Origin of the sequence: Algoriphagus resistens (assembly GCF_001442615.1) — a bacterium.
Classification (GTDB): Bacteria; Bacteroidota; Bacteroidia; order Cytophagales; family Cyclobacteriaceae; genus Algoriphagus; species Algoriphagus resistens.
This window is the reverse complement of the sequence record NZ_LMXN01000016.1, coordinates 1-57,671: the sequence shown is the minus strand read 5'-3', so window position 1 is coordinate 57,671 and position 57,671 is coordinate 1. Positions and strand designations below refer to the sequence as shown.

The following is a 57,671-nucleotide window of genomic DNA, read 5'->3' as shown; positions in this document are numbered from 1 at the left end:
CTTAGCACATTCCAACCCGCCGATGTCTTTCACTTTCAAAGCATCTTTAGAGTCAGAGTGGATCTGAACCAACTTATCATAATAGGCATTGCCTTCAGTAGTGATTTCGGTCTGTCTGTGACAGTCGATACACCACCCCATAGTAAGTGCACTATGCTGACCTACTACTTCCATCTCCTGGATAGGTCCATGACAGGTCTGGCATTCAATATCACCTACGACAACATGCTGAGAGTGATTGAAATAGGCCAGATCAGGAAGGTTGTGAACTCTAACCCACTCAATTGGCTGATTGTTATCTACTGCATTGTAGATTTTCTGAATTTCTGGAGAGACACCTTCTTTGCCTTGTACATTCTGCACGTGCGTATGACAGTTCATACAAATGTTAGCTGAAGGAATATTTGCTGATCTTCCGATCTCTACACCTGTATGGCAATACTGGCATTCGATCTCTAAAGTACCGGCGTGAAGCGCGTGAGAATAGGCGATTGGCTGAGTTGGTGCATATCCCTGCTGCACACCAACCGAATAAAGTCCATCCAAAGCCGTCTTGGCGACCAAGGCAATAACTAATGCAGTCACAATAACTACAAACATGTCACTTTTGAATACCTTACCCAAATTGGTCTTTTGATTGACAAATTCTTTGTCGTCTTCATCAAGATCTTGCTTAGTAAGATACTTGGTCAATACAGAGATGATCAATCCCAGTACCACTAAAATCAGTAAAAGAACTACTACTAAAACCCCTAGAATAACAGTAAGGTATTCGTTCGGAATCCCTCCTCCTGCTGAAGCTTCACCACCCTCTGCTCCCGAAGCAGCTGCGGCAGCGGCCGGATCCACCTTGTCGCCATTCTCTATATAAGCAAGTAGATTGTTCAAATCTTCATCGGTCAAGAACTCATGAGAGACCATCACCGTGTTATTGTACTCCTTAAAGAGGCTGGAGTAATACGAATTTCCGGATGCAATAACTGCCTGAGAGTTTTTAATAAAACTCTTAACAATATCAGCAGGTTGTCTATCGGTAGCTCCTCTCAAAGCTGGACCAATCATCTTCTGATCTAACTTGTGGCATGTTTTACAATTTGCATTGAATACAGCCTTACCTGCTGCAACTGCTTCGTCGCTATTAGCAACCTCCTGAGCGACAGCGAAGGCCTGCGTCCCGATCAGGATGAAAAACAGCACTGCCAGTGTGTGGAAATTCAATCGAACCCCTACTAACGAGCGTTTGGATAACATATTATAGCTAATTAAATAGTTTATGCGGTTTATTATAACCCCTGCAAAGGTACTACCCGAAGCCAATTTTTCAAACAGGAGTTGATGGGTGGCATAATGCAAGCAAGCACTGAATTGGAAATCATAGTATATTGTATATCAGCTTATTAATGGAGATAATAAGGATTGATTTCAATTTAGAATCTTTATAAATAGAAGGTATTTTGCAACCTTTTTTTAAGACTATTGAAATCCTGTCGATTATACCTCCTGATTATTGAAAACAAATTGCTTTGCGAGAAAGAATGCTGTCAAAATTTTAAAATAATCAAGTCCTTTTTTGCTTGGTTTGAGATATTAACTACATTTGCATTCCAATTCTGAATTGGTCGAGTGGCCGAGTGGCTAGGCAGAGGTCTGCAAAACCTTCTACAGCGGTTCGAATCCGCTCTCGACCTCAATTGAAAGCATTCGCCGAGGCGAATGCTTTTTTGTTTTATTCACTTTTTTAAAATGAGAATAGGGGGCATACTCAGCCTGATTTCCATCATGGGAATTGCTTTTCAGGCAGACATTCCCTAGTTTAAAACCTAAACAATTGACTGCCATGCCCCAAGAAATCAAATTGAATATAAATGGACACTTAAAGACTATTTCCGCAGATCCTGAAGAACCGTTACTCTATATTTTAAGGGATGAGTTTGATCTGAAAGGAGCCAAATTCGGCTGTGGTGTTCAACAATGTGGTGCATGCATGGTCCTTGTGGATTCACTGGCAGAGCCAACTTGCCTTAGGCCATGCGGCAGTTTTGAAAATACCCAAATCACAACACTTGAGGGATTGGCGAAAAACGGAAAACTTCATCCAGTGCAGCAAGCATTCATTGATACCCAAGCCGCTCAGTGCGGCTATTGCCTAAACGGCATGCTCATTTCGGCGGTAGCATTATTGAAAACAAACCCCAGACCTACCGACGATGATATCCGTGAGGGGCTAAATCAAGTAATCTGCCGGTGTGGAACTCACTCCAGATTTATAAAAGCCGTGAAGTTGGCCTCTGAAAAATTAAATGCCTAACCATGAAAGATCTGCAATTAGACCAAACTAGCCGTCGGTCTTTTCTGAAAACCACGGGGCATTTGATGATAGGGTTTAATATTTTACCACTCAGCTTTTGCCAAACGAAAGCTGGGCAAACTAACATTTCTCCCTACCCAGGAATACCAGTTCGCCCAACCATAGACAATAAACTGGTTGATTCCTGGATCCGTCTCGATGCAGATGGCTACTTAACTGTACTTTCAGGAAAGCAGGAACTAGGTCAAGGAATTAAAATCGCCCTGATCCAGATCGCAGCAGAAGAGTTGGACATTGAACCCGGACGCTGTCACATTGTAAATTCCGACACGGGACAAACGCCCAATGAAGGATTTACTGCAGGAAGTAATTCTGTAGAAGGAAGTGGAAGTGCTATCCGACTGGCAGCTGCGGAAGCAAGGCTTCATTTGCTCAAAATGGCCGGCCAAAAATGGAATGTCGCCACCGACAACCTGATGATCAAAAATGGAGTCATCAAATCTCCCTCGGGAGAGGAAATAAGCTATTGGAAGCTTTTAGAAGGGAAATTCATCGAAGCGCAGATCAGTGGGGAAGCCCCATTAAAATCTCCTAAGGGATACAAATATGTAGGCCAGCCTTTAGAGCGGGAGGATATACGGAAAATGGTGATTGGCGAATCCCACTTTGTCCACGATCTGAAAATGCCAGGAATGGTACATGCACGAATCCTTCATCCACCTTCTTATAATGACAAACTGAAATCAATTGATCTCAGTGAGCTCGAAGCTATGCCAGGGGTATTGAAAGTAATCAAAAATGGGAGCTTTCTGGCTGTGGTGGCAGAGCGGGAATATCAAGCTGTGAAAGCCCGTAACTTGTTAAAATCATTGGCGGTTTGGGATAAGATCCCTCATGACATTCTTCAAGAGACACTTTTTGAATCAATCACAAACACACCCGGAGCCCCTGAGAAAGTGAAGATTTCTGAAGGTATCGAAGAAACCATTTCAAATGCATCTATAAATCACCGTGCAGAATACTTCAAACCCTATCACATGCATGCTTCAATGGGACCGTCATGTGCAGTAGCACTTTGGGAGGAAAATCTCCTGACTGTGTGGACAGCCACACAAGGTGTTTATCCGGTAAGGGACACATTGGCAGATCTTTTTTCTCTGGATAAGGAAAAAATCCGCTGCATCGGCTCACCAGGGGCAGGTTGCTATGGGCACAACGGAGCTGATGATGTGTCAGGTGAAGCTGCTCTTATTGCCAAAGAAATGAAGGGCAAGCACGTTCGGCTACAATGGATGAGGGAAGATGAAAACAAATGGGAACCATACGGAACAGCCATGGCATTTCGGCTTTCTGCGGGTTTAGACCCGGAAGGAAAACCGCTTGCTTGGGATAGCATCGTCTGGTCAGATTCACATAGCACCCGCCCAAATGGAAAAGCGGGGAGTTTTATCTCCGCAAGGCATTTGGATCCACCAGTTGAATTTAGAAAAGGAGGGTTTTCAGGCGGATCGCATCGAAATGGGATTCCGGAATATAGTTTCGCCGCCAAACAACTTCATCTTTTCAATTATGATGGCCCACTCCGGACTTCTTCTCTCAGAGGCTTGGGTGCCTATGCCAATACGTTTGCTATGGAATCTTTTTTGGATGAGCTAATCCATATATCAGGTAATGACCCTCTTGATTTTAGGCTCAAAAACTTAGAAGACCCAAGGGCCAAAGCTGTTTTGGAAAAACTGGCTACGAAAACCAACTGGAAATCCAGGTCAAATTCAGGTAATAACGGATTCGGAATTGCCTATGCGAGATACAAGAATGCCACCTCTTATTTTGCTGTGTTGGCAGAAGTAGAAATAGATATTGGGGCAAAAAACTACAAACTCAAAAAGCTCACTGGGGTGATCGATTCAGGATTGACAATAAATCCAGATGGACTCAAAAATCAGACTGAAGGAGGAATGATCCAATCGGCTAGCTGGACGATGATGGAGGAAGTCAATTATGACCAAAACGGAATTACGAGTGTGGACTGGTCCACCTACCCTATTTTCCGGATGATTGATGTGCCTGAAGTAGAAGTTCACATCATCAATAGGCCAGAAACCAAACCAATGGGAGCTGGTGAAGCTGCGATGGGACCAGTTGCAGCAGCTATTGCCAATGCAGTTTTCGATGCAACAGGAAGCCGGATCAGGAATCTCCCTCTCAAACCAGAAAAGATTGATTGGGAAGCAATCAGCTAATCCAATAGCATTTAATCAATCTTCTTGAAAAAATAAGCACATCCTTCGCGGCAGCGAGAAGAAGCAATTGGACGAATGATAAGATTTTGGTTTTCATCTGACATGGAATAAATCTGTTCAGGCCCTTCCACCATCGAACAAAACTGTGAGCTTAAGATTCCCTACTTGAAATAAGCCATCATTACCTCTGAAAAGACCATGAGATCTTAACTCTCCATCAGGAAAAAGATGATAATCCTGCCTGAAGGCTTATAGTCCGTCTGGAAGTTACTGCCCGTCCCTCACCTCATATTGATAAATTCCCCTTTCACCACCAAGCTTTCAGACGTTAGATCAAAAGATAAATTATCCTCTTGAGCACATGAAGCGAAAGAAAACATTACGATAATTCTAATCCAAGGGTATCTCGTATTTACTAGCTCTTAATTTGGCAAAACGAAGAAAATGATTCCCTATTCACTACAAAATTTAATTTCTCAATAATGAAGAAACATTAATGCTCATTACCCTGGTGACTCCTTCAACATCTAATGAGTTAAAGAACAATTTCTCACCACTCCAGCTCAAACCCACTATTGCTTTATTGATCCACTCATTTTCCTGAAAATCGGTCACCTGTATCAATTGCTGAGTACTTACATTCTTGATCCAAACTTGGGCTAGGCCGGAGCGATCAGAAATAAAAGCCAAGAGATTTGGATCGGTAAGAGAAAAAGAGGGATTGCTGTCATTCCAGTCAGAAACAACCAAGTTTTGCAAAGCAGAAGGGCTGGCCAAAGCGAAGCCTACGACGTCATAAGAAAAGCCAATTGCTGTCTCCTTCGGAAAAGTCACACTATAAGCTACATTATTTTCCTCAGAAGAATAATCCATTCCCAAGAGTGGTAATTGCCCGTCCTCGATAGCATTAATATCCCTGAGGGAAGCCTTGGGATTTGTTGCCTCTTTTGACAGGCTGAAGGAATTGATGCTTTGATCACCTTCTTCCAAACTGTCTAGAAAATAGATTAGTGTAGTGTCGGCATTAGCATAGACTGGAAAATAATTCTGGAAGGAATCGCTGACGACTTCTTCTAACGAACCTGAAGCAATCTCAATTTCCTTGATTGCAGATGCATTTTGACTGTTACTCACGACCACCAGCTTCTCACTACTCGCTGACCAAGAAGGATATTCGCCATTCTCGTGAATCAATTTCTCAGCCTTACTTCGAAGATCATAGAGGAATAAATTGTGTGTAATAATATTTGATCCAGCTTGCGCAATAGAATATGCTATTTGCTCACCACTAGGAGAAATCTTCGGATACAAGATGTAATCAAATCCCTCTTTTTCAAAAATTGTTTCCGAAGCTGGAAGTTCATTAGGCACGACCATCACTCGGTTGGTTTTATTGCTGAAATTCGCCCGTTTAGCAATTACAAAAAACTCCTGCTTAACGCCAGGCTCCAATCCCTCCACAAGAAAAGACGTCTCCCCAGCAGGGGTTTCTCCCAATTTATAATTGGTGGAAGAAGTAAGGGACCTTGTCCAAATCTCATAGTACGTAGCAGGCACGAAAGAAGGACATTCACCAGCACAAGTACTATCCGAACCCCAGATGAGCGATACTTTGTCCGAACCGACCAGATTCGCAATAAGCGTAGGAGTTTCTAGCAAGCTCCCATCCGGTATAGGATCATCGAATTTCTCACAAGATGAAAAAATAAGAATTGAAATAAAGAGTAATGTAAAATTCTTCATAAGCCAATTTAGATAAGACCTGTACGTTTTTTAATAAATAAAAGATACGTTCAGGATATTTTAGAATTGGTATCCTACACCGAGCTGAATGCCCAACTCCTGCAGGACCTGTTTGTGGTTCCCTGCTTTTTCAAACGGAACAACACTATGCCTTTTGTAATTAGGAAAAATGGAGAATGCGAGTTTTTCAGTATTCCACTTTGCTCCAAGACCAGCCAAATAGCCAATTCCGCTTTGATCGGTGAAATTATTCCCTTCGGAAAGCTGAAAATTAATTACAGGCCCCGCCACTGCATAAAAAAACTGCCCGAAGCCATATTCAGCATAAACCGGAATAGATAGCATCTGAAAATCGGGATTATGTGAATAGCCATAGAAGCAATTGATGCAGGGAGAAAAATTAGGATTGTAATTCACCTCTGCAAAGGAGTAATTTACCGAGCCAGCTATTGAAAATTTCTTTCCCAATCCTTTCGAAAGCGAGACTCCAACCTCTTTAAAGTTTTTCATTTCCACAGAGCTAGCACCATCGAGATCCTCGTTCCAATTGGCCATAGCTCCAGAAACCCCAACGTATCCGCGTACTTCCAAAAATGATTGGCCCATGACTGAAAAACCTGCTAGCAGGGTAAAGCAAAATAAAAGTGCATTTTTCATACGCCAGAAAATATTGACAAAAGTAGTTTAGCCAAGACGGAAGCTGAAATAGAAATGCTACAAAATCCATTAGTATGGCAGGTACCCATTTTTCTTGACTCCCCCTTTGGCTCAAGTCTTCAGACTTCGATTAACAGCATAGATGAGCAGTCTGAAGACTGCATTGACATAAGCAGCATCTGGAGAAGCAGGGCAACAATTAGCGGCTGCACCCTTTACGTGACCTTTGCGATCTATACGGCTAAAATCACTCAAAAAAAACGCCGGCTTCTCAGCCGGCGTTTCCTAATATTTAGTAAGTCTTGATTCTAAGTTCTAGAATCTAGCTTCTTACTTCTTTCCTTCCATTTGCTCTTTCAATTGAGTCAAAGCGTCCAAGTCACCAAGAGTTGACTTCTCAGCTGGAGCAGAAGTAGTGGAAGTAGAACCCGATTCAGATTTCTTCTTCACTTCTTTCTTAGCTGGCTTCGCTTCTTCTCTGAACATTGCTGTGTGAGAAAGAACGATTCTCTTATCATCTTTAGAGAATTCAGTCACTTTGAAATCCAAAGCTTCACCAACCTCTACTTGAGATCCGTCTTCTTTCTCCAGATTTTTCACTGTAGCAAATCCTTCTAGACCGTAAGGCAATTCAAGAACTGCTCCTTTGTCATTTTTAGAAACAACAGTACACTTATGAACTGATCCGATTGGGAATACAGATTCGAAAGTATCCCAAGGATTTTCTTCCAGTTGCTTATGACCAAGTGCAAGTCTTCTATTGTCCACGTCAAGTTCAAGAACTGCTACTTCTAGCTCATCTCCAACTTTCACGAATTCAGATGGGTGCTTGATTTTCTTAGTCCAAGAAAGGTCAGATACGTGAACTAGACCATCGATACCTTCTTCCAACTCAAGGAATAGGCCGAAGTTAGTCAAGTTTCTTACCACACCTTTGTGCTTAGAACCTACAGCGTACTTAGTACCCATGTCGTTCTTAGTCCAAGGATCCTCAGTCAGTTGCTTGATGCCAAGAGACATTTTTCTGTCGTCTTTGTCAAGAGTCAACACTACAGCTTCGATTTCGTCACCTACTTTTACGAAGTCAGCAGGGTTTCTCAAATGCTGAGACCAACTCATTTCAGATACGTGAATCAAACCTTCAACACCTGGAGCAAGTTCAAGGAACGCACCGTAGTCAGCTACGTTTACGATCTTACCTTTAACTCTAGATCCGATTTCAAGGCTAGACGCCAAAGAATCCCAAGGATGGGCAGTAAGCTGCTTCATACCCAAAGAAATTCTCTTCTTATCATCATCAAAGTCAAGAACCACAATCTGAACTTTCTGATCAAGTTGCAATACTTCTTCCGGATGATTGATACGTCCCCAAGAGATATCTGTAATGTGAAGAAGACCATCTACACCACCTAGATCGATGAATACACCGAAGTTGGTCATGTTTTTGATCACACCTTCCAATACTTGGCCTTTCTCAAGGTTATTTAGAATCTCAGCTTTTTGCTTTTCAAGATCTTTCTCGATCAACACTTTGTGAGATACCACAACGTTATCATTTGCGTGGTTGATTTTCACCACTTTCACTTCCATTTTCTTACCTACATAGATATCAAAATCTCTGATAGGCTTCACATCGATCTGAGAACCCGGCAAGAATGCTTCTACACCGTAGATATCTACGATCAAACCACCCTTAGTTCTTCTTTTCACCAAACCTTCGATCACGTTGTCATTTTCAAGGGCATCTTCGATGTCCTGCCATGCACGTACGATCTTAGCTTTTTTACGGGAAAGAATCAGCTGTCCAAGTGCGTTTTCCTGCTCTTCGATGAATACCTCTACAGTATCACCTGGCTTGATAGACTCAAGATCTCTGAATTCAGAAAGAGGGACCAATCCATCAGATTTGAAGCCGATGTTGATGATTACGTCCTTGTCATTCACACCTACCACAGTGCCTTTGATTACTTCTTTCTCAGTGATCTCGCCTAATGTACCTTCGTACATAGCAGCCATTTGCTCACGCTGTTCTTTGGAATATCCTTCTCCAAAACCTTTGGTCTCGAAATTATCCCAGTTAAAATCTTCTTTGTTAGACATAATAGTAAAAACCCTGATTAGCAATAGCCCTCGGGTCAGGAAGCCATTGTTTTTAGTTGTAAATCAGCGCATTAAGCAAGCAAAACACACCCCATTCACCCGAACGGACTGCAAAGGTAAGGAAATATTGATAAAGGAGGAATTTCTTGGGAAAATTTGGATTGGGCTTATCACTAAAGAGAGAACAAATCCTTCACAGGTCCATTTCATATGTTTATAAGTTAGATTTCTTAGTTCATTTAGGACGGTAGTCGAGCGAGTTTCTAAGGGTAAATAATCATCCCCCTGTGTGTCGTCCTCCCGTCATGGGTATTTCATATGATTATAATTTGTCTTTTAAGAGCCATATGGAATCTCGCATGCATTATAATCATCCCAGTGTGTGACGTTTTCGTCATGCTCGATTTCATCCAGCAAAAAAACTTTCCCATAAGGCTTCCCGATGCCCTCCTTCCGTTAAAGTTGGAACTATACCTTTACCTCTTGCTATATACTGAATGTTGCTTCCGTAGAAGCAACATAACATAGAAGTGACTACAACAGATCAAATCCTTTTCGCATCGCAAAACTCTCCCTGATCCAGCTTGCAAGTCTTGCACTTTGCGCAAAATCAAGTGTCTGCTGTCCGTCGGAATAAGCTTTCTCTGGAACTTCATGGGATTCGTAAATAATCCCATCTGCTCCGGACATCACGCCTGCCAAAGCCATCTGTGGTACATAAGCCCTGATGCCGATACCATGCGAAGGATCCACGATTACCGGCAAGTGGGATTTTGCTTTCAAAATCGGGATTGCATTCAAGTCCAGCGTATTTCGGGAAGCTCTTTCGTAAGTACGGATCCCCCTTTCACAGAGTATGAGTTTCTCATTCCCTCCTGAGAACACATATTCTGCAGATTGCAAAAGCTCTTCAATAGTCCCCGAAATTCCCCGCTTGATCATCACCGCTTTATCTACTTTGCCAAGCTCATCCAAGAGATTGAAATTCTGGGAATTTCTGGCTCCCACCTGGTAAATATCCACGTAAGGATACATTTCTTCGATCTGCGAAGTCTGCATTACTTCTGTAACGATCTTAATCCCTGCTTCGCTGGCGATTTCGTGCCAAAGTTTCAATCCCTCTAATCCCAAACCTCTAAAGGCATACGGACTGCTTCTAGGTTTGAATACACCTCCTCGCATCATCTTGATGTCATTTTCTACGCAATGCGCCACTACGGCACGGATTTGCTCTTCGGATTCTATTGAGCATGGCCCAGTGATCACTGCCATTTCACCGTCTTTAATAAATACGTTATCTCCCAAATCCACGGAAGTAGGCTTGGCCTTCCACTTTTTGGACACCAGTTTATACTCATCTGAGACAATATGGATATCTATGATACCGTCCATTTGGCCGATTTTTCGGATGTCAAAGTCCTTTTTACCGATTCCGATCAGATAGTCTCCCAGTTGGGTTTTTACTTCGGTGGTTTTATAGCCTACTCCGTTAACCTCCTGGATCAATTTGTCTTTTTGGCTATCGGAAATATCGGGTTGGAGTTGGATAATCATTTTGAGTTACAAATTAGGATTTTGGATTGAAGGATTAAAGGTGTCACTACTGACAGCACATAGTTCACGGCCGCGGAAAGAAAATCTCAATGTTTTCAGGACAGTAAATAGTGTGTGGACAGCTGACCGTTAACTTAATTATCTATGACTTTTGCAAGGTACTCATGAATATCTCCACTCAGATTCCTTGAATCTTTTACCGTCTTGATAAAAGCTGATCCTATAATAGCCCCATTGCTATAATCAGACGCTTTGGAGAACGTCTCTGCATCAGAAATCCCAAAACCAATCAATCTGGGATTCTTCAGATTCATGGCTTTTACCCGCTCGAAGTATGCGATCTGTTCATCAGAAATCCCGTCCTTCGCCCCCGTTATACTATGGGATGATACCATATAAATAAACCCATTGGTGTTTTCATCGATTTCCCGGATACGGCTTTCTGAAGTCTGGGGAGAAATAAGGAAAGTATTCACCAAACCATATTGCTCAAAAAGCTCTTTATAATCGTCAATAAATTGTTGCATCGGCAGGTCCGGAAGGATCAACCCATCCACGCCCACTTCCTTGCACTTTTTGCAAAACGCTTCCATCCCGTACTGCATGATAGGATTGAGATACCCCATCATCACTACAGGGATATGGATTTTGGCGCGAAAGCCTTTGATTTGCTCAAAGATTTTCTTCAATGAAATCCCATTTTCCAGTGCGACCATATTGCTATCCTGAATCGTCGGACCATCAGCCACAGGATCGGAATAAGGCACGCCGATTTCTATGATATCTGCTCCTCCAGTCTGAATCGCTTCCATGATTTCCATCGTGCTTTCCAGCTCAGGGAAACCTGCTGTAAAGTAGATGGAGAGAACGCGCTCTTTTTTAGTATTAAATAAGGTATGTATTCGGTTCATTTTTTCGGTATTGAAAAATCACAAAATTGAAAGATTGGAAAATTAAGTTTAAAGGTTTAAGAAAGTGGTAAGATTGGAAAGCTTTGATAATTCGAACATTAACATTCCAAACTTGACATTTTTCATTAGTGATTAATTCATAAGCATCGGGCTCTATAAATTAGGACTGAGGTTCAAAAAGACACCGCCAATCGTAAACCCTAAATCAATATTTTCCCCACTTAATATAGGTCTCCAGATCCTTGTCTCCTCTTCCAGAAAGATTCACTACAATCACATCGTCTTTAGAATATTCTATCATATTCAAGGCATATAACGCATGCGCCGATTCGATTGCTGGAATGATTCCTTCCAGCTTACTCAATTCTACGCCAGCTGCCATCGCATCCTTATCCTCCACTGCCACAAACTCTCCTCTTCCCACATCAAATAAATGCGCATGAACCGGACCTATTCCTGGATAATCCAATCCTGCAGAAATGGAATGTGGTTCCACTACCTGCCCGTCCTCAGTCTGCATCAGGATTGTTTTCGAGCCATGCAAAATACCGGGAGTTCCTTTTGCAGTCGTGGCGGCAGTTTTTCCGGAATTTATACCCAACCCTCCTGCTTCAGCAGCCACCAGGCGGACTTCGGGCGTATTGTAATAATGGTAAAAAGCTCCTGCGGCATTTGAGCCACCGCCCACACAGGCAATGACGATATCTGGATTTTCTCTCCCTTCCTTTTCATTCAGTTGCCATTTGATTTCCTCTGAGATCACAGACTGAAATCTGGCCACCATCTCCGGGTAAGGATGTGGTCCCACCACCGAACCGATGATATAATGTGTATCAACAGGATTATTGATCCAGGCGCGCATGGCTTCGTTGGTAGCATCTTTCAAAGTCTTTGAGCCTGATGTAGCCGGAACAACAGTTGCACCTAAAATTTTCATCCGCTCTACATTGGGATGCTGTCGCGCAATGTCAATTTCTCCCATGTAGACCGTACATTCCATGCCCATCAAAGCACAAACAGTTGCGGTCGCAACACCATGCTGGCCTGCACCGGTCTCAGCAATAATGCGCTTTTTCCCGAGTTTCTTCGCCAAAATGATCTGACCGATGGTGTTATTAACTTTATGAGCTCCGGTATGGCACAGGTCTTCCCGCTTCAGGTAAATTTTGGCCCCGTACTTTTCAGATAGTCTGGAAGCAAAATAAAGAGGAGTTGGACGCCCAACATAATCCTTCAGCAAACCTCTGAACTCATCCTGAAATTCCTGTGAAGTCGTAATAGACTCGTAGTTTTCTCTTAGTTCTTCGACATTCGGATGCAGCATCTCAGGGATGTAAGCTCCACCAAATTTGCCATAAAACCCTTTTTCATCTACTTTGATCATATGTTTATAGTTGATAGTTGACAAACCATAGAACATGGTAGTTCAACGCTATTTCTACCTCAGCAATTTATTTTTGAATCTTTTCAGTTTCTCAATATTTTTCAATCCTGGAACGTCTTCGAATTTGGAATTCAAATCTATTCCTTTCAGTTTCGGAACATCTTCAGCAAAGCGAAGCAGCTCTTCCACAGAATCCTCATCAATCCCTCCACTCAGAATAAATGGAGCCTCAAAAGGGTAGTTTTTGAGAACTTGCCAGTTGAACTTCTCCCCCGAACCACCGTGATTTTCGGTAGCGGTGTCAAATAAAAAACATTCGACTAAGCCAACATATTCTCTCAGACTTTCCCAATCAATGGCATCTCCCACAGAGATCACTTTCCAGAGTTTCTTATCAGTTTTTAATTTGAGTTCCCGGACATACGCAGGGCTTTCACTTCCGTGAAGCTGGATGGCAGAAAGCTTAAACTCAACAACTTTTGAAAGCACCTGCTCCACCGTTTCATTTACAAATACTCCCACCTTTGGAAGTGAAGTTTCTGCTATTTCTCCTGCTTTTGTATCGGGTACAAAGCGTGGAGATTTAGCATAAAAGATCAATCCCATCCAATCAGGCTGGATAATTCCTTCTAATGCCCGGATATTTTCCGGCTCCCGCATCCCACAGACTTTGATTTGCATCTGCTGATTTTTAGTTTTCAATGGTCCGATCGAATCTCGCGTGATTTATAATCATCTCCCTGCTTGTCTTTACTTACATACCCGATTTCCATCAGGCGTTGTTCAGTGCGCTTTCCTGAGTCAGTAATTTCTTATATTCCTTTATGAAATTGTAAGCTGCCTGCTCAGGACGGCTGGATTTCATGAAATTTTCCCCGATCAAGAATCCGTCAAAACCGGCTTTTTTAAGTTCTACCAATGTTTTTGGCTCAGATATCCCACTTTCTGAGATTTTCACAAACGTCGACGGAATACGATCTACCAGATCTAAGGAAATTTGCAGAGAAACATCGAAAGTCTTCAAGTTGCGGTTGTTCACCCCCACCAAGTCCAAATCCTCACAAAGGCTTCTTTCCAACTCCTCCCCATCATGCACCTCCATCAGAACTTCCAGTCCCAGTCTTTTTGCGAAAGCTGCCAATTCCTTTAATCTAGCAGGTTCCAAAGCTGCCGCAATCAACAAAATACAATCGGCTCCGATAGATTTTGCCTCCAGAATCTGATATTCATCCACAACAAAATCCTTCCTGAGGATAGGACAATAATTGAATTTTCTTGCTGTCTTCAGATCCTCATTGGCTCCGCCAAAGAAATCAGTATCCGTCAAAATAGACAACGCGGAGGCTCCAGCCTGCATGTAACCAATGCTCACACTTTCTACGGATGCAGATCCGTTGATCAACCCCTTAGAAGGAGACTTCCGTTTGAATTCCGAAATAATCCCCGACTTCTCGGGATTTGTCACGTACTTTTTCATCGACACTACTTTGCCATTAAAGTAGATACTTTGTTCAAGCAATTTCACCGGCACCAAACTCCTTTTCTCTGCCACTTCCACATACTTTTGTGCGATGATCTTATCTAGAATATTCATAGGCTATGCTAAAGAAACTGTTGTTTTAGGATTAACTAAGCCATTGAAAACCCGAAGAGCTTTATGGCTTAAAAGTGCCTCTTCCGCTATGCCAACTGCATCAAGGAATGAAAGACCTTCGCGGGCAGTGACAAGAGCCGCCGCCGAATTAGCAATGACCACTGAATTCTGACTTTGGGTACCCTTCCCTTTTAGAATATTTTCAAATATTTTCGCTGATTCCTGAATGGTTTCTCCACCCTTGATGGAGGCTGCTTTCAATTTTGGTAAGCCTATATTTTCTGGGCTATATACTTTTTCTCCTTCATTGGAAATCATCTTAAAATCCCCTGTCAAAGAAATCTCATCATAGCCATCCAACGCATGTAAAATCGAAAATCTGCCTTGCATATCCTGGTAGAGATACCCATAAAGCCGAGCCAATTCCAGGCTAAAAACACCGACAAGCTGCTTATTTGGAAAACTAGGATTGACCATCGGACCCAGCATATTGAAAAAAGTCTTCACACCAAGGTCTTTTCTGATCGGTCCCACATGCTTCATCGCTGGATGAAATAGCGGCGCATGAAGAAAGCAGATCCTCACTTCATCGAGACTTCTCTTTATTTGATCCATATCACTCGTAAATTCATAGCCAAAATAGGCAAGCAAATTGGATGATCCACAGATAGAAGAAACTCCATTATTTCCATGCTTGGCGACATGTTGTCCTGCTGCCGCAACTACAAAGGAAGACAGCGTGGAAATATTAAATGTATCCTTACCATCTCCGCCGGTACCACAAAGATCCATGGCATCGTACTCGGATATTTCCACAGGAATGCATCGTTCCAGCATCGCCTCTCGGAAACCAGACAATTCCTCCACGGTAATGCTTCGCATCAGGTACACCGTCATAAAAGCAGCAATCTGACTTGTATTGTAATTTCCAGCTGTAATATTTTTTAGAACTTCTTTCGCGTCTGCCCTTGTGAGGGTTCGATGCTCTATAAGGTGATTCAATATTTCTTTCATTGTTAGGAGTGTTGTAGGGTAAGTACTTTACTTGTTTTTAACTTTCCATCCAGTTTTTGATGATTTGTACGCCGTTTTCGGTGAGGATACTTTCCGGATGAAATTGCACTCCCCTGACATCATATTCTTTATGTCTTATTGCCATGATTTGATTGTCCGGGGTACGTGCCACCACCTCAAGATCCGAAGAAAGGGTGGCTTCATTCACTACCCAAGAGTGATATCGGCCAATACTAAACGTCTCAGGCACACCTTTGAAAAGCAAATCATCCCCAACTTTCACAATAGAGGCCACACCGTGCAGTACTTCTGACAAATTTATCAAATCTCCCCCAAAAGCTTCGCCGATTGCCTGATGTCCCAAACAAACTCCCAGAATTGATTTACAGGAGGCATATTTCTTCAAAAGCTTAGGCATAATTCCTGCATCTTCAGGTACACCAGGTCCTGGAGATAGCAGTATTTTATCGTATAGAGAGACATCCTCCAAACTGATTTTATCATTCCGAAAGACATCCATCTGTGATCCATATCCCAATTGCCTGATGATATACACCAGGTTGTAGGTAAAGGAGTCGTAATTATCGAGGACTAGAATCCGCATATTGCTATATATTTTTTCTGTATGAGAGTTTAAAAGTGGCAAAGTGACCTAACTTACCTATCTGATTACACTCTATTATTTTTAAATAAGTTATTTGAGCCTTTATTGCTTTTTGCCAAATAATTAGCTCTTCAAAACTGTTTACTTTTATTTTTTATAATTGTCTTCTCTAGACATAGATGACTTTGCTCACTCTATCGCTTTTTAAAACTCAAATCCCTTCCGCAGCCCTCAGCGCTACTCTCAGTGCTTCCAACTTGTTCGCCACCTCTTGCAGTTCGGAAGGAATGGTGGATTTGGCCACTACTCCTGCGCCAGCCTGGAATCTAAGTTGATTGTTTTCTGAGACGAATGAGCGAATCAAAATAGCATGATTGAAATCCCCATTGAAACCCAAATAACCTATCGCTCCTCCATAGAATTCTCTAGATACATTCTCAAGCTCGTCGATCAATTCCATCGCTCGATACTTCGGTGCGCCGGAAAGTGTGCCGGCCGGAAATGTATCAGCCACCAATTGAAGAGGATTTGTATCTGCAGGCAATTCCCCCGTTACCTTGGAAACTAAATGAATCACATGTGAATAGTATTGGATTTCTTTGAACACGTCCACAGATACTTTCTCTGAAGACCTGCTTAAATCATTCCGTGCCAGATCCACCAGCATCACATGCTCGGAATTCTCCTTTGGATCATCATATAACTTGCGCGCCAATGCAGCATCTTCTTGATCATTTCCTGTGCGTCGAAAAGTACCTGCAATAGGATATATGGTTGCTTTTTTATCCTTCACCACTATTTGAGCTTCAGGAGAACTCCCAAAAACCTTGAAGGAGCCATAATCGAAGTAAAATAAATATGGAGAAGGGTTCACAGACCGAAGCGCACGATATACATTGAATTCATCCCCTTTAAAAGCGGTACTGAACCGACGTGAAAGAACAATCTGAAATACGTCACCTTTGAAGCAGTGTTCCCGCCCCTCATTCAATATCTTCAGAAACTCTTCATCGGTATAGTTTGATTCTTCTTCACCCACCCGCTGAAAAGTGTAGCTCGGAATATTTTTATTGGTAAGGAGGCGTTCTATTTCCTCCATTTTTTCAGAATTTTCAGCTCCCGCTACTCTATGCTCTAGCAGATGCATTTCATTTTTATAGTGATCTACCACTATCACATTCTGATATACAGAATACTGCATCATTGGCACCTCCGAGGGCTTGGTATTTCCAAGGTTAATGTCCTCAAAATATGCCACAGTATCGTATTGAATATATCCGAAAAGACCATTGGAGCTAAATTTGAAATTGTCCGGTGCGACATCAAACTTACTTCCAAAGGCACGCAGGCACTGCATTAGTTTCTGATCAGAATTCACTTCATAGCTTTCCTTTTTACCCGAAGGCAGGCTTTCCACGACTTTTCCTGCATTGAAGGAAAAAGTAGCCAGGGGATTAAAACAGATATATGAATAGCTGTTTTCCTGCCCGTGATAGTCTGAACTTTCCAGCAGGATCGGATTTGCAAACCGATCCCTAATCTGCAAATAGATGCTTACCGGCGTGATTGTATCCGCTAACCTTTTTTGGTAAGTAGTCAGTATAGGAAATTTTACCTGAGTCATTCGTAGTTAATTTTTCATGAAAAAAGGCTTACCGGAAATCCAGTAAGCCTTTTATACTATGTTTGTACGCAAAATTATACGCAGGGGCTTTCTAAACTTCCTTTTGGAAAGAGTAAGAATGCCACCACCAGTATTTGTTCGCGATTGTTTTCATAAGAATGAGAGCAAATTTAGAAAGGGATTTTTAAGGACAAAGCATGATTCTGTTTTTTTTCAAAAAAAATATAAATAAACCCAGCCAAAAAATATCCAAACGACTAGTACGAGTCCACTACTAAATGGAAACTAACATTGCTTTAACCCGTTGATAAGAAGTATACAATACTGGGGCAACATGAAAAACAACCTACTATTTCTTACATTATTCCTTCTAGGCACCGGCATTTCAACTGCGCAATCGTTAGCAGAATGGAAGACTCCGGTACATCAAGTCAGCCTTGAAACCGAAACTGGCGAGGAGGCTAAAATGGAAATTGATAAAGGGTATCGGTACGCAGATCTTGACTACCTCGACCGGAAATTCCACCTGTTCTTCCATCGTGACATTAAGAAAATAAAAAAGGCGAGAATTGTAGAACCAAAAACCAACCTACAAATCGCCAGAGGGAAAGGAAGCTATTTTTGGGGCAATGCCAGGTTTGAGTTTGTGGACGGGGAAGTGTATAAAGTAAAAAAGAAAAATAAGGCCAATGGCTATCAAATCATTGGTCCCTATGGAATCTTATTCAAAGTAGAAGATCACGCGATAAGTCCGGTAGAAACTCTTACCGAAAAAGATTTTCTAGCTCAGGCTTTTTATGTGTTTGAGCGGGTCAAAGTGACTCAAAGTGCTCCTGCGGATGTGGTGATTTTCTATTCTGATTACCCGCATATCGGTCCCAATGAGTAGTTTTACAAAAAAATAGATTTAACTATGGCAGCAACATTCCCACAGTATTTCAAGCGGGTTTTTGATGATTACCAAGTTTTAGTACAAGTAAATCCTGATACATTTACCGGGATTGAGTTGATCGTACATCCGGACGGAAAGATCGAAAAAACTGAAATGGAATTTGATGAGGAAATTTTTGATGACCTGGCAGAAGATAAATTTATCCATTGTAATGTGTTGGAATTCCAGCTGCATCTGGCTAAGACTAAGTAATTATATGTCTTTGTTTTTTGTTTTTCAGTGGTCTAAAGGAATCTTTGACGATTAAGACAATCGTTGTCTTGTAATCTAGTGATGCTTTTAATCGTGACGATTTCAAATTTGAAAATTAATACATCTCACAGTCAGCGGTAAAAGCCATAAAAACAGTATTGAAGCTGAAAATTATTGTATACACTGATTTTCTGCTTACCTTTGCGCCGGCGGCACGACCAGCTCCTGCTGAATCCCCCAGGTCCGGAAGGAAGCAAGGGTAGGTGGTTGAGCGGTGCGATGCCGCTTCTTTTTTGCCCTATTTTTTCACGGGCATCTCCAATCAGGCTCCAAATCTTGATTTATCTTCTAACTTTGTTTCTCACAATCAAATCCATTTGGAATCATCCTTTTAAAGGGCTTTTGTCCTGTTTTCAAATTTAAGACAAGAATAGCAAAGCCTGAAAAAAGCTGTTTCCATACCTATTAAACAATTCAAACATGAAATTCTTTATTGACACGGCCAATTTAGGCGACATTCGCGAAGCTTATGACCTTGGAGTCTTAGACGGTGTAACGACCAACCCTTCCTTAATGGCCAAAGAAGGCATCAGCGGAGACGAAAGAGTAAGAGCTCACTACAAAGCTATCTGTGAAATCGTAGATGATAAAGTAAGTGCAGAAGTAATCGCAACAGATTACGAAGGTATGGTGAAGGAGGGGAAAGAGCTTGCAAAAATCGATGACAAAATCGTGGTAAAAATCCCAATGATCAAAGATGGTCTAAAAGCACTTAAATACTTCCAAAGTGAAGGGATCCGCACCAACTGTACCCTGATTTTCTCAGCTGGACAAGCTCTTCTAGCCGCAAAAGCCGGAGCATCTTATGTATCTCCATTTATCGGAAGACTGGATGATATTGCGTTTGACGGAATGGATCTAATCGCGCAGATCGTTCATATATATGGCAACTACGGCTTCGAAACCGAAGTTTTGGCCGCATCAGTAAGACATACCATGCATCTATTGAAATGTGCTGAGGTTGGTGCTGACGTAGTGACTTGTCCATTGAAAGTAATCACTGGCTTGTTGAACCATCCGCTTACGGATTCCGGTTTGGCAACGTTTTTGGCAGATCATGCCAAAGCAGCCGGAAAATAAATCATGAAAGGCCGGCATATGTCGGTCTTTTTTTTAATTTCCTCTATGTATATTATCAAAGTAAAAGGTAAAGCAAAAATCCCTGACTACATTCAGATCAGAGATGAAAACTTTGTACTAGTGGCCTATTTCAGAGCTGATAGGCCTTTAAAGAAAATTGAGAAATTTGGTTTGGAGGGAAAGGAAAAAGAACTTGAAGCATTAATCCTGGATCTTCCTTTTGGGAAATTGCAAAAATTAGAATTATAAGAATGGATTTCAGTACTCATCCTGTACTTCAGGTAACCCAAGCAACTATATTTCAGGGAATCGACCCTATCCTTACCGATGTGAACTTCTCGGTGGAGCAGCATGAATTTGTATTTCTAATCGGCAGGACGGGAAGTGGAAAAAGCTCTCTATTGAAAACCCTCTACGCCGATTTGGAACTGAGAAGCGGAAGCGCCGAAGTAGCAGGATTTTCCCTGAAAAACATTAAAACGAAGGATATCCCCTACCTGAGAAGAAAAATCGGAATCATTTTCCAGGATTTTCAACTCTTCAATGATCGATCAGTGGCTGAGAACTTAGCATTTGTAATGAGAGCTACCGGCTGGACAGATAAATCAAAAATAAACGCCAGGATGGCTGAAGTCTTGCTTCTGGTAGGACTGAACAATGCTTCAAGTAAAATGCCTCATCAGCTCTCGGGTGGAGAGCAGCAGCGTGTGGTGATCGCCCGGGCATTACTCAATGAGCCCTCAATTTTACTTGCCGATGAGCCTACCGGGAATTTAGATCCGGATGTGGCAGACGGAATTTTCAAACTTTTCCAAGAAATTAATAAAAAGGGAACTGCTGTATTGATGGCAACCCATAATTATGATTTACTTCGTAAGTACCCGTATAGAGTGCTGAAATGTGAGAATGGTGAATTAAAGGACAGTCAAACACACGACGTATCCTATGGTTCTGCTTATTAATATAGTCCCTTAATCAACTGGAATTGCAAGTATTGCGTTTGTTATTATCCAAACTTCCCAAATATGAAATCTACCCTACTCTCAAGAGCTTTCTTACTGGTAGTCCTGAGCGGATTGCTATGGAGCTGCAACCAGGACGATGATAAGGATCCAAAAGTAGATCCTGTACTCACATTAGAAGAAGAAATAAACAATTGGATTTACGATGTGATGGATGAAGTTTACTATTGGAGGCTGAACCTGGGAACGCCAATAGCAGCAACTTCTGATCCCAGTGATTATTTCGAATCCTTGCTTTACACCCCTACGGACCGGTTTTCGGTAATCTATCCAGACTATCAGGAATTGATCAATTCACTAAGTGGTATATCTCTGGATCCAGGTTACGAGTTCCAGTTATACAGAATCACTGATTCAGACAATGTATATGCAGAGGTACTTTACGTAAAGCAAAATAGCCCTGCAGCGGCAACAGACCTGAAGCGTGGGGACGCTATTGTAGCCATCAACGGTACTCAGATAAATATAAATAACTATAGGGATCTTCTAGGTCAGACGGAGACGACCCACACCATTTCCCCCAGACGATACGATGAGGAGGCAGAAGAATATGTAACTATGCAGGATATTTCCCTTACTCCTGTGCAACTCTCAGAAGATCCCAATTTCTTGGATACGGTATACACGATCAATAATCAAAAGATCGGATATGTGGTGTATAACTTTTTTGCACCGGGCACGGCAGCAGACGAAACTAAATACGATAGAGAAATGGATGCCGCATTTGAAAAAATGAAAGCTGAGAATATTAATCACTTGGTATTAGACCTTAGATATAACGGCGGAGGCTATGTCAGTTCTGCTTTGAATTTAGCGAGCCTAATAGGTCCAGGGGTGACTGATTCTGATATTTTCTCGAAGACCAAATACAATACCCTCCTAATGGCCGAAGTACCCTCACTAAGTAATGTACAAACTGCATTTTTGAATAAAGCACAAAACCTTGGCAGCACACTAACCGGCAATCGACTTTATGTACTGACCTCCAGCGGAACAGCTTCAGCATCTGAGCTAATTATCAACGGACTGAGACCCTACATGGATGTCTTCTTGATAGGTGATGTCACTTATGGTAAAAATGTAGGCTCTGTCGCGATAGAAGATGAAGAGAACCCAGAAAACAACTATGGCTTACTTCCTATTGTTACCCAAAGTTTTAACAGCTTAGATCAATCCGATTACAGCACCGGATTTACTCCAAATATTGCTGTCAAGGAAAACACAGAATTCCTAAGACAATTAGGAGATGTAAATGAGATCATGCTGAGAACAGCTATTGAGGAGATTACAGGTATTCCCTCTTCGGGCAGAGTTATCAAGCTAGACCGGGAAGGAATTGCCAATACATTAGAAGGAAAGATTCGAACTGGAAAAATGATTGAAAGTCCAATAAAAAAATAACCAATATGCCCCAGGATTCCCGGGGCATATTTTCTGAAAACCTCTTTTTCCCATCAAGACAATGGCAGTTCTTCAAGCTCACCAAACTCGGCTATTACGGGCTCCGCGGTTTAGTGATGTCTGGCTATTAATTTTTATACTCCCACCTGTTTTATGCTCTCTCCCTCCTTCTTCTATATTCGGCCTGCTTTTGCTCATGATATCCTGGTATTTCATGCTGATTCATGAGTGTTTTTGACTTGGTTATAAGCTTTGAAAAATTGGGATATTGACATATTCTCCTGATATTATATCAGTTGACTGCGCTCAATCTGTGACCTATAAGTCAGTTTAATTCAAACTTTAACCACTTATCTTTATGATCAACCAAAAACACCTTTGGAAAAAACCTGTTCTATTCGCAGGAATCCTCATCGGGTCACTCGCATTTTCATGTCAGCAGGAACCGGAATCACCACTTACAGGAGATTCGCTTGAGCTTGTACAATATAAGTCCGGAGACATCATTCCCGGGCAATACATCGTGACATTTCAGCCTTCTGATGTAAATTTTCGCAAGGACCTATCATACAAGCTCGCCCAGGCTAACATGCGTAAAACCAGTTCAGAGCTATTGGCAAAGTATAGGATTTCTGAAGATAATTTGAGCTACGTTTATGGAAATTCTATTTATGGTTTTGCTGTCTCCTTAACCGATGAACAGCTCGAATCAATAGCAAAAGATCCATCAGTAAAAGAAATAGAACCCGATCGGGTAATTGCGCTTGCCCCACCTCCTGGCAAAGGACCAGGAGGTGGGGGAGGATCCGTCTCACAGCAGGTCCCTTATGGAATCACCAGAGTTGGCGGTGGTGATCCTTATACAGGATCTAAAAAAGCCTATGTGATCGATTCGGGTATAGATTCTACACATCCTGACCTAAATGTGAATGTAAGCAATGGGTTTAATGCGTTCACCAAAGGGAAAGATTCAAACTTAGAATCTGACGGAAATGGGCATGGCACTCACGTGTCCGGAACCATCGGTGCAATTGACAACTCCATAGGAGTTGTTGGCGTAGCGGCAGGCGTGACAGTGGTACCAATAAAAGTGTTGGATTCTAGAGGTTCCGGGAGCTATTCCGGGGTTATTGCGGGAGTTGATTTTGTCACCGCGAATGCCAATCCGGGAGATGTCGCCAATATGAGTCTTGGTGGACCTGTGTCCACCGCCCTGGACAATGCAGTAACTGCGTTGGGAAATGCGGGTATAAAAGTTGCTTTGGCTGCTGGAAATGAAAGCGAAGATGCCAACTATTCATCACCGGCCAGAGTAAACGGAAACAATATTTATACAATTTCGGCAATTGACAGCTTGGATAAGTTCGCTAACTTCTCCAATTATGGCAACCCTCCTATCGATTTCGCTGCACCGGGAGTTGGCATAATCTCTACAGTGCCTGGAGGATATGCAACTTACAGCGGAACTTCAATGGCTTCGCCACACGTGTGTGGTATTTTAATCTGGGGGACACCGCAAAATGGAGGTGCGTCCATAGAAGATCCTGATGGAGATGCTGATAAAATCGCAATCAAATAGGCAGATGTAACTTAAAAGGCGATTTTAGACAATCGCCTTTTTCCTCATTACCAAATTGTTAAGTTTGCTGTTTGAAATGACTTCCTCTAAAATTGCTGCTAAATTTGAAGCTCAACTTTGAATGTCATGGAAATCGCCGCAAGTTTTATTCTTATTTTATCTATTTATTTTTTAGGCTGTCTCGCTCTAGTACAGGAGATTGTTAGACCTAATAGGCAATTGATTATAGAAAACAATAAAAAAGCCCAATGGGTAACAAATTATCCAAAAATCATTTCACTGAGCCTTGGTATCTCCTTGCTTACCACATTCATTGCGTACTATCTATTTTTGAGCTAAGAAAATCCATACACAATACCAATAGAAATGGCAGCCAAATCAACCAGCTGCCATTTCTATTTCATAACAATCTACTATTCGAACAAATCGAATTTTAACCCGAAGTTCAATCTCGCATTGTAAAATTCGGATTGCATGGTTCTGGACTTAATTCCCTGATAGTATCTCAAAGGCTGGTTGGTCAGGTTATTCCCTTCAAAAAACACACGCCATTTGGGTGTAACTGCATATGAAGCATTTACATCTAAAAATGTCTGCTTGTCATAATAGCGATCTTCAAAGCTTTCTCCACCCAGTTCATCCAGGTAATCTGATGCATAATTCAAAGAAACTCGGGCTACAAGCCGCTTGTTTTCATAAGATAGGGAGGCATTGAACATGTTGTCAGCTGTTCCCGGCAGTACTATATCATCATTATCCCTGCCCTCAATACCCGTGGTGTTCGATTGGGTGTAGGTATAATTCAGATAAATGCCAATCCCTTTCCAAATCTGCCTCTGGATTGAAGCTTCCAGACCATAAACTTTTGCAGTACCTCCATTTTCAGGACGGGAATATTGTAGGCCAGAGCCAAACTGAGGATCACTATATCCCTGAGAGGTAATCGTATAAACGAAATCGTCAATATCCTTATAAAACCCACCAAGTGAAATGAGTCCTATATTATCAAAATATTGTTCACCCATTAAATCAAAATTCATAGCTGTAGCCGGTTTTAGATTGGGATTGCCCCGAGTCAATTCCTCATCTTCAGGACTGAATTCGGCATAAGGTACCAAGTCAAAATAATTCGGTCTGGCTAGTGTATTAGTCCATGCAAATCTCAAAATACTCGTTGAATTCATATTGTATTTCAGATGTATACCAGGCATGAAATTGGTATACCGCTGTTCTCCTTCAGCCAAAGAAATTTCTTCGTTATCCACGTCAAAGATATTTCCGGTGTAATCTATGGAAGTATGCTCCACTCTCACACCGAAAATTGCAGAGAACTTATCCGAAAACTGATGATCAGCCATTACATAACCTCCGGTAATTGTTTCTTTTGCAGTATAATTTCCTGGGGCATATTCCTCCGGGACATCACTCTCTTCAAATAATCCGGCATTTCCAAAATCCAACCCTCCCAAATAGTTAGGATCCATAAAGGTACCGACCTGATACTGAGATCCTGCCAGAAAATCCGGGTCTGAGTAATTGACATTTGGCACACTTTCAAGAGTTTCTCCAAAAGCCTCCGCATCCAAAGGCTCATATTCGTAGAAGTTATTGCCGCGATCTTTATCTTTTCCACGATACCTAGCCCCAAACTGCAATACCCCTTTAGGACTATACGGTAATTTGAAGTCCAGCTTTCCATTCAAGTCACGATCAGAGGTGTACCCGTACTGCTCAGATAGTCCGTTTAACCCAATAGCAAGATTGTCAGCCGGGTTAGTCAGATTAGCATAAGGTTTGTCGGGATTAGAGATATCAACAGTGATGTCCTGTCCGGAGGATCTGAAGGAGGCGTAACGTTCAAATTCCCTTTCCTCTGATGCCTTAGCATAGGTTACAGACCAGTCCATCTTAAGTTTATTGAACAAATGGCTACCGCCTAATGTCGTATTATAAACCCGTTGATCCTCAAGTCTAGCAGCTTTGTTCCTATCACTATCCAGACCACCTTTTGTCTCATATTCCACACGCCCTTTGGTAAGATACTTGCCAGGGCTGATTTCCGTGAAGTCTCCATCTTCAAAAGAATCGTCCAGCTGGCTTACCCGCATTCTAAATCTGTTTTCCCAATCATCCCGGTGGTTGTACATCCCGGAAAGGAATAGTGTATGATTATCGTTAATATCGTAATCAAATGCCATAGAAGCTGATCGACGAACCCGTTGTACGTTATATTTTCGAATATCAAACTCCTCTAGTGCAGCTCCATTTTCATAGTTTTTCCAAACTGCCTCAATATTGTCTGAACCAAAACGGTGATTATTGTAAGACCCCGAAAAAATGACACCAAATTTATCATTAAAAAAGCGGTTGCCAATGATCATTCCACCTGTCCAGATGGGTTTGTTGGACAGCAAATTGACACCAGAGGCCGCCGTTCCGGAAATCCTAAGTGCATTTGGAGCTTGACGGGTCACAAGATTTACAGATCCACCAATAGCATCTGCATCCATACTTGGAAGTACGGCCTTATTCACTTCTATGGTCTGAATCATATCCGAAGGAATCAAATCCATCTGCACATTTCTGTTGTCTCCTTCGGCAGAGGGTATCCTCTCTCCATTCAGCGTCACCGAGTTTAAATGAGGGGCAAGGCCACGGATAATAATATTCCGCGCTTCTCCCTGATCATTTTGCATAGTAATCCCAGGGACTCTTTTTAGCGCATCGCCAATATTGGCATCAGGAAACCTGCCTATTTGATCAGACGATACCACGTTAGTAATATTTGCATTGTTCTTCTGCTGATTAAGAGCCTTTGCTTGCCCTTTTAAACGATCTCCCATCACCACAAACTCCAGACTTTCGATAGTAGTTTGATCCAATTTAAAATTCAACGTGGTAGTTTCACCAGTTTCTATCGTGGTTTCATGAACCATAGAGCCATAGCCCAAATATGAAACCTGAACTTCGTAGGAACCTTCAGGAAGATCAACAATAGAATAATCGCCGGATTGGTTTGTAATCGTACCTAATGTTGTGTTTTTCAGCACCACATTAGCTCCCGGCATAGATAAGTTTTGCTCATCTATCACCCTGCCTTTTAATACCCCTTGGGCCAGCACCTGATGACTCAGGCAAAAAACAGCGATCAAGAAAAATACGCTCAGTAATTGCTTTTTCATAAGTAGATGGATAAATGCCTAATTTTTGGATTTTAAGATGTCTCCTGCTATATCTTCCCAGCGGTAGATCTGGAAGGTCCGGTCATCTGACATAGCGACGAAAAGCCCCTTTGGAAAATCTTGCCCCAAAGGCACACTGATGGATTCCGATCCATCACTTGAAATTGTACTTGTAGCGATTTTGGTGATCAATATATGCTCGTGCGGATTTGAAGCACTTCCTTCTCTGGGAAATACATGGAAAAGATCAGCTCCCTGATCCGAAACCAAGATATACCCCGTGCTATCATCAAGTTTGTAAATAGAAATTCCTTCATGGTCATCGGAAAATCCTTCCTGAGCAAAAAAGGCCAGCTCTTCGTTTCCCTTTTCCGGATCGGCATAATATTTCCGTACACCAGCGCCCTCGTCCGAATAATAGATATATCCAAGCTCATTATCCACAGCAATTGCTTCGATTTCTTTCTTGCCCGAATAGGCTCCGAACTTTCGTACAAGATTAAGTTTGATCTCTCCATTTTGACCCAATACTTCATATTGCCAGAGATAAGTACCATTGGTTGGACCATTTTTTCTTCCTGCTATGACAAAGGTTTTTCCTGCAGTATTCTCTTGAAAGAGTGCTACTCCCATCAAATCTCTGAAGTCAGGCCCTGTTTCGTCCTCAAACACCTCGATCCCGCCCACATTGATTTCTTTCATATCCGGAAGACTGAAAAATCTCAATTTGGAAGTCATCCGCTCGCCAGTGACTGCAAAATCAACAGTTCGATCACCTAGATTCAATCCATACCCCACATCCACATTGTTGGGGCGCTTTATATCCCGTACTATAAGTGAATCGATTGCCTTTCCTTTGAGATCAAATACATACAAGGCTCCTTCTGCATCTTTGTCCGTGCCGATAATTAGGCTTTTGGATGGATCTGCAGGATTTACCCAAACCGCTGGATCATCGGTGTCATGAATAACCGAATCAGTTATATAGATCGGTTTGATCAGACTCTGCTCGAGGGATGCCTCATTTTGTTGGACTGGCTTGCTGCAGGCACTTGCTAAAACTCCCAGTGCGGACAGGCCATAAATAAGTATACTTTTTGACATAAGCTTTAATTGGTTTTGATGCTACAATGTTAGGCCGATCAGCAGCTTCTGGCTAAGAAAGAGTGTTATCAATTGAGCAACAATCAAAAAAATGACCGTTAACAAAACCTAAACAGAATTATAAAAAATGAATACAAGAAATTGATTATCAGTAAATTGAAAGATGTTAAAAAGAGATTAATAAATTGTAAATCATATACATAGTATAAATTGCTGTAAGCTATCGCCCTTTTCCAGATTCAATTTCTTACGGAGTCTATACCTTGAAATACGTAGGCTATCCATGGAAATTCCCAAAGAAGAAGCAATCTCTTTTGAGTTGAGGTTGAGACGCATCAGGCTTGCAAGCTTCATCTCTGCAGGGGTCAAACCTCCGGTACGTTGTTGAATCGTTTTGAAGAAATCCTGGTGCACCTTTTCAAAACTATGCTTGAAATCCTCCCAATCTGTATCGTGCGAAAAATTGAACTCAATCTGCTTGACGAGGTTACGTATTTTCTTCTTTTGCTCCTTTGGGTCCTCCTCGAGAATATTTTTCAGGCGCCGCTGAATATCTTCCAGCATTTGATTTTTATCGATTACATGTAAAGTCTGGGCAGTCAGCGCTTTGGAGTGAGCTTTCTCTTCTGCATCCATTTTCATCTCCAGAAGCTGCAAATTCTGTTGCTCTGTTGCGATGAGTTGTTCCTTGACTTGAAGAATTTCCCCGTGCCGCTGTACCAACTCCTTGTTCTTTTGGATCTTGAGCTTTTGACGGGTAAAGGTAACCCAGCCCAAAACACACATTAATAGCACCAAGCATATGAGCAACCATCTGACTACACCATCAAATTCACGCATTTGCTTCAGCTGAATGATCTGTTGGTTTTTAGCATACAATTTATTCTCGGCTTCCTGAATCCCCAATTGCCTGGCTGATTCTTCAGAATAAACCATTTCGCTTAATCTCCTGCTTTGCTCCAAAAATTTATAAGCATTTTCGTAGTCCCTCAACGCTGCATATGCCTTAGAAATATCTACAACAGCGCTTTTCTGCTGATACATATATCCAAGCCTTGCACTCATTTCCGCTGCTTTTCTTGAAAAAAGCAATCCTTCTTCAGGTTCTCTGGTTTTACGGAGCACATCACCCAAATTGTTCAAATTACCTATGATCCGAAGCGAATCACCAATTGACATATTCAATAAATAGGCTTTATAAAAATTGGCATAAGCCGAATCATACTGCTCCAAATCTTCATAAATACTTCCGATGTTTTCCCTTACAAACCCCAGATGCCCCGCTAATCTAAGCTGTTCGAATATCCTGAGAGCTTCCTGCTGATGAGCCAGGGCTTTCGGGTACGAACCCATTTTTTCATACATCCCTCCAATGAAACCTTTTGTCTCAGCCATACCTTCTGCGTCCTTAAGCTGATGATAAATATCCAAGGCAGCTTCATGACGATGGAGTGCCTCATCTGGGTTTTTGATTTTATAGAATACCTCTCCCAACGCATTATTCACTTCTGCCAAACGAGTTGGTCTTCCTAGATCTTCAAAAATGTGCTCAGCCTCATATAACGCTTCCATTGAAGGCTGAAACAAGCCGAATTGAAACAAAATCCTTCCTCTGATCAATTGTGCTTTGCCCACTAGAGAATCTATTGAAGCAAATTTACTATGTTCCAAAACCTTAGTGGCTAATATAAATGCCTCATCAGGCTTACTCCTGGCCAGAATATGGGAGGAGTCTAGCTTCGAGTCTAATGAAAATGCATTTTGAGCCACAGAAAAATAGGGAATGGTGGCTAAGAAAATCATCGTTGCCCAAGAGAATAAAACCAACTGTTTCATAACCAGCGAAGTTCCGCTTAACACAGCTAAAAAATGTTAAGTAAAAATTGCCATTTGATTAAGGTTCTTTTTCCTTCTATCCAGGGTGACGGAAGAAAAAGTATAGCTGTCTTAACTAACAAGAGGCAATTTCAAGTAAGGTTGATCATAGCATAAACTTGGGTTTTTACTTGAAGTATACATTTGATCAGAATTCAGATCAATGAAAAAGAAAAAGTATACAGCTCCGGTTTTTGCTTACCTATATTATCAGTTATTGATTGTTCTTCTGGCTCTACTTATCCAGCAGGAAAAAGGCAAGATTGAATTGTGGATAAACAACTATCACAGCATTTTTGCGGACATCATCTTTAAGAACATTACCTACCTTGGAGATGGGATAATCATCGCAGTTCCTATTCTTATTCTGCTATTTGTCCGCTACAGTTATAGCATTCTACTTGCTTGGGCCACTGTGATTCATATGTTGGTAGTCGTATCATGTAAACAAGTTTTTTTTAAAGGTATACCAAGGCCCGCAGAATATTTAATGGAGAGTTCCTTTTATGCAGTCCCCGGCGTAACCCTTCACCATTGGAACAGCTTTCCTTCTGGACACACAGCCTCTGTTTTTATGCTCGCGTGTGTGTTGGCTATGATCAATTCAAAAAAAATATTACCTCAGATCATACTATTCATCATCGCAGTACTCGTAGGTTTTAGTCGGGTGTATCTTATGCAGCATTTTGTAATGGATGTTCTGGCAGGATCATTAGTTGGCGTTTGGTCAGCATTTGCTTCGAGATGGATTACGCTTCACTACTTTTCATCCAAAAAGTTCAAGAAAAGCCTCTATCCCAAGCGAAGGGTTATTCTTCAGGATCTTGGGAAGACTGTAGTGCTTCAAAACTAGGATCAGGCTTTAATACTAGCAAAACGGTAGTTGGAGTTTCGAATAAATCTCTTCCTTCAAAGATTGTTTCGTAATAGAAACCCAACTTTTCAAACTCATCCAAATTACTCTTTCTAAGGATGACTATGCCTTCGGTACTAGTGGTTGGCAAATTTTCCAGATCCTTGATTTCCTTTTTTAGCGCGAAGGCAAACGAGGGGTTGAATTGTCTGAAATAGTAGAATTCAGAATCCTTAAATCCTTTCACGTTCGAAGCGATCACTGGTGTCCTCCTGTCCAATTCAGGAAACGCTAAGTACAAAAATGAAAGACTAACTAAAATAAACCCTATACACAGTATGCACCAATGTAGCATCCACCTCCTTCTAAACCAGTAAAACCCGCTCACTAGTGCAACCACACTGCCCGGGGCAAAGTAATAGGAAATATAAGAATACACCGCATAGTCTTTCTCGGAAGTAAGTCCAAAATAGACTCCAATAGGCAATAGAAACAATAGTATTAGCGCAAGTAATCCAGGCCATTTGATTCTGCTCCATTCTGTGCTTTGCCTTAATAGCCATCCAATAATAATCGCAAGAAATGGATATACTGGAGCCGTATAATTAGGAAGTTTAGTCCCTGATAACATGAAAAAAACTATTGTCAGGCAAGAAAAAAGCAGGGAAATTTTAACCAAAGTTGGTATGTGGCTATATGCAATGAGGGACTTAAAGGAGGTTATGATTAGTAGCGAACCAGGCACCATTCCAACCACCACAAACATAAAAGTGAGATAGAAACCACCTCCATGCCCTTCCATTGGAGCAGCGAATCGATTCAAATTGTGCTTAAAAAGAAATTCCTGAATCCATACTCCATCCGTTTTCCATGCTATCAGAAAATACCAAGGGAGAGCTACCAGAAGAAAAATAAGAATGGCAGAAGGGTTCATCACCAACTTCAAATTGTTCCAGAATCCTCCTTTTTGACATAGTAAAAAAAGTAACACTGTACCACCGGCTAACGCGATTGCTATAGGTCCCTTGCTAAGAACAGCAAGCCCCAGCGTAAGCCCCATCCATCTTAGGTAAACTTTCTTTCGGTGATTTCCATCCCAAAACCTTACAAAAAACAACAGTGAGGCAGTAAGAAAAAAAATCAAGAATGGATCAGGAACAGCCAAATGAAATTGAATTACCCAATGTACTGAAGCAAGCATTGCCAATCCTGAAGCCAAAGCAGCTAGCCTGCCAAAATTTCTTTCGGTGGTGAAATAGATCAAACAAACGGTCAACCACCCCATCAAGGCGGGGAAAAACCTGGCGGCAAAAGGAGTAACTCCAAAGAATTGATACGCTAATCCAAAAAAGAAATAGTGCAGAGGGGGCTTATCATACCGTGGCTGCCCATTGAATGTAGGTAAAATCCAGCCCGAAGACTTCCACATTTCATATCCTGCAGTTGCGTTTTTGGCCTCATCTAGGATATAGATACTAAAAGCCCCTAGTTGGGCGAAATGGATAAACATTGCCAAAAGCATAAAAACAAGTGCTATCCATCGGTGCTCAATCCACTTCATTAGAAGTAAATAAACACCGAAAAAAAGATCTTAAGATCAATTCGCTATTAAGGATTTATTAGCTTTTGGACAATAAAAAAACCGGCTATGCCGGTTTCTTTATGAATCAATGATTTGCTCAGTTTGTTTTCGCAAGGTTTTCTTTAGCAAGATCGAATTCCGGATCCAAAGAAATAGCTTCTTCAAAAGCAGCTTTTGCCTCAGTTTTAGAACCTTGATCCAAGTAGATCATTCCCTTCAGATTCAAAGCCGCAGCCTTCATACTGACTTCCTGAGTTTCTGTTTGCGATTTTGGAAAGCCTACTTTGTCCTCGGGTTTAGCGTTTTTCACCAATATATTCATAGAATTCAATGCCTCTGGATACTTTTTCAAGCTATACTGAATAAACCCGGTTTTGTAAAGACTGAAATTGTTCCCACTGAGTAGATACAAACTTTCGAAATAGGGAAGAGCTCTCTCTAGAGCCCCCACTTGCTCCAAAGAATAAGCGGCAATTTCCAGAGAAGTAACGCTTTTATCATTGACTTTCAATACGTCCATAGACACAAGAGCTGCAGACATGGCTTGTCCAGCTTCATAATAAAGCGTTCCCAACATCTCCACATAACGAATATCATCGGGATTTCTGACGATCAGGTGGTAAAGTGAAGTCTTTGCTGATGCAACATCGTTGTATCGCAAGGCTAATTGGTAAGCAGCCTGGTCAGTGGCATTAAGAGTTTTCTTTAATTTCGGATCCAGCCTGGATACGGAATCCGTAGTCTGGGCAATTGTAGTGCTGGCGCAAAGGGCCATAAGCAGCATGAATAGTACGCGCTTCATTTGAATAGATTTTTTAATTAATTATGAATTTGGGCGATCCAACACTGGAAACAATCCTTTGGTCTTGGCAATCTCCAGCATCAATTCACGAGCCTGTTCAGGATTATTGTGAATTTTGCCCTCCAATATAGCTTCTTTAATTTCTTCTTTGATATCTCCAACGATTTTTGAAGGTGACAATCCAAAAATTTCCATAATTTCCTCCCCAGAGATAGGCGGCTGAAAATTCCTTACCTGATCCTTTTCTTCTACTTCGATCAGTTTTTGGGCTACTTTATCAAAGTTCTCTAGGTATCGTTTTACTTTTTTATTGTTTTTGGATGTCACATCAGCCCGACAGAGCTTCATCAGATCATCGATATCATCCCCAGCTTCGAAAAGAAGCCTTCGTAATGCGGAATCCGTCACCTCGTCTTTCACCAAAGCGATAGGACGAAGGTGTAATTTCACCAATTTCTGCACATACTTCATTCGCTCATCCATGGGCAGTTTCATCCTTCGGAAAATTCCCGGTGTCATCCGGGCCCCCTTATCTTCGTGACCATGGAAAGTCCATCCAACTTTCTTATTAAAACGTTTGGTGGCTGGCTTTGCGATGTCGTGAAGTATTGCTGCCCACCGAAGCCACAGGTTATCACTCAGCTGGCAGACATTGTCAAGTACTTGAAGGGTATGGTAGAAATTATCCTTGTGCGACTTATCATCAACTGAATCCACCCCTTGCAGATCAACCATTTCCGGAAAAAACTCATGAAGTAATTTACCTGCAAACAGTAATTTAAAACCATAGGAAGGCCTATTGACCTCAATAATTTTATTCAATTCCATTATAATCCGCTCTGCGGAAATGATTTTTAGCCGAGGTGCATTTTCTCCCATTGCGTAGAAAGTGTCTCCATCTATATCAAAGTCAAGCTGAGCGGCAAAACGCACCGCACGAAGCATTCGGAGAGGATCATCCGAAAATGTGACATTTGGATCCAGAGGAGTCCTGATCAACTTCTTCTTAATGTCAGCAAGCCCATCAAATGGATCTAATAAATTACCATAGTCTGCCGCATTTAACGAGATTGCCATGGCATTGATGCTGAAATCCCTGCGCTCAAGATCTTCCTCAAGGGTCCCTATTTCCACAATAGGATTACGGGATTCTGAGCGATAAGACTCTTTGCGGGCACCTACAAACTCTAACTCCCAGTCATCCAGCTTCAGCATTGCTGTGCCGAAATTCTTAAAGATAGAGAGTGGCACATGGCTATCGTATTGTTTAGCAACTTCCTTGGCCAATTCAATTCCGCTTCCTACACAGGTAAAATCTATATCCTTTTGTCCGTTTTTCTCCCTTTTCAGAATCAAATCTCTCACATAACCTCCCACCACGTAAGTTTCTACGCCTAGATTTGCAGCAGCTTTTGCAACTTTTCCAAAGACTTCAAATTCGTCAAGGTTTGATTTGAAATTCATCCTTTAATAATTTTGACATCTCCATCTGGCCCCAAAAACATCTCTTTGGTACTGGGGCTCAAAAGCGGAAATAAGATTGATGTCTGATAGCAAGTTGCTTCACCTGTATCTAATTTCACTAGAACGGGCTGACTGATCTGAAATAATAGCTTATTCCAGTTTGGTTCCAAGATCAGACTGAACTGAAGAATTCCATCCACAATAGGGCCATTTTTAATGATACGATTCGCAGGACTATGATAAATAGTCGGTTTTCCTGCATATTCTACTATATCCAGAGAAACTTCTGAGAATGGTTCACAGATCGTGCGGATTTGGAATAAATCAAAAAGTAAAAACGTCCAATGTTCTCCCATCTCAGGCTTCCAAAGCTCCGGTTTCATGAAAGTGACTACTTTCCCATTTCCTTCTTGTAGATGCAAAACCCCTTTTTCCCTAAAAGCCGATAATAATTGTGCGTGATCCAAAACGGTTTATTTTTTTCACAAAAATAATCAGATTTTCGAGAGCAAAGTCCTTTGCCTTAAAACCAAAAAAGCCTTCCTCGTAAAAGAAAGACTTTTGGTGCTTATTAAAAACTGGACTATTACTCCTCTTTATCAAGTTTTCTATTCAAGAATACGCTCGCAAACAAGCCAATCCCTCCAAAAATAAAAATGCATGAGCTAAAGGCAACATCTTCTTCCATTCCGCCATTTCCGAGCATTGCTCCTACCAATACACCTACGCCAACTCCAATAGCCAGCAGTGCAAGATTCAGAATAAACTGCCCAAAACTGTACTTTTTGCCTGAGTTGAAGAGTTTCGCATCAGCACCATTTTCAATAAGTGCGAGCCTTTCCTTATTTCGGGTCGTCAAGAAGGTGAAGATGACTCCGAAAATACTGGAGAAAATAATCAGTGTTACTAAAATGGTTTCTGCCATGGTCTATTTGTTTTTTCTTCTTTGATGCAGTTGCTAGGCAAAAAGGTTACACGTCTGTGAAAAAATCTGTAACTTTTTTTAAGATACTTGCATCCAATGTGAAAATGCGATTCCAGGAAGACCACCATTATATAAAGAAAACGCTGCAAGGTAATATGAATGCTTATGGGCAGCTTATCCAAAAGCATGAGAAATATGTTTTCACACTTGCCTTACGTATGCTAAAAAACAGAGAGGAAGCTGAAGAAGCAGCACAAGATGCATTTATGAAAGCCTTCCACTCCCTAAGAACCTTTGAAGGAAATTCTAAGTTTACTACATGGTTATATAAAATCGTATATAATGAGGCACTTGGAAGGTTGAGAAAATCAAAAAACATTAGTATTCAACTCGATGAAGTAGCAGAGTTGGCATGTAATTCAGTTGATTACCTGGATGGCTTAAGAGCTCTTCAGCTGACCGAGAGAAAAGAACTAATTAAAAGTGGGCTGGAAGCTATAAAACCAGTGGAATCAGCCGTACTTACTTTATTTTACCTGGAAGAACAAAGTATAAAAGAAATCGAAGAAATCATGGGGCTGAAAAGTTCACATGTCAAGATCCTTCTGCACAGAGGAAGAAAGAGTCTTTTGGAATCACTGCAAAAAATCACAAATAGTGATTTAATTCATCTGCTATGAAATCGAGTATGGCGCGAGCAACACCCGCTGGAATGATCCATAAGGCGAGATTCCCTGAATCAGGTTCGGGACAGGCTAGGTGCGCTTAGAAAACAAATTATAAACACATGAACAAACAAGGAAAAGAGGACGAATTTATCCGACAATTTATTGGGGAACTAGGAACAGAGAACCCTTCTATTGGTTTTCACAAATCTATTGTAGCAAAACTTAATCATGTGCCTTTTGCGTCAGTCTACAAACCGGTAATCTCTGCTTTAGCCTGGAAAATAATTGGGTGCGCAATAGCCTCCATAGTAATATCGGTACTACTTTTCTTGCCCGGCGGTCAAAATTCCATATCTCTGGTGGATCAAGTTTCCAAGATCCCTTTCCCTCAAGTTACCATCTCGCTGCCAAAGGTCTCCCTTCCAGTGCTAGAGCTATCTTCACTTGTTATCCAATCTTTAGTGGTATTTATTGTATTAGGAATTATTACTGTAATCACCACGCTCACCAAATGGAAAATATCTTAGCCTATCCTACTAAACAAAAAAGGCAGCCTATTGCTGCCTTTTTTGTTTAGTCTGTTAAAGATTAACCTCTCAACCAGTTGATGAAAGTCTGATAACCTACACCAATTTCTCTTGCAAATGCAGCTTTAGTTTTCTTACCTGCTGCTTCTACTTTCTTCCACTCTTCTACTATTTTACTTTTTTCAGCATCGCTGAATGTTCTTCTTTTAGAAGTTTTAGCTGCAACACCGCTTCCGGTAACAAGTGAAATCAATTCATTTAATTCATTAAGGAATCTAGTATCATTTAATAAAAGACCAGCGGCCTCTAATTTCTTGATAACTTGATCCTTCGGATTAACAGGTGTTACTGCGATACCATTTTTAGCAGCATCATGTAAATCTACCTGCTTGCCATCTGCTGTTACATAAATAAAACCATCTCCCTTTTTAAGATCAGCGATAGCTTCTTTGATTAAATCTCTCATATTTTGACTAGTTAACATTAATTATATCAATATTTCTACGCAAGTTACTACAAATATCTTAAATTATATATAATGACTTTATCAATCTTATCAGGATAATACTTTTTAACATTTTAAACCTAATTAGCTAAATTTTTAATTTCCATTAAGTTTTCCATCAAACGCTATTTTTCTGCTAAAATTGTGCCTTTACAATAAGAAAGTGAAGTAATCCCCTTTATACCCCTTTACTAATTGTTTTATATGTACATCCGCTTTTCTGTGAGTAAAGTACTAGAAGCATCTGAAGATTGGAAAAACGCCCCCGCTAAGATCGCTCCAGTCTTCGACCACTTGTGTTGAACTAAATCGAAATATTGGTCTTCCCCACCTACCGACGAGGCAGGCAGCCTTATAGCCAAAGAAGATATGACTACTGACATCTTTGTGGATAATCATTATGTTTTAGTAAGATCAATGGGACTAATTGCATATTGGGACCCCACGAATTAACGTCAGAATTTGAGCACGAAGCAAGCGACTCACAAAGAATAGGTATCCATTGGGTGATATTCCATGCAGCCTATAAAAATCATAATATAAACACATGCAACCGAGCATGACGAAAACGTCACAACCGGGATGATTTTTCACCATGCGAGATTCCATATGACCTTAAAAAGACAAATTATAAACAGATGGAACTAGTGAGTAAGGATATAGTTACAACTCAGAAATTTATTCGGATAGTTACGCAAAAGCGCATCATCAAACCATTAACTAGGAACCTTCAAACTTATTGTCCCCCAACGCTACCGAGTAAGAACGATTGGTTCGAATTCATAAAGTAAACAACTCCTTCCAAACTCCAGTAAAGGAGATTCTCACAAGGAAGGGATTCAACTACGGATAAAACAAACTCAATTTTACCTATTAAAATCCCATAAGCATATCTTTTATACTAATGACTCGAAGTTTAGTATAGTCCAATTCCCAGTGATTATTGTAAGATTTTTTAAATCCGAAAGAATCAAAAATTGTACATCGCTGTAAAATTTAGTATTGCTCACAGGCAAATCAGAAACTTATGCTTAGCAACTAATACCTCAGACTTGTTCCGACACTTTCTGTTATTTACATTTGAGATGCATTCACTTTTAGTCTAACCAACTGCACATGTATTTTCAATTCAATCTAATATAAAACTCTCTTTTTCATTTAGTTCCACCCGAACCCACCTATTGGTTAACCATAAAACTCCAGCAATTTAATGGCTTAACATTTCTAGTATATCTGAAAGCATAAATGAAATTGAACCTGCCTGAGAACACGGACAGACATGATCCCTTACCTCCGGTATCATACAAAGGGATGATTATCTTTCATGTGAGACTCTCTGCCTAAAGGACGGTAGGCAGGGGTAAGAAAAGGGTGCCCGCTTACTTCGGCAGAACAGGTTATGCCCTTTGAAAAGCAATTATTAAATACATGAAGGGGCGGGGAATTTTCTTTCCTCCTGAAACATTTGAAATTAATTACATCTTTTGTAGTAATTCACCTATCAAAGAAAAAGTTCTTTCTCCCCCGCAATTAAAACCTAGTCTATTTCAATTTTACTCGCAAAAAATAACATGTATTATCTCCATAGTTCTTCTGCTGATAACAGAAGAAATTCGAGAAAAATAATGTATTTCATATTCAAAAAGCCATTAATCGGGAATTTTTCCATAATTTTGAGCCCCATAAGAATCCAATCAAATTTCCAACCTCCCCCATTCTTATGGCTTCAAGCACCAAATACATCTTTATTACAGGAGGAGTTACTTCCTCTCTAGGCAAAGGCATTATCGCCGCCTCATTAGGCAAGTTGCTCCAAGCCAGAGGCTTCAAAGTAACCATCCAAAAATTTGATCCGTATCTCAATATCGATCCTGGCACTCTAAATCCTTATGAGCATGGTGAATGCTATGTAACTGACGATGGCGCCGAGACAGATTTGGATTTAGGACATTATGAGCGTTTTCTGAACATCCCTACTTCCCAGGACAATAATATTACCACCGGAAGAATCTATAATAATGTGATCACACGGGAGCGCAAAGGCGAATTTCTAGGAAAAACTGTTCAGGTCATTCCTCACATTACAGACGAAATCAAAGCCAATTTTTACAAACTGGGTGAAGACGGAAAATTTGATGTAGTGATAACTGAAATCGGGGGATGCGTGGGGGATATTGAATCACTCCCCTTCATTGAGGCTGTACGTCAAGCGAAATGGGACCTCGGAGCAAACAATTTTTTAGTGATCCACCTTACATTGATTCCATACCTTCGTGCGGCCAAAGAACTAAAAACCAAGCCTACCCAACACTCTGTAAAACAATTGTTAGAAGCTGGTATACAACCAGATATCTTAGTATGCCGCACAGAATACCATTTACCCTCTGACGTGAAGAAGAAGCTTGCACTTTTCTGCAACGTTCAGCTAAATAATGTCATCGAGGCAATGGATGCCGATTCCATCTATGATGTGCCCTTATTGATGAAAAAGGAGAAATTGGATGAGCGTGTAATGACTAAACTTAAGCTTACTTCCAAAGAAAATACAGATCTGGAAAACTGGAAAGACTTCCTGGGCAAGCTAAAAAACCCCACTCAGGAGGTAAATATCGGTTTGGTTGGAAAATACGTTTCTCTACCTGACTCTTATAAATCCATCATAGAATCCTTTACCCATGCAGGTGCTTCAATAGAATGTGATGTAAATCTCCGTTTGATTTCATCCGAAGAAATAAACCCTGACAACATCACTCAAAAACTGGCTGATTTAGACGGGATTGTAGTTGCTCCGGGTTTTGGAGAGCGGGGTTTTGAAGGAAAAATAGACACAGTCAAATATGCCCGTGAGAACAAGATTCCTTTTCTGGGGATATGTCTGGGCATGCAGGTAGCAGTGATAGAGTTTGCCAGAAACGTGCTCAATCTGAAGGATGCAAACAGCACAGAAATGGACCCCAATACCATCAATCCAGTCATTGCCTTGATGGAAGAACAAAAAAACATTGATCAAATGGGTGGAACCATGAGATTAGGTTCGTATGCTTGTGACCTCAAAAAGGGAAGTAAGTCATATCAAGCTTATGGGAAATCCAAAATCCAAGAGAGGCACCGCCACAGGTATGAGTTTAACAATGAGTTTCTAAAAATAATGGAAGATAATGGCATGATAGCCACTGGAAAAAACCCGGAGACCGGATTGGTAGAGATCATCGAAATCAAAAGCCATCCTTGGTTTGTAGGAGTCCAGTTCCACCCAGAATACAAAAGTACCGTACTTACTCCCCAACCCCTCTTCGTGAAATTCATCCAGGCGGCTGTGGACAAAAAAATTAAATAAAACTCTTCGGGACAAAGTCCCGGATTTACGATTAATATTTATGGACAGAAATCAAGCAACAGGTTTGATTCTTTTTGCAGCGGTCATCCTGGTTTACTCTTTTTTCTTTGCGAGTAGCCCTGAGATACCTGAAGCGGAAACAGCAACTCCCACTCAAACAGAATCAATCAAGTCTAGTGCAGAAGGCCAGCCGGCAGCTACGCAAACCGCTGTAAACGACAGTACATTAGATGCTACAAGAATTGCAAAATATGGTGCTTTGGCGAGCATGACTGTAGGAGAGGAAGAAACACTTACTCTTGAAAATGATTTGGTACAGCTTAAAATATCATCCAAGGGTGCCCAGGTCAAAAAGGTGGTTTTAAAAGAGTATAAGAGCTGGAATATGGAGCCATTGGAGCTTTTCAATGAAGAAAGCTCTAAAATGGACTTCATCATAGAAAGCAAAAATGGACCATTGGACCTTAACGATCTTTATTTCACTTCATCATTGGAAGAAAGCCAAAATGAAGAAGGCATAAATATTCAAACCCTTACTCTCAGGTCGGGGACAGAAAACGGACAGATTATCCAGTCTTTCACTTTAGCCGACGGTAGCTATCAAATAACCAAATCATTTGAAATAGACCGTTTCGAAGGTACATTTACCGGAAACGTGCTAGCACTCACGTGGGAAGACCATCTGATCGCCCAAGAAAAGAACCTGGCAGAGTCCAGACGGCAAACTAAGTTGAATTATTATACGTCTTCGGGATCCTTTGATAATCTGGGAGCCGGAAATGACTTAGAGCAAGAGATAATTTCAGAGCCCGTGAAGTGGGTTAGTTTTAGCCAGCGATTCTTCAGTGCAGCGATGATTGCGGATACTGATTTCCAAAATGTAACAATCTCCCAAAGCACACCAGAAGCAGACAGTGCTATTGTTCGCACCATGGTAACAAGCTTATCAATTCCTCTTCAGGATGGCAAAGCTGGATTTACCTATTATTTCGGCCCTGATCAGTACAATACCCTAAAGAAGGTAACAGAGGGATTTGAAGACAATGTGGACATGGGTTATTTCTTTGTCAGCTGGGTCAATAAATACATCATCGTAAATCTCTTCGCCTTCCTGGAGAAGTTTTTCACCAATTACGGTGTCATCATAATTATCATCGTATTTCTGATCAAACTCGCACTCTTTCCACTGACCTATAAGTCATATATCGGAATGGCAAAAATGCGGGTCATTAAGCCAGAAATCGATGAACTGAAGGAGAAATATGGCGACGATGCCACTAAGATGCAACAGGAGCAAATGAAGCTTTTCTCCAAATTGGGCGTAAGTCCTATCTCCGGTTGTTTGCCAATGGTACTGCAGATGCCATTCTTGTTTGCGATGTTCTTTTTCTTCCCCAATGCAATCGAACTCCGCCAGGAATCCTTCCTATGGGCAACTGACCTTTCCACATACGATACGTTTTTCAATCTACCATTTACGATACCATTTTATGGATCGCATGTGAGTTTATTTACCTTGCTGATGACAGTATCCCAGATCATCTATACTCACTTTAATAATCAGTTGACTACTGCAACCGGCCCGATGAAAAACCTGGGCTACATCATGCCTGTTATGTTTATGTTTATTCTAAATTCTTATCCAGCTGGTCTGAGTTTTTACTATTTCGTATCAAACATGGTTACTTTCGGTCAGCAGGCTTTGATCAAACTATTTGTAGACGATGACAAAATCCGGGCAAAAGTGGAAGAGAGCAAAGCGAAGAATGTAAACAAAAAGAAATCGAAATTTCAGCAAAAATTGGAAGATGCGATGAAAGCCGCTGACAACACACGGAAAAAATAAGCAGGATAGAGCCCATTACGGGCTCTTTTTTTTGTCCTAGTTCAATAGAAGTCCTAAAGAGTTATTCACAGCTGTAACTGGTATAATCATCCCGGAAAAGCGACCAGATCTTCCCCTCTTCATCCCGATAAGTAATCGCCCCAGTCCGTTTGCTGATTTCAATATTCCCTTCGCTCACCACAGGAGTGCCATCTGTAAGAAGTATAGTGCACGGGCCATCCATTTCCTGAATATCCACTAGTTTGGTATCCTCAAAAAGGCTACAGCCGGAAAACAACAGGAACAAAAGGGGAAGATGTTTTTTCATTTTAAGGCAAGGGAAATTGGATGATTTGCCTAAAATGAGGAAAAAATATTTCTTAAAGAAAACAGAGCCAAAAGAAAACCATAGCTAAAAGCAAAAAGCTCCACAGGAATCTATGAAGCTTTTTTTAGTGACCTCGTCAGGATTCAAACCTGAAACCTCCTGAGCCGTAATCAGGTGCTCTATTCAGTTGAGCTACGAAGCCGAATTGGAATGCAAAGGTATCTAAAATTAGATTTTATCCAAGTAGTAACCGACAAGAAATTTATAATTTTCTTTACAGCATCACGTTTATCCTTAAGAATAATTAAGATCAATAAAGGCGTAAATCCTTCAGGATTTCCTATTTTTGCCCGCATTGAATGCATTCTAAGTAAACCAATTTGATGAAAAAACTATACACCTTCCTACTAGCCTTTGCTTTGATTCAAGGAGCTTTCGCTCAGGACAGTCTGCAAATCGTAAAAAAGTCAAAGACTCCTATCGGAGGAAGACCCAATATACCAAGTGATTTGAAGTTTGAATTTGGCTTTAATCAACTCAACAACAGGTCAGAGGATATGAGCATTAATTTCTTTGCCTCCCGTACATTCAACGTTTACTATCAATATCCTGTTTCCATTTTTGGAGATGCATCAGGGTTTACCATGGATATAGGTATAGGTGTTGGAACGGATAAGTATGCATTCAAGGATGACCAGACATTGTATAACAATCCGGCAATAGGCCCAGAATCCAGCATGTTGAAAGACATTACGGAGGTTTTGGGTGATGATATAAATATCAAAAAGAACGTGGTGGCTGCCAATTATTTTGATATTCCGCTGGATTTCACCTACCACTTCAACAAAACGAACTATTCTCAGGGATTCAAAATAAGTGTCGGTGGTAAAGTCGGGTACTTATATGAATCACATACCAAAATAAAGTATGAGGATACAGATGGTCTCAAAAGAAAAATCAAAGACTCCCAGAATTACGGCTTCGAGAAATTTAGATATGGCTTATCTATCAAAGCCGGCTCTCCTGGATTCTATGCATGGAGCTATTTTGGTTTGAATCAGGTCTTCCAAAAAGGAATGGGACCAAACAGTTCTGAGGCCACTCAGATCAATTTTGGTATTGCTGTAAACGTTTTTTAAAGAAACTTCTTTGAAGAAATTTGAACCGGGTAGCCGCCCGGTTTTTTTATGCCCAAATCCAGCTGAATCCTACAAAGCAGAGGACAAATCCAAACAGCAATCCTACATAAATCTCAAGAGGTTTGTGAGCTTCTAAATACAACCTCACACTGGCGACAAGCCCTGCCAACATCACTGATATCAGCAGAGGATAAAGTGGTTGAAACGTAGTGAATTTAAGACCAAGCACTACCACTGCAGCAATCAATCCACCCATACCTGTCATATGTGCTGACATTTTCCAAAAAAAAGTAATGATCGTCAGCACTACGATCGATAAAGTAATTATGCCCAGTACTTGCCATAATATTGGGTCTAACTGTGACTGCTGATATAATAGATATACAGTAAGAATATAATAAATGCTGGTTACTGTAAAGGGAACTCCTCTATCTTTCAATTCGGCCATATGGATGCTTTTCAGCGTCCCACTTAACTTCAGTCCGAAAATGGTGATCATCGGGATCACCAAGGTGGATAAAGCTATAAGATAAAATAGTCTGCTTTTCAAGGATTCCGGAATGCTGGTTGCCTCGGGCACTATGAATAAAGCCAAGCCAAAGACTAAACTCGGAACAACCAAGGGTTGCAGAACAACTGAAACGACTAAAGAAAACCCTCTTCGCACTATAATTCTTTTCTTAGTCTGGCAACTGGAATTTGCAGTTGTTCACGGTATTTCGCCACAGTTCTTCTAGCGATGTTGTACCCTTTGCTGTTTAGCATTTTGACAAGCTTATCGTCTGAGAGTGGTTTCTTTTTATCCTCAGCATCCACCATACCTTGTAGAATATATTTCACTTCCCGATTACTCACATCCTCTCCACTATCGGTAGCAATACCTTCAGAGAAAAAATATTTCAATGGGTACACGCCAAACTCTGTCTGAATCGCCTTACTGTTGGCTACTCTGGATACGGTGGAAATATCCATATCGATCCTTTCTGCAATATCTTTCAATATCATCGGGCGAAGATTAGTCTCGTCCCCATCTATGAAGAACTCCTTCTGATACTGGAGGATAGCTTCCATAGTTCTCAAAAGTGTGTTCTGCCGCTGCTTTATCGCATCAATAAACCACTTAGCGGCATCCAACTTTTGCTTTACAAAAGTGACTGTTTCCTTAAGCTTCTTATCTTTTTTGTCACTCTTGTCGTATGCATCAAACATCTCAGAGTAAGATCTGGAGATTCTTAGTTCAGGCGCATTCTTGGAATTTAGACTGATTTCAAATTTCCCGGCAATATTTGTAAGTGTGAAATCCGGGATGATGTATTGCGTCCTAACCAGACCATCTGCCACTCCTCCCGGTTTCGGGTTGAGCTTGGTTATCAGATTGACAGCCTCTTTGGTCTCTTCATCTGTAAGATCACAGCGCTTCTGAATCTTCGAGTAATGCTTTTTGGTAAACTCATCAAAACAATCCTGCATGATTTTGAGTGCATTCTGGACAGTAGGGTCATCGGGATGCTCTTTACGCTCAAGCTGGATAATAAGACACTCCTGGAGATTTCTTGAAGCTATTCCTGCCGGATCAAAACTCTGTATCTTTCTCAGGATCTCTTCGAGTTCATCTATATCGGTTTCAATATTTTGGCTGAAGGCCAAATCATTAATGATAGCTTCAAGGTCCCTGCGGATGTAACCATCATTCTCAATGCTTCCAATAAGCTGTTCCCCTATTATCTTTTTTCTCTCATCAAGCCTGAGAAAACTCAACTGGGAAACTAACTGCTCATGTAAGGAAGATTGGCTTGAAATAGGGATTTCACGGTCCTCTTCATCAGCATTATAGTTGCCATCGCCTTGCATTTTGTAACCTCCATATTCATCATCCAGGTAATCATCGATGTTTACATCACGATCATCCTGCGTTGACTCTTCTTCGTAATTATCTTCAAAGTCGTCATCTGCACTTTCTTTTTCTTCCGTTTTGCCTTCTTCCAGCGCGGGATTTATCTCGAGTTCCTCTTCGATTCGAGTGTCTAATTCCGCTGTCGGAACCTGCAGCAATTTGATAAATTGAATTTGCTGAGGGGAAAGTTTCTGCGATAGTGATTGGCTAAGATTTAGCTTTTGCATTCGGTATTGGGTAAAACCTGCTGTTTGGGTTCAAAAAAGGCCTTTTCACCAGAAAAAGCCCTTATGCCAAAGTTATGAAAAACGAGCAATTTTTTGATAAAAAGCTTATTTAATCGTTTTTTTGCATTCCTTTAAATTATTAGCGGCCAAAGGTACCGCATTAACAAATCACCAAATGGCATTTAACAAACGGGTCAAAATCAAGACCATCCTGGATACAAATCCTATTGGAACAGAAGTGACGCTCATGGGTTGGGTTCGAACAAAAAGAGGAAACAAGAATGTTTCTTTCATTGCGCTCAATGACGGATCCATTATTACCAACTACCAAGTGGTGGCAGATCCCAATCTGATTTCGGATGAAACCCTGAAAAAGTGCACCACAGGCGCATGCCTGAAAATAACAGGAAATGTAGTTGAATCCCAAGGTGCGGGACAGAGCTCAGAGTTAAATGCCACGGCCATAGAAGTTCTAGGGGAAGCTGATCCAGAAAAATATCCACTTCAGCCGAAAAAACATTCCATGGAATTCCTGCGGGAAAATGCCCACCTGAGAATGCGTACCAATACGTTCGGGGCTGTCTTTAGAGTTAGGCATGCCTTGGCTTTTGCAGTTCATAAATACTTCAACGACAAAGGTTTTTTCTATATCCAGACCCCTATTATCACCGCTTCAGACGCAGAGGGAGCTGGAGAAACTTTCAAAGTAACCACCCTAGATCTGAAAAATCCTCCTAAAACGGATGAAGGTAGCATTGACTACAAGCAAGATTTCTTTGAAAGAGAAACAAACCTAACGGTTTCGGGTCAATTGGAGGGTGAATTGGCAGCAATGGCACTGGCTGACATCTATACGTTTGGACCAACTTTCCGTGCGGAGAATTCCAATACCACCCGCCACCTTGCAGAATTCTGGATGATCGAGCCTGAGATGGCTTTCTACGATGCGGAAGACAATGCTGACTTGGCGGAGGATTTCCTGAAATATGTGATCGGATATGCGCTTGACAATTGTGCTGAAGATTTGGCTTTTCTAGATTCGAGACTTCAGGATGAAGAAAAATCCAAACCTACTGACCAGAGAAGTGAACTATCCTTGATGGATAAGCTGAGGTTTGTCGTAGATAATGATTTCGTGCGAATCACTTATACAGAGGCAATTGAAATTCTTAGAAACTCCAATCCTAACAAGAAAAAGAAATTTTCTTATCTGATTGATGCATGGGGAGCTGATCTGCAATCAGAGCACGAGCGGTTTTTGGTGGAGAAACACTTCAAAAAACCGGTGATCCTTACAGACTATCCGAAAGACATCAAGTCATTCTATATGCGCCAAAATGATGATGGAAAGACTGTTGCTGCGATGGATATCCTTTTCCCAGGAATCGGTGAAATAGTAGGTGGATCACAGCGTGAAGAGCGTATGGATGTACTTACCAAGCGAATGGTGGAAATGAATATACCGCAAGACGAAATGTGGTGGTACCTGGACACAAGAAGATTTGGAGCTACGCCTCACGCAGGCTTCGGGCTTGGTTTTGAGCGGATGGTGCTCTTCGTTACCGGAATGGGAAACATCAGGGATGTAATAGCCTTCCCACGAACTCCTGGAAACGCAGAATTTTAACTCCTTAAAGCCTGATAGAAATGTCGGGCTTTTTTTTCAACTCACAACCCTTATTCTTTTGGCTAGCGGAATGCAAATGATGCTGCACGCGATAGCAATATATCCTACCACATTGTAATTTGTCAATTCTCCAGCAGCATTTTCACCGATAATTATTCCAGCAAGTAAAGATGCAGCTCCTGTGGCCAGCTGCTGCACAGCTGAGTTAAAACTTAAGAAACTACCTCTGTTTTCCGGCTTTGCCGTACCGGTGACAATTGCTGCGGCTGGAACATATCTCCCGTTAGATGTGACAAAAAACAGAGTAGAAACCATTAACACAAAAGGAATTGGAGTCACTCCTAGGTGGGTAATTATAGCTATTGGAATTAAGTTGAGAAGCATGAAAATGATAAAGATTTTATGTTTCCCGTACTTGTCAGCAAGCTTTCCGACCCACGGTGAGGTAAAAATAGTAAAGGCTCCCCCTGCCATGTAGATGTAGGTGAGCTGAAGTTCTGAAAAACCCACATTTGCCACGGTGTAAGGACTCAGAAAGGGGATTATCATAAACTGGCCAAACATCATCATTACCGAAAGTGTAATGGCCCGCATCTGGTTGGGGTTACTGGTGACCCTACGGATTACCAACAGAGGATTCGGTCTTTCGACGTCATTTTTGAGATGCTCAGTGATATTCGGTATAAACTTGATGATCATCCCCAAGCTTAAGACAGATAAACCTGTAAGTATAAAAAACGGGGTGTGCCAATCCGACAGACTTGCCAGAAATAAGCCCAGAGGAACACCCAAAACTGACGCAACAGAAAAGGCCGCCATCACCAATCCCATAGCTCTTCCTCTTCTGGAATCCGGGATTACATCTCCGATAATGGCCAAAATCAAAGCCGAGGTCAATCCGCCAAAAACACCTGAAATCACTCTAGCGGATAACAGAACTGGATAGTTTGGGGATAACGCACATCCGAGAGTGGCAATCCCAAACCCTACATATACCCAGACCAGAATTTTCTTCCGGTCAAACCGATCCAGTACAAATGCACCAAAAAAGCTGGAAATACCCGCACTGAAGGTGTAGCAAGACACCAAAAAACCAAATTCGCGGGGTGAAATATCAAAAATCCTCATAAGCTGAGGACCTAAGGGCATCAAAATCATGAAGTCAACAATGTGTATGAAATTAATGGCCGCAAGGGTCCAAAGCAGTAATTTCTCTTTGTTCATAATAAAAATGGATATGCGAAGAACCTTAAGAGCTTTTAAAAAGTTTACCTATCAGCAAATATTCAGGAAATATTTAATTGAATATATGTTTCGGGTATGGCATCGATTATATCCCCGGCTATCATAGCTCTCCTTTTTGATTTTGAGGCAATCTCTCCTGCCAATCCATGATGGTATACTCCACATAAGGCTGCATTTTCAGGAGAGTATCCCATCCCCAAATAGGCAGTGATCATACCTGTAAGGACATCTCCAGATCCTCCAGTCGCCATGTACTTAGTTCCCGATGAATTAAAAATCTGTCTTCCGTCTGGCAGGTTAATGACCGTATTTGCTCCCTTTAGGACCAAAATAATTTCATTTTCAATCGCAAATTTCCTAGCCATCTTCAATCTTTCTAGGTGGTCCTCAGCAGAGCCCACCAGTCTTGTGAATTCTCCTATGTGGGGGGTAAGCACGGAGTTCTTTGGCAGCAAAGACAATAGCTCAGGGTTACTGGCCAATAGGTTTAACCCATCAGCATCAACCACTATTGGCTTCTTAAAATCCTGTAAAAACTGCCTAAATAAACGGAGTCGATTTTCTGTCCCCCAACCTGGTCCTATACCCACAGCATCATAAAACTCAGGATTAGGAATCAGTCCCCAAGATGCCATTGCTTCCGGGACAGCCGTTTGGATTATAAACCGCTCGGAGTCCTCCATATGGCAAGTCACTAGTCCAGAACCTGTTCTTAAGGCGCTTTTAGCACAGAGAATAAGTGCTCCCATTTTCCCGGGACTCCCTCCTATGAGAAGCACTTTTCCCATATCCCCTTTATAACTAAAACGAGTGAATATGCGGTGCATTCCACGAATATTAGCTTCCTCTAAGAAAAAGTAAAAAGTATCCAATTGATGATACGCCTTAGGTGAAACACCTATTTTTGTATTAACCAACTCACCCACTATCCGGGAATTATCAGGAAGTAGCAATGCCAACTTTGGAAACTCAAAAGTTACTGTCCAGTTGGCCATGAAACAATTATCCTTATCCCCAACCCCTTCGGAAGCAAGACCAGAAGGTATATCCATACTGATTTTTTCTCCATGAAACTGATTGAGAACTTGGATATTTTGAATCGCTTCTTCTCTCAGCTCACCTTTAATCCCTACTCCCAAATAAGCATCGATTAGAATCGATGCCTGTTCAAACACATCGACATCAAGCTTTAAAACTTGAACTGATTTAGGTAGGAGATTAAAATTTAACAACGCATCTGGACTAAACTTTTCTACCAATCCATAACAGTCGAGAATAGCAACCTGGAATTGCCTCTCCACAAGCATTCTTGCGACAGCCAGTCCATCTCCACCATTGTTCCCAGCTCCAACCGCAATCAGGATTTTCTTATCCTTTCTAAATCCTTGGCCCAAAAACCAGGTAACAAAGCTCTCAGCAGCTGACTCCATTAGCTTTAAACTACTTTCGCCAGTGATCTTTACATGATTGGCATCAAGATCCTTTACTTGCGAGCCTGTTAATATCTTTTGCATAACTGGATTTTTTGAGTAAGGTATTCTTTGTGAATACATACCAAAAATAAGAAACCTAAGCCCACCAAGAAAAATACGAAATGCTAAATCCCCTTTTTTTTATGCTCAGACTGTTAATTGAGAGAAGACAAGAACTATCTTATTGAGAATGCATACCAAATTTCAGGATGCCTTGATAATACTATTGGTAGAAAAACCCCTGGAATGAAAGTTGGGTTGTTCAAAATTATAGTCATTGACCTATTACGGGCGTTTTTCAGTATATCTCAGTCCATAGGTAAGTGAAGACAGTACCCAGGGAGGTTTATCATCTACTTTCCAGATGGGAGTATTCAAAAAACCAAGTCATTTTTACTGCTCAGATAGTTGACAACAGGACTTCTTACAAGCAATCCATTTAAATCAAGAAACTCCAAATAGGAAGAAAAAATCTGTTTTTCCATATCCAGTAAGATCTGTCTTTTTTTGATCATGTTTTCTTTGACCTTAAGCAATACCAAAGGGGAGATTCCTTCTATGGATTGGTATTTTTTTAATGATTCTTCTTCATTGCTCTCCTCCAGGATCGCTGACAGTAGCCGGTGCTTGGCAAAAAGCACCTCAAGAACGGTTAATGTTTCAGAAATATCCTCCTCCAATTCATATTTTATATCATCCAGATTATTCTTTTCTTTGGCGATTTTGATTACACGTTCGTTGAGACTCCCTTTCACCGCTGATCCAATTGGTATTTTGAGCCCTACGCCAAGACTGAAATCTTTTCGGAACCCCTCATTAAAATCATCCCGATAGGAAGCTTCAAGAAATTTAAGGGGTGTTTTCGCCGATGCCTTTTTTTGTTCATACTCTAATTCGGCAAGTTCGACGTCCAAGGTTTGTTGCGCATAATAAAGATTGTCTTCAGAAATCTCTTCCTCAAAGGAATTTACAAATAGAGCAATTCCCTCCACTGATATGATATCCTCCCTGTCTAGCTGTACCTTTTCTTTTACCCCAAGTAATGCGGACACCTCCCTGGAAGATTGCTTCATGTTGTTTTCTAAATCTACAAGGTCAATTTGCAGTTTGTGATAGTCATTCTCTGCGACTAGGAGATCCTGATAATCAAAGTCAAGGTTATTGGCCATCTTTTTTAATATAGTTATGCGATCTTCCAGTAATTCTTTCAACTTCAGCTTTCCCTGTAGAACTTCCTCATTTTTGATCATTGAAATAATTAGCTCGTAGCGGTATTCAAGGGCGTTGTTGAGCTTTTCCCTTCCTTGAAGCCTACCTTCATCCAAACTTCTAGCTTTATACTTGTTGTTCAGCTTCCGCTCTTTAGGAAAGTTAGTATAAGCCCTAAGCCTATATGATTGTTCATTCAAGTCAAAATTGCGGGTTCTTGTCCTAAGTTCTAAGTGATCAATATAGGAAAGACTATAGGTATTTTCATCGATATAGTCAATCTGGTCAGCATGGTAGTTGTAATTTGAATCCTCGATCGCCGTAGCTAAAACAGCAGTAGTGGTAGTTTTGGCTGTATCCTGAGCAGATAAACCAATAAATGGCATCATTATATAAAACAATAACATATTAAAAGATTTTTTTGAGTATAACTTTCTCTCCTAAAAGCAATTGGTTTTGACGGGGAACTCGCACCTGAACTTCTCTTCCCCAGAGTCTCACTTCGATATTTTTCCTTAACCGCTCCGGGTATTCAGTGATGCTGGATCCTACTCCTACTACTTCCCCTTCAAGATTCTTTGATCTATCCGCCAATGATTGGACCTGTACACGATCCTTGATTTGAATCTTCTGATAACTGTCCTCATGTATAAACCCGGTAATATATGCGGGAGTCTGCGAGTTCAATACCAAAATTGGGGTATAGGGAGAAACAATCTCCCCCGTTTTAAAAGCTATCGTACCAATCACCCCATCGGCTTGTGCGTAGACAATGAGTTTCTTCTTTTCCGTCTCCAGCTTTTCAATTTCCTTCTCCAAGTTGCTTATTTGGGTGGAAAAAGGGCTCTTTTGAGAGCCTGATTGAGTCTTAAGTTGTTCGATCCGAAGCTGTAAAGGGCTGATCAAGAGTTCCAGATCTTTTTTTAATGCATCAATATGCATCTTGGTAGGATTGATAGCTGAGTTGCTATCCGCTTCAAATTGGATACTTTTCAACTCATTAGTCAATGACTTGTTGATCGAATACTGCATCTCAATTTGATTTATTTGGGACTCTATCTCTGATCGCTTTGCCTTAATTTCTGCCTCTAGTTGGGAAATCAATGCTTTGGTATCAAATCCTGCAGCTGTTTTTTGACTTCTCAACGTGATCAACTGGTCCGTGATCTCCCTTATTCGCTCATCCAGTTCCGGTCTGACCACTTCAATAAGTGTATCCCCTTGTTGTACGTTCTGCCCGGGCACCACATGGATTTTACTAATCTCAACTAATCCTCCGTAACTGACCACAAAATCACTGTTCTCCGCTATCCCATAAAAGGATTTATTAAAACTTTGGAGGTTGAAATTAAAATAAATTAAAGCCCCAACTATAATCAACCAAAAAAACGCAATGTATTTAGCCTTCTTCATAATCAATTAAAAGTTTCACTTACAGTATCGTATTCCATGCGAATAGAAAATTGTGGATTAACCTCTTTAAGTGCCGCAAAGAGTAAAGTCTCTTCTTCTTGCTTCCTCATTCTTATCTGATAATTGTATTGGTAATTCCGGCCAGCTTCCTTTGCATGATTGGTTCTTACCATTAGCAGATTGTATGTTTTGCACCACTTACGAAGCTCTTCCTCTATAGACACCTTCAAATCCTCCTTACCTTCATAATTAACCCGCAATACACCAATTGGGGGATACTTTTCTCCCAAGAAAGTGGTGTTTAGAATAAAAGCTGTCAGGCAAAAAAACAAAGTTCCCACAACCGCTATTTCAAATCCATATACGCCACAGGAAATCCCAATTGCCAATGATGCGAACAGGAAAATTATATTTCTCGGATTTCTAAAATTTGTCCTAAACCTTATTATTGCCAAGGCTCCTAACATACCCAATCCTATCGCCACACTATCTCCTATCGCCTGGATCACCATAATAGCTACAATTGGGCTAAGAATGAGAGATTGGATGAAAGGGGTGCTATAACCAGCTATTTCAGTAGTTCGATAGTAAGTGAAGGCTACCAATACTGCAAGGCTAAATGCAAACATCACAGAATAAAGCACCGAAAAAAATGGGGGAAATTCTGCTGAGGTCTGTAAGCTAAAATAATCCATGTATTTAAGGAAATGTTAACAGGTTTTTATATAGAAAATAATGACTATAACTTGATAAACTTTTTGACTTCCGTACCATTGGCACTCACTACCCTGACGATATAGACTCCAGCGGGAAGATCCGCTGTGAAAACTTGAACTTGATAGGTGAGTGGTTTATCAAAAGTCTTTAGAATTGTCCCATTTGTATTAATTATATCAATTTGCCAAATTTCACTCTGCGCCCCATCCCTGAACTGCAATACTAAATTGTTATCAGTGGGATTGGGAAACACTTTTTCTAAGTATTGAACTTTATTCTCCTCATCAATATCGAACATTCCACCTGCTAAGGGGTGACCATCAATACTGATGTTGTTAAATCTGGCATTCCCAGAATCTTCGTAGACCGTTGGGCCGTCAAACTTAAACCGTACTTTAAAATCCTGGTTGTCATCGGCATTCCTAACCTGACTGAAGTCTATGGAAACCAAGGAAAATGTTTCCTCAAGCAGTATTTCATTCAATTCAAGACCTTCATCGCTCCACTCTTCCCCGTCTACTGAGTATTGTACTAACACTTTACCTGGCCCATTTCCAGTTCTCGACAGCGCTAGGGACATGCTTATTTTTTCATATCCTACTGTCGGTACATCAAAAACCAAATATGCTTCTTTATCACCGGTGGACAGCGGATTTCGTGTTCTAATACCACGCATTTGATCAGCTGAATAGGCTCTTTTCTCATTTCCTTTATCACGATAATTGATCGGAGTGGGATCATTTACTCTGTCCATAATTCCCGCCGTTCCGGCAGCTGGCGGATAAGGGGAGATAGCTGCCTGAAAATATAAATGAGCATTGGTCCTGTTACTGCTATAGGTCGCATTTAGCTGTATCAGTGGAACATCATTTTCAACATTGTCATCTCCAAAATACCAAAAGTGTATCAATTGCTGAGCAGGTGCTTTCAAGGATGTGAATACAGCCTCTACTCTAGTATTCTCCTCCATAGTCAGAGACATGATGGAATCTTCACTATATTTTTTCCCTCCCACCATCCAATGATCAAATATATGCCCCTCTTTTGCCTTAGCCTCAAGCGTTATCGGTACATTCTTGAAGTAGGTGCCTTTCCAGGGATAAGCGATCTCATTCACCCCGGGAGTATCCGGCGTGATATCCAGTGTATTGCACTTTATGTAGCCCTGATTGTCATTATAAACTATCAAAGTCAACTCAACATCTCTCTCAATGTTAAAATGCTTTCGAATATGTTCCCTCTGGAAGTATGGACGCTTCCTAAAAAAGTCCGTCATTTCATCTTTGCGCTGTAAAGTAGTACCCTGATGATTCCATCTTCTATAATGCTCATCGAGATGTGGCTCCAAAAGATTGTATCTTTCCTTTAAGATATTTTCCACCCGGTTAGGTTTGAAGGTACTATTGATATGATCTGCAAACCGGTTGATAAAAAGATTTTTGAAATTCTCATTGGTGAGCAGGCTCCTTAACAAGGCTGTCTTGCGGGGATCCCCGGCTATATAAGATTCTCCACCTCCTTCAGGATGAATAAAATTATTCAGAAAATCAAAGGAAACCGGGACAGAACTTGTCCGGGCACCGACATCAAAATCCCAAATCATAAATCGCCACTTACCATCCTGATAGGGAGCATCCCCCGTTTCCCTGGCCCGCCAATACCTAAAATGCTTGCTTCCATACCAATCTACATTGTTTAGGTATATCAACATGGCCTGATAATCGATGTAGCTCAACATATCGATTTTTCCCTCAAGATATTGGAAGTTTTGTTCGTCTTGGAGATCATTGTTTACTGCAAACTGGTACAGCTCTCTGTAATACCTAATATCTTCTGGCCTTCCTTCATCGATTTGCTCTTCACTTCCCTCCCCCCACGGAGCATTCAGAATGATCACATTGTCCTTGTCCAGCTTATACTGCCGCGCGATGTGATGGTCATCATACTTATCTCTGATGTTTATCAATCCCCAAAATTCCCCATTGATTAATAGTACTGCCGGGAGACTATGCTGCAGTTCCACCTGCGCGGGCTCCATGATTTGATGGTTGACTGCATCGGAATAAATATCCATGTAATCCCCACCTGCTCTTAAAAGTACCCGTTTATACGAATCTTTTATCTTTCCAAAGGCGTCCATTGCATTCGGGAAAATAGGGTAGTTGATTTCATCTTTGGTATCATAGATATCTCTGCCGTACAATCGAAGTCCCTTAGCAGCTCTTTCTACAGATCCTCCCCCGTGAATTCTTGTTCCGAAATTTTGAGAAATCACTTTTTCTCCATTCTCCAGATAAAATTCAGCATGAACTGGCCGCTCCCAATTTTCACTACTATGGTAGAAATTACCATAATAAACGTAGTTCTGCGGAGTTCCTCCATTATCAAAATAAGGTTTCCCCTGCACATAGATCCCCTTTTCATATCCAAATAGATCTTCAGCAGAACCCGCCAAAGACACCACAGGCAAGCTATACCGTTCGTTAAGCCTCCTATCAATCAAAAAGCTGCCGGTGGTGACCGGGCTCATTTTCCCATTGTTGTAGGTTGCAGCGCGTACCACATTCCCCTTAAAAACTCTTTCTTTTGGTCTCTTCCATCCCAACCCAAAGGATGTTTGATAAGTGGTGATTATCTCTGATAGGTCATTCTCTTCCTCGGTTTTGTCCGAAAGTGGTATCTGTTCACTATAAATATACGTTTTGTTTTTTCTGGTAATATTCTCACTTGTCTCCCATTCTCCAAAGTGAAAATAATTGACCAGGAACTCAGCGGCTTTCTCTTCAACATTTTCAATGTTAGGAACTGAGCCATCGAGTGTATATAGGATCATTACCGATTCACCTGGTGCGCTTAGCTCTAGGGATATTGGCTCTCTGTACCACCCAGGTTTATGGGAAAAAGTAGGAGCTCCCAAAAGGTCAACTTGTCCAGCTTCTTTGTTTTCTTCTCCGGGAGTGGTGGATTCCATAAAATACCATGTTCCGGTACCATTGGGAAACCTACCATAGGAATTGTTGGTTGGTATAGCCGGAATCTCCAGCCTATCTAGCTCCTTTTGTTCGGAAGAGTATATCAAAAGGGTTTCGCCACCTGTCGCTTTGATACTGAAATTGGTGTGAAGAGGACTGGAGGCTATCTTTCTATCCTTACCCGATGCCCATACCAACAAGGAGCTTTTTCCCGGTAAAGTAATAGCTGGGAATTTCCATTTTCCCGGATCGGACTCGTCATCTGTTAACATAAAGCCCTTCAGATCTACGGGAGATTCTCCAATATTTAACAATTCAATCCAGTCGCCGTCATCCCCATCTTCATCAAAGACTGCCGCATCATTTGAAGACATTATTTCATTCAATCGTATGTCTTGAGCCCTTACCCAAAAACTGCATAAGAACAAAAAAATAGTACCAAATAATAAAGTTTTCCGCATTAAAATTTAATAAATAGTCCTTAAAACCAAGATATTAAAAACATATTTTAAGATCAACCCGCATCTCCGGCAATCCGTTAAAACAAACACTTAGGCTAGCTCCCTGTTATAATAATTCTTGAAAAAACATATCTTCACTAACTTCGAAATCCGCTGTATTTTAGTGTAACCCCCAATTTTTATTGGTTTTTCTCCGATTGTCAACTTTCATTATACAATAAAACCGAATGCCTAGGAGGGATAATTACACTTGCTATTTTTGCCTATAAACATAACTATAAAGTTAAATAATTTTT

General features: G+C 41.1%; 46 protein-coding genes, 2 tRNA genes and 1 other RNA gene (1 of these 49 running past the window's edge). 18 read left to right on the top strand and 31 right to left on the bottom strand.

The genetic code is table 11. From position 1 onward, the window contains the following. On the bottom strand, window positions 1-1,251 hold the 5' portion of the coding sequence (locus AS141_RS22160; protein WP_057939901.1) for a c-type cytochrome. 12 nt of this gene lie to the left of the window's left edge; the window shows 1,251 of its 1,263 coding nt (coding positions 1-1,251); its start codon is at window positions 1,249-1,251; its stop codon lies beyond the left edge, outside the window. Between the two features lie 366 nt (window positions 1,252-1,617). Between AS141_RS22160 and AS141_RS22155 the strand changes: the two genes are divergently transcribed. The 3 genes from AS141_RS22155 to AS141_RS22145 all read left to right on the top strand — a co-directional run bounded on the left by AS141_RS22155 (window position 1,618) and on the right by AS141_RS22145 (window position 4,551). Further along, a tRNA-Cys gene (locus AS141_RS22155) sits at window positions 1,618-1,688 on the top strand. A gap of 149 nt (window positions 1,689-1,837) precedes the next feature. Beyond that, window positions 1,838-2,308, top strand: coding sequence for a (2Fe-2S)-binding protein (locus AS141_RS22150; protein WP_057939900.1), 471 nt, complete (start codon window positions 1,838-1,840; stop codon window positions 2,306-2,308). A gap of 2 nt (window positions 2,309-2,310) precedes the next feature. Further along, the gene (locus tag AS141_RS22145; RefSeq protein ID WP_057939899.1) at window positions 2,311-4,551 is read left to right on the top strand and encodes a xanthine dehydrogenase family protein molybdopterin-binding subunit; all 2,241 of its coding nucleotides are present in this window, start codon (window positions 2,311-2,313) and stop codon (window positions 4,549-4,551) included. A gap of 468 nt (window positions 4,552-5,019) precedes the next feature. On the opposite strand, the gene AS141_RS22140 is transcribed toward AS141_RS22145, so the two are convergent. The 11 genes from AS141_RS22140 to AS141_RS22090 all read right to left on the bottom strand — a co-directional run bounded on the left by AS141_RS22140 (window position 5,020) and on the right by AS141_RS22090 (window position 17,736). Further along, window positions 5,020-6,294: a TolB family protein gene (locus tag AS141_RS22140; protein ID WP_057939898.1), complete on the bottom strand. Its 1,275-nt coding sequence runs from the start codon at window positions 6,292-6,294 to the stop codon at window positions 5,020-5,022. Between the two features lie 60 nt (window positions 6,295-6,354). Beyond that, a complete protein-coding gene (locus AS141_RS22135; RefSeq protein WP_057939897.1) occupies window positions 6,355-6,951 on the bottom strand; it encodes a hypothetical protein in 597 nt (198 codons plus the stop codon). Between the two features lie 330 nt (window positions 6,952-7,281). After that, a complete protein-coding gene (gene rpsA, locus AS141_RS22130; RefSeq protein ID WP_057939896.1) occupies window positions 7,282-9,051 on the bottom strand; it encodes a 30S ribosomal protein S1 in 1,770 nt (589 codons plus the stop codon). Between the two features lie 534 nt (window positions 9,052-9,585). Beyond that, the gene (locus AS141_RS22125) at window positions 9,586-10,605 is read right to left on the bottom strand and encodes a 3-deoxy-7-phosphoheptulonate synthase (protein ID WP_057939895.1); all 1,020 of its coding nucleotides are present in this window, start codon (window positions 10,603-10,605) and stop codon (window positions 9,586-9,588) included. Window positions 10,606-10,739: 134 nt separating this feature from the next. Next, window positions 10,740-11,516 (bottom strand): tryptophan synthase subunit alpha, encoded by a 777-nt coding sequence (gene trpA, locus AS141_RS22120; protein ID WP_057939894.1) that lies wholly within the window; start codon window positions 11,514-11,516, stop codon window positions 10,740-10,742. 205 nt (window positions 11,517-11,721) lie between these two features. Continuing rightward, on the bottom strand, window positions 11,722-12,900 hold the full coding sequence (gene trpB, locus AS141_RS22115; protein ID WP_057939893.1) for a tryptophan synthase subunit beta: 1,179 nt from the start codon (window positions 12,898-12,900) through the stop codon (window positions 11,722-11,724). 54 nt (window positions 12,901-12,954) lie between these two features. Continuing rightward, window positions 12,955-13,581: a phosphoribosylanthranilate isomerase gene (locus AS141_RS22110; RefSeq protein ID WP_057939892.1), complete on the bottom strand. Its 627-nt coding sequence runs from the start codon at window positions 13,579-13,581 to the stop codon at window positions 12,955-12,957. A gap of 91 nt (window positions 13,582-13,672) precedes the next feature. Continuing rightward, window positions 13,673-14,494 carry an indole-3-glycerol phosphate synthase TrpC gene (trpC, locus tag AS141_RS22105; protein ID WP_057939891.1) on the bottom strand — a complete coding sequence of 274 codons (822 nt, stop codon included), beginning with the start codon at window positions 14,492-14,494 and terminating at the stop codon, window positions 13,673-13,675. Between the two features lie 3 nt (window positions 14,495-14,497). After that, on the bottom strand, window positions 14,498-15,508 hold the full coding sequence (gene trpD / locus AS141_RS22100) for an anthranilate phosphoribosyltransferase (RefSeq protein WP_057939890.1): 1,011 nt from the start codon (window positions 15,506-15,508) through the stop codon (window positions 14,498-14,500). Window positions 15,509-15,545: 37 nt separating this feature from the next. Then, a complete protein-coding gene (locus AS141_RS22095) occupies window positions 15,546-16,112 on the bottom strand; it encodes an anthranilate synthase component II (protein WP_057939889.1) in 567 nt (188 codons plus the stop codon). 211 nt (window positions 16,113-16,323) lie between these two features. Beyond that, window positions 16,324-17,736 carry an anthranilate synthase component I family protein gene (locus AS141_RS22090; protein ID WP_057939888.1) on the bottom strand — a complete coding sequence of 471 codons (1,413 nt, stop codon included), beginning with the start codon at window positions 17,734-17,736 and terminating at the stop codon, window positions 16,324-16,326. A gap of 334 nt (window positions 17,737-18,070) precedes the next feature. On the opposite strand from AS141_RS22090, the gene AS141_RS22085 reads away from it, so the two are divergent. The 8 genes from AS141_RS22085 to AS141_RS22055 all read left to right on the top strand — a co-directional run bounded on the left by AS141_RS22085 (window position 18,071) and on the right by AS141_RS22055 (window position 24,022). Further along, window positions 18,071-18,625: a hypothetical protein gene (locus AS141_RS22085; protein ID WP_057939887.1), complete on the top strand. Its 555-nt coding sequence runs from the start codon at window positions 18,071-18,073 to the stop codon at window positions 18,623-18,625. 24 nt (window positions 18,626-18,649) lie between these two features. Beyond that, on the top strand, window positions 18,650-18,880 hold the full coding sequence (locus AS141_RS22080) for a hypothetical protein (protein ID WP_057939886.1): 231 nt from the start codon (window positions 18,650-18,652) through the stop codon (window positions 18,878-18,880). Between the two features lie 206 nt (window positions 18,881-19,086). Further along, window positions 19,087-19,172, top strand: an RNA gene (ffs, locus tag AS141_RS26135) — signal recognition particle sRNA small type. Window positions 19,173-19,360: 188 nt separating this feature from the next. After that, window positions 19,361-20,020 carry a fructose-6-phosphate aldolase gene (gene fsa / locus AS141_RS22075; protein WP_057939885.1) on the top strand — a complete coding sequence of 220 codons (660 nt, stop codon included), beginning with the start codon at window positions 19,361-19,363 and terminating at the stop codon, window positions 20,018-20,020. A 45-nt stretch (window positions 20,021-20,065) separates the two neighbouring features. Further along, window positions 20,066-20,269, top strand: coding sequence for a hypothetical protein (locus AS141_RS22070; protein ID WP_057939972.1), 204 nt, complete (start codon window positions 20,066-20,068; stop codon window positions 20,267-20,269). A 2-nt stretch (window positions 20,270-20,271) separates the two neighbouring features. Next, complete coding sequence (locus AS141_RS22065) at window positions 20,272-20,982, top strand: cell division ATP-binding protein FtsE (protein ID WP_057939884.1); 711 nt, start codon at window positions 20,272-20,274, stop codon at window positions 20,980-20,982. Between the two features lie 63 nt (window positions 20,983-21,045). Continuing rightward, window positions 21,046-22,443 (top strand): S41 family peptidase, encoded by a 1,398-nt coding sequence (locus tag AS141_RS22060; RefSeq protein WP_057939883.1) that lies wholly within the window; start codon window positions 21,046-21,048, stop codon window positions 22,441-22,443. Window positions 22,444-22,801: 358 nt separating this feature from the next. Further along, on the top strand, window positions 22,802-24,022 hold the full coding sequence (locus AS141_RS22055; RefSeq protein ID WP_057939882.1) for a S8 family serine peptidase: 1,221 nt from the start codon (window positions 22,802-22,804) through the stop codon (window positions 24,020-24,022). Window positions 24,023-24,435: 413 nt separating this feature from the next. On the opposite strand, the gene AS141_RS22045 is transcribed toward AS141_RS22055, so the two are convergent. The 3 genes from AS141_RS22045 to AS141_RS22035 form a co-directional block, all read right to left on the bottom strand. Beyond that, the gene (locus AS141_RS22045; RefSeq protein ID WP_057939880.1) at window positions 24,436-27,204 is read right to left on the bottom strand and encodes a TonB-dependent receptor; all 2,769 of its coding nucleotides are present in this window, start codon (window positions 27,202-27,204) and stop codon (window positions 24,436-24,438) included. 18 nt (window positions 27,205-27,222) lie between these two features. After that, on the bottom strand, window positions 27,223-28,308 hold the full coding sequence (locus tag AS141_RS22040; protein ID WP_057939879.1) for a phytase: 1,086 nt from the start codon (window positions 28,306-28,308) through the stop codon (window positions 27,223-27,225). A 192-nt stretch (window positions 28,309-28,500) separates the two neighbouring features. After that, window positions 28,501-30,144 carry a tetratricopeptide repeat protein gene (locus AS141_RS22035; RefSeq protein WP_057939878.1) on the bottom strand — a complete coding sequence of 548 codons (1,644 nt, stop codon included), beginning with the start codon at window positions 30,142-30,144 and terminating at the stop codon, window positions 28,501-28,503. Between the two features lie 202 nt (window positions 30,145-30,346). Between AS141_RS22035 and AS141_RS27255 the strand changes: the two genes are divergently transcribed. Next, a complete protein-coding gene (locus AS141_RS27255) occupies window positions 30,347-31,036 on the top strand; it encodes a phosphatase PAP2 family protein (protein ID WP_057939877.1) in 690 nt (229 codons plus the stop codon). Here AS141_RS27255 and AS141_RS22025 read toward each other — a convergent pair. The 5 genes from AS141_RS22025 to AS141_RS22005 form a co-directional block, all read right to left on the bottom strand. Then, the gene (locus AS141_RS22025) at window positions 30,993-32,597 is read right to left on the bottom strand and encodes an ArnT family glycosyltransferase (RefSeq protein WP_057939876.1); all 1,605 of its coding nucleotides are present in this window, start codon (window positions 32,595-32,597) and stop codon (window positions 30,993-30,995) included. The genes AS141_RS27255 and AS141_RS22025 overlap by 44 nt on opposite strands. Before the next feature lie 118 nt (window positions 32,598-32,715). Beyond that, complete coding sequence (locus tag AS141_RS22020; RefSeq protein ID WP_057939875.1) at window positions 32,716-33,420, bottom strand: tetratricopeptide repeat protein; 705 nt, start codon at window positions 33,418-33,420, stop codon at window positions 32,716-32,718. A 21-nt stretch (window positions 33,421-33,441) separates the two neighbouring features. Continuing rightward, entirely contained in the window at window positions 33,442-34,884 is a 1,443-nt protein-coding gene (locus AS141_RS22015) for a CCA tRNA nucleotidyltransferase (protein ID WP_057939874.1), read from the bottom strand. Then, entirely contained in the window at window positions 34,881-35,351 is a 471-nt protein-coding gene (locus tag AS141_RS22010; RefSeq protein ID WP_057939873.1) for a hypothetical protein, read from the bottom strand. Before AS141_RS22010 ends, AS141_RS22015 begins: the two co-directional genes overlap by 4 nt. Window positions 35,352-35,470: 119 nt before the next feature. After that, a complete protein-coding gene (locus AS141_RS22005) occupies window positions 35,471-35,809 on the bottom strand; it encodes a DUF6249 domain-containing protein (protein ID WP_057939872.1) in 339 nt (112 codons plus the stop codon). A 56-nt stretch (window positions 35,810-35,865) separates the two neighbouring features. Between AS141_RS22005 and AS141_RS22000 the strand changes: the two genes are divergently transcribed. Further along, complete coding sequence (locus AS141_RS22000; protein ID WP_057939871.1) at window positions 35,866-36,489, top strand: RNA polymerase sigma factor; 624 nt, start codon at window positions 35,866-35,868, stop codon at window positions 36,487-36,489. Between the two features lie 107 nt (window positions 36,490-36,596). Continuing rightward, on the top strand, window positions 36,597-37,004 hold the full coding sequence (locus AS141_RS21995; RefSeq protein ID WP_057939870.1) for a hypothetical protein: 408 nt from the start codon (window positions 36,597-36,599) through the stop codon (window positions 37,002-37,004). A gap of 61 nt (window positions 37,005-37,065) precedes the next feature. Here the strand turns inward: AS141_RS21995 and AS141_RS21990 are convergent, their stop codons facing one another. Next, window positions 37,066-37,470, bottom strand: coding sequence for a hypothetical protein (locus AS141_RS21990; RefSeq protein ID WP_157243552.1), 405 nt, complete (start codon window positions 37,468-37,470; stop codon window positions 37,066-37,068). A gap of 1,759 nt (window positions 37,471-39,229) precedes the next feature. On the opposite strand from AS141_RS21990, the gene AS141_RS21980 reads away from it, so the two are divergent. Both AS141_RS21980 and yidC read left to right on the top strand, forming a co-directional pair. Next, window positions 39,230-40,846 (top strand): CTP synthase, encoded by a 1,617-nt coding sequence (locus tag AS141_RS21980; RefSeq protein WP_057939867.1) that lies wholly within the window; start codon window positions 39,230-39,232, stop codon window positions 40,844-40,846. A gap of 40 nt (window positions 40,847-40,886) precedes the next feature. Beyond that, complete coding sequence (gene yidC / locus AS141_RS21975) at window positions 40,887-42,692, top strand: membrane protein insertase YidC (protein ID WP_057939866.1); 1,806 nt, start codon at window positions 40,887-40,889, stop codon at window positions 42,690-42,692. 61 nt (window positions 42,693-42,753) lie between these two features. Here the strand turns inward: yidC and AS141_RS21970 are convergent, their stop codons facing one another. Together AS141_RS21970 and AS141_RS21965 are read right to left on the bottom strand one after the other, a co-directional pair. After that, a complete protein-coding gene (locus AS141_RS21970; RefSeq protein ID WP_057939865.1) occupies window positions 42,754-42,999 on the bottom strand; it encodes a DUF903 domain-containing protein in 246 nt (81 codons plus the stop codon). 128 nt (window positions 43,000-43,127) lie between these two features. Further along, window positions 43,128-43,201: transfer RNA gene (locus AS141_RS21965), tRNA-Arg, on the bottom strand. A 181-nt stretch (window positions 43,202-43,382) separates the two neighbouring features. On the opposite strand from AS141_RS21965, the gene AS141_RS21960 reads away from it, so the two are divergent. Continuing rightward, window positions 43,383-44,138, top strand: coding sequence for a porin family protein (locus AS141_RS21960; protein ID WP_057939864.1), 756 nt, complete (start codon window positions 43,383-43,385; stop codon window positions 44,136-44,138). 46 nt (window positions 44,139-44,184) lie between these two features. Here the strand turns inward: AS141_RS21960 and AS141_RS21955 are convergent, their stop codons facing one another. Both AS141_RS21955 and rpoN read right to left on the bottom strand, forming a co-directional pair. Further along, window positions 44,185-44,688: a PA-phosphatase gene (locus tag AS141_RS21955; protein WP_232424987.1), complete on the bottom strand. Its 504-nt coding sequence runs from the start codon at window positions 44,686-44,688 to the stop codon at window positions 44,185-44,187. 116 nt (window positions 44,689-44,804) lie between these two features. Then, window positions 44,805-46,259 (bottom strand): RNA polymerase factor sigma-54, encoded by a 1,455-nt coding sequence (gene rpoN, locus AS141_RS21950; RefSeq protein ID WP_057939862.1) that lies wholly within the window; start codon window positions 46,257-46,259, stop codon window positions 44,805-44,807. A gap of 175 nt (window positions 46,260-46,434) precedes the next feature. Here rpoN and asnS point away from each other — a divergent pair, with 175 nt between their 5' ends. Then, entirely contained in the window at window positions 46,435-47,886 is a 1,452-nt protein-coding gene (gene asnS / locus AS141_RS21945; RefSeq protein WP_057939861.1) for an asparagine--tRNA ligase, read from the top strand. Window positions 47,887-47,922: 36 nt separating this feature from the next. Here the strand turns inward: asnS and AS141_RS21940 are convergent, their stop codons facing one another. From AS141_RS21940 to AS141_RS21915, 6 genes are all read right to left on the bottom strand, one after another. After that, window positions 47,923-49,110 carry an MFS transporter gene (locus tag AS141_RS21940; protein ID WP_057939860.1) on the bottom strand — a complete coding sequence of 396 codons (1,188 nt, stop codon included), beginning with the start codon at window positions 49,108-49,110 and terminating at the stop codon, window positions 47,923-47,925. A gap of 62 nt (window positions 49,111-49,172) precedes the next feature. Continuing rightward, window positions 49,173-50,645, bottom strand: a complete 1,473-nt coding sequence (locus tag AS141_RS21935) for an NAD(P)H-hydrate dehydratase (RefSeq protein ID WP_082632390.1) — start codon at window positions 50,643-50,645, stop codon at window positions 49,173-49,175. Between the two features lie 332 nt (window positions 50,646-50,977). Continuing rightward, window positions 50,978-52,219: a TolC family protein gene (locus AS141_RS21930; RefSeq protein ID WP_057939858.1), complete on the bottom strand. Its 1,242-nt coding sequence runs from the start codon at window positions 52,217-52,219 to the stop codon at window positions 50,978-50,980. A 1-nt stretch (window position 52,220) separates the two neighbouring features. Beyond that, complete coding sequence (locus AS141_RS21925; protein WP_057939857.1) at window positions 52,221-53,225, bottom strand: HlyD family secretion protein; 1,005 nt, start codon at window positions 53,223-53,225, stop codon at window positions 52,221-52,223. Between the two features lie 2 nt (window positions 53,226-53,227). Further along, the gene (locus AS141_RS21920; RefSeq protein WP_057939856.1) at window positions 53,228-53,920 is read right to left on the bottom strand and encodes a DUF4956 domain-containing protein; all 693 of its coding nucleotides are present in this window, start codon (window positions 53,918-53,920) and stop codon (window positions 53,228-53,230) included. A 44-nt stretch (window positions 53,921-53,964) separates the two neighbouring features. Further along, window positions 53,965-57,375: a CotH kinase family protein gene (locus AS141_RS21915; RefSeq protein WP_082632386.1), complete on the bottom strand. Its 3,411-nt coding sequence runs from the start codon at window positions 57,373-57,375 to the stop codon at window positions 53,965-53,967. Window positions 57,376-57,671 lie beyond the last annotated feature (296 nt).

Excerpts from the sequence above, each read along its gene's own strand:
- AS141_RS22085 (WP_057939887.1), top strand. The coding sequence starts at position 18,071 with ATGAAAAACAACCTACTATTTCTTACATTATTCCTTCTAGGCACCGGC.
- AS141_RS22145 (WP_057939899.1), top strand. The coding sequence starts at position 2,311 with ATGAAAGATCTGCAATTAGACCAAACTAGCCGTCGGTCTTTTCTGAAA.
- AS141_RS22140 (WP_057939898.1), bottom strand. The coding sequence starts at position 6,294 with ATGAAGAATTTTACATTACTCTTTATTTCAATTCTTATTTTTTCATCT.
- asnS (WP_057939861.1), top strand. The coding sequence starts at position 46,435 with ATGGCATTTAACAAACGGGTCAAAATCAAGACCATCCTGGATACAAAT.
- AS141_RS21920 (WP_057939856.1), bottom strand. The coding sequence starts at position 53,920 with ATGGATTATTTTAGCTTACAGACCTCAGCAGAATTTCCCCCATTTTTT.
- AS141_RS21940 (WP_057939860.1), bottom strand. The coding sequence starts at position 49,110 with ATGAACAAAGAGAAATTACTGCTTTGGACCCTTGCGGCCATTAATTTC.
- AS141_RS22055 (WP_057939882.1), top strand. The coding sequence starts at position 22,802 with ATGATCAACCAAAAACACCTTTGGAAAAAACCTGTTCTATTCGCAGGA.
- AS141_RS21925 (WP_057939857.1), bottom strand. The coding sequence starts at position 53,225 with ATGAAGAAGGCTAAATACATTGCGTTTTTTTGGTTGATTATAGTTGGG.
- AS141_RS22015 (WP_057939874.1), bottom strand. The coding sequence starts at position 34,884 with ATGAATTTCAAATCAAACCTTGACGAATTTGAAGTCTTTGGAAAAGTT.
- AS141_RS22045 (WP_057939880.1), bottom strand. The coding sequence starts at position 27,204 with ATGAAAAAGCAATTACTGAGCGTATTTTTCTTGATCGCTGTTTTTTGC.
- AS141_RS22040 (WP_057939879.1), bottom strand. The coding sequence starts at position 28,308 with ATGTCAAAAAGTATACTTATTTATGGCCTGTCCGCACTGGGAGTTTTA.
- AS141_RS22090 (WP_057939888.1), bottom strand. The coding sequence starts at position 17,736 with ATGACTCAGGTAAAATTTCCTATACTGACTACTTACCAAAAAAGGTTA.
- AS141_RS27255 (WP_057939877.1), top strand. The coding sequence starts at position 30,347 with ATGAAAAAGAAAAAGTATACAGCTCCGGTTTTTGCTTACCTATATTAT.
- AS141_RS22005 (WP_057939872.1), bottom strand. The coding sequence starts at position 35,809 with ATGGCAGAAACCATTTTAGTAACACTGATTATTTTCTCCAGTATTTTC.
- trpA (WP_057939894.1), bottom strand. The coding sequence starts at position 11,516 with ATGAACCGAATACATACCTTATTTAATACTAAAAAAGAGCGCGTTCTC.
- AS141_RS22125 (WP_057939895.1), bottom strand. The coding sequence starts at position 10,605 with ATGATTATCCAACTCCAACCCGATATTTCCGATAGCCAAAAAGACAAA.
- AS141_RS21935 (WP_082632390.1), bottom strand. The coding sequence starts at position 50,645 with ATGCAAAAGATATTAACAGGCTCGCAAGTAAAGGATCTTGATGCCAAT.
- AS141_RS22065 (WP_057939884.1), top strand. The coding sequence starts at position 20,272 with ATGGATTTCAGTACTCATCCTGTACTTCAGGTAACCCAAGCAACTATA.
- trpC (WP_057939891.1), bottom strand. The coding sequence starts at position 14,494 with ATGAATATTCTAGATAAGATCATCGCACAAAAGTATGTGGAAGTGGCA.
- rpsA (WP_057939896.1), bottom strand. The coding sequence starts at position 9,051 with ATGTCTAACAAAGAAGATTTTAACTGGGATAATTTCGAGACCAAAGGT.
- AS141_RS22150 (WP_057939900.1), top strand. The coding sequence starts at position 1,838 with ATGCCCCAAGAAATCAAATTGAATATAAATGGACACTTAAAGACTATT.
- AS141_RS21980 (WP_057939867.1), top strand. The coding sequence starts at position 39,230 with ATGGCTTCAAGCACCAAATACATCTTTATTACAGGAGGAGTTACTTCC.
- AS141_RS21995 (WP_057939870.1), top strand. The coding sequence starts at position 36,597 with ATGAACAAACAAGGAAAAGAGGACGAATTTATCCGACAATTTATTGGG.
- AS141_RS22135 (WP_057939897.1), bottom strand. The coding sequence starts at position 6,951 with ATGAAAAATGCACTTTTATTTTGCTTTACCCTGCTAGCAGGTTTTTCA.
- AS141_RS21970 (WP_057939865.1), bottom strand. The coding sequence starts at position 42,999 with ATGAAAAAACATCTTCCCCTTTTGTTCCTGTTGTTTTCCGGCTGTAGC.
- AS141_RS21915 (WP_082632386.1), bottom strand. The coding sequence starts at position 57,375 with ATGCGGAAAACTTTATTATTTGGTACTATTTTTTTGTTCTTATGCAGT.
- AS141_RS21960 (WP_057939864.1), top strand. The coding sequence starts at position 43,383 with ATGAAAAAACTATACACCTTCCTACTAGCCTTTGCTTTGATTCAAGGA.
- fsa (WP_057939885.1), top strand. The coding sequence starts at position 19,361 with ATGAAATTCTTTATTGACACGGCCAATTTAGGCGACATTCGCGAAGCT.
- trpB (WP_057939893.1), bottom strand. The coding sequence starts at position 12,900 with ATGATCAAAGTAGATGAAAAAGGGTTTTATGGCAAATTTGGTGGAGCT.
- AS141_RS22110 (WP_057939892.1), bottom strand. The coding sequence starts at position 13,581 with ATGCAAATCAAAGTCTGTGGGATGCGGGAGCCGGAAAATATCCGGGCA.
- AS141_RS22035 (WP_057939878.1), bottom strand. The coding sequence starts at position 30,144 with ATGAAACAGTTGGTTTTATTCTCTTGGGCAACGATGATTTTCTTAGCC.
- rpoN (WP_057939862.1), bottom strand. The coding sequence starts at position 46,259 with ATGCAAAAGCTAAATCTTAGCCAATCACTATCGCAGAAACTTTCCCCT.
- AS141_RS22025 (WP_057939876.1), bottom strand. The coding sequence starts at position 32,597 with ATGAAGTGGATTGAGCACCGATGGATAGCACTTGTTTTTATGCTTTTG.
- AS141_RS22070 (WP_057939972.1), top strand. The coding sequence starts at position 20,066 with ATGTATATTATCAAAGTAAAAGGTAAAGCAAAAATCCCTGACTACATT.
- AS141_RS22020 (WP_057939875.1), bottom strand. The coding sequence starts at position 33,420 with ATGAAGCGCGTACTATTCATGCTGCTTATGGCCCTTTGCGCCAGCACT.
- AS141_RS21990 (WP_157243552.1), bottom strand. The coding sequence starts at position 37,470 with ATGAGAGATTTAATCAAAGAAGCTATCGCTGATCTTAAAAAGGGAGAT.
- AS141_RS22095 (WP_057939889.1), bottom strand. The coding sequence starts at position 16,112 with ATGCGGATTCTAGTCCTCGATAATTACGACTCCTTTACCTACAACCTG.
- AS141_RS22060 (WP_057939883.1), top strand. The coding sequence starts at position 21,046 with ATGAAATCTACCCTACTCTCAAGAGCTTTCTTACTGGTAGTCCTGAGC.
- yidC (WP_057939866.1), top strand. The coding sequence starts at position 40,887 with ATGGACAGAAATCAAGCAACAGGTTTGATTCTTTTTGCAGCGGTCATC.
- AS141_RS21930 (WP_057939858.1), bottom strand. The coding sequence starts at position 52,219 with ATGTTATTGTTTTATATAATGATGCCATTTATTGGTTTATCTGCTCAG.
- trpD (WP_057939890.1), bottom strand. The coding sequence starts at position 15,508 with ATGAAAGAAATATTGAATCACCTTATAGAGCATCGAACCCTCACAAGG.
- AS141_RS22080 (WP_057939886.1), top strand. The coding sequence starts at position 18,650 with ATGGCAGCAACATTCCCACAGTATTTCAAGCGGGTTTTTGATGATTAC.